Origin of the sequence: Nocardia brevicatena NBRC 12119, assembly GCF_000308495.1 — a bacterium.
GTDB classification, from domain to species: Bacteria; Actinomycetota; Actinomycetes; order Mycobacteriales; family Mycobacteriaceae; genus Nocardia; species Nocardia brevicatena.
Genome location: NZ_BAFU01000055.1, coordinates 1 through 55,778, shown reverse-complemented (window position 1 = coordinate 55,778; position 55,778 = coordinate 1). Strand labels below are relative to the sequence as shown.

Here is a 55,778-nt window from a genome sequence, read left to right as displayed (position 1 = left end):
GTGTGCGATCCGGCCGGTGCACGCGCTGTACCGACTCGACAGAGAAGCGGTCGAACTCGGCGGCCCGGATCGGTTGCTCGATGGTGGGCAGGGTGCACGCATCCGGCACCCGATCCCCGGAAGCGGGCGAAGCCATCATGACGCCACGGTAAGCCTGTACCACAGGATGCGAGACACAATGTTCCGTCGTCACTGTCGTGATCGGCCTGTCTCCACGTTCCCTGCCGTTGCCATTGGGTTCGGGGATATCGGTTCCAGCACCGTGCAAGACGATCCGGGCGGCCCCGAAACAAATTGACGTGCTGGGGGCGGTGGAGCGGCGGCTGACCGTTTCGGGATGGTGCAGGCCACCGGCGACCGCTACGGCCTTGCCGATCTCGGTCACGACACCCGACGATGTGGACTGTCGCTCTTCGCGACGACCGGGTTCACCAGCGATCTGGAGCGGCCGGCGGCTCGGACGAATGTGGAGCCGGTCGGGTTCGAACGGATGTACGGGATGACCTCCTGAGGCCGGTCGGACGAACAGTGCGCCAAGGCCGTGCGAGTGGGCGAATGCTGTCGAGGGTGGGTGGGGCGGATCGTGGAACCGGTTGGGCTGGTGGTGCGTCCAGTAAGGTGAGCGGAGTTCTATGAAGGGCGGGTGTCACCATGGACATCGGACAGGGGACTGCCACCGCGCTATGGCAGCAGGCGGTTGCGGGGAGTTTCCGCATGGAGCCTGAGGCGGCCGAGGCGTGTGCGGGGGTGTTCCAGCGGTTCGCGGAGACCATAGAAAGCCAAGTTCAATCCTCCGGCGAGACTCTCAGGGCCGGTGGATTCGGCGGATTCGACTCGGCGAAGCAGCTGCAGAAGGGTTTCCGGGATAAAGGGGAGAAGTTGACGGAAGCTCTGATCGGATTGCAATCAGCAGCGCTGCGGATGGCGGCTGCTTACCTGCGCGCCGGGCAGAAATTCGAAGAAGCCGACAGTATGAACAGCCGGGCTGTGGCATTGGCGGCGGAAGGGCTGCCGAAATGAAGCGGCGAACCGGTCCGATGGTGGCGATGGCCGTGACCGCTCTGCTGACTGCTGGTTGTGTGGGGGAGATCGACCCCGACACGGCTTCGGTATCGGCTACCGGTTCGCCGTCTACTTCATCCGCTGCATCGACGCAGAGCCGGTCGACATTGACTGCGCCCAATTTGCAGCCGCCTCCACAGGAAGGTGAGCGCGTCAACAAAGACCGCCCCGCCGTCGTATTCGACCCGTGCACCTGGATCAGTGACCGGGTCGTCCAGGAAGCCGGCTACGATCCTGCGTCGAGAAGTCGGGGAGAGGACTTTCTGGCCGAATACACCTTTTTGGTATGTCGCTTCAAGTCGCCCCATCGTTCCTTGTCGGTCATGTCCGGGAACGTGACTCTGGAGGAGGAGCGGGAGAAGAACGGTTCCTGGCTTCGGCCGACATCGGTGAACGGTCGAGAGGCCTCGTTCGGTCGAGACCCTGGGGTACGCGGTAGCTGCACGGTAAACATGCGCACTACTTCCGGTGTGGTGTTCGTCAATGTTTTGCTGAATATCGAAGGCCGCGTTCAGGGAGCCGACCCCTGTGAGGGTATCGAGCAGACCGCCGCACTGATCGAGACGGAGATAGGGGAGGGGAATTGATCATGGGCGACTCATCGTCCTATCCATTGGGCGCCTTCGGTCCGGCTCTCGGGATATCCCCCGACGCCGTTGCCGCCCAAGTGCTTTCGCGGCAGATCCAATCGGGTGCGCAAAAGCTGCAGGGCGATATCTCGCACGATTCGCAGGACCCGCCGTACATCCAGGCGATGGAACATTTCGAGGGACTTTCTCACGAGGAAATATTTTTCAATGTCGACGAGATAGATCTGCGTGCGATGGCGGCACTCGGGGAAAAATGGGTCAATATCTCGAACGGGTTGTCCGGCGCTGTGGCCGGAGCGAGCGTCATGGCCTTGCGAGCACTGTCAGATGGCTTCAGTGGTGAGTTCGCGGCAGCCGGAGAGACTGCGACGAGACAGTTCTTCGACCAAGCACAGGACCTGTACGAAACCATCGCCGTGGTCGGGCACCGGATCAGGGCGGCTGCTGCCGGCGCCGAGGTGGTGAAGAAGTCTGTGCCACCGCCGCCCGGGCGGACGCCGTCTGCTTCGTCGCCAACAGCAGCGGTGTCGACAAAAACGCCACTCGGCTTGGAGGACATGCTGGGAGCGGTGGCCCCCTCGGATGCGGCGGCCGCCGAACGGCAGAAGGAAGAGCTCCGGCAGGTCGCGATCGGCGTAATGAACACGGTGTACAAGCCGACCTACGAGCCTGCGGGCACCGGGGTGCCCACTTTCGTGCCGGTTCGGGCGCCGGGTGACGGACCGACGGGTACAGCCCCGAGTCCGAACGGCCCGAGCCCCACCGGTCCGACCTCGACGGTCCCGGGCGCCTCGCCCGCCGGCGCTCCGGACAACGGCACCCGGCCGGGACAGCCGGATCAACCGACCGACCGGCAAACCGGTACGGAAGATCCCCGGACCACCGCCGCCAACACCGAGCAGACCACATCCACCGGTCAGAACCCGACGACGCAGCAGACGACCACATCGAATCTCGGAATCCCACCCGGCGATACCACTCGCAGCACGACAGGTGTGCCGACTGTGACCGGGACGCCCTCCCGCCCGGGCGCCCCGGGGCGTTCCGCACTACCTGGCGTTCCGGGTGTCGCGCAATCTCCGGGACCGGGGCGCAGCGTGTCCGGGACCTCGGGTCCGCCGGGCGCGGGCAATCCGGCGGCTGCCGCCGCGACGCGGGCGGGCCGCCCGATGACGGGTATGCCGGGAATGATGTCTCCGGGTGGTGCCCGTCGGGGCGATGACGAGTCGGAACGCAAGGCCCCGGACTACTTGATCGCGGACCGGCAGGAGGAACTGCTTGGCCCGGAACAGCGCATGGTCCCGCCAACCATCGGCGCCGACGCCCCGGCCGCCCGTCCGGCCTCGCACGACGAGGGCGGTGGCTATCGGTGAAATGGGAGTTCGCTCCCGACGAGTTCATGCACGTGTGGACCGAGACCGGCCAGGACCGGTACCCCTTTCCGCTGCGCTTGATCTCGTCGGCCCGTTGGGAATCCGAATACGAGAAGATCGCCTCCGAGCTGAGGGGACATCTGCCCATCGGAAAGGACCCGGACCTGTCGGCCGCGCTACGCGTGGCCGCCGACCCGGATTCCACCCTCACCTTGTTCGGCACGCGACTACGTCCCGTCCGCGCGTACGGCGCCATCGTCACCACGGTCGGTGTCGCCCTGGTGCAGCGTCCGGGCCCCACCCCGGAATTCGGCGGCAATATCGTGATCCGGGTCGGCGCTCCCGAGATCGTGCCCCGGGTGTTCGGTCACGTCCTCGGTGAGCTTCCCAAAGGTGGCCACCCGCCCTTGGTGGAAAGTATCGACCACCTGCGGGAAACCCATGGGACCTGGACCGGCAGCAAACCGCAGGCGGCCGACCGCATGCGCCGCCTGCTGCGCGCTCCTCGTGACGGTGCGGGACATATCGAGGTTCGCCACGGCCTCCACGATTCCCGTCCTTTCCCACCGCGCTACCTGAGCTGGTTCGACGTCACCGACGACGGCCGCTACGTGTACCGGCAGCGGTACCGTGATTTCCACATCGATCCGATCTCGCATGCCGAGCTGTGCGGTGAGCTCACTCGCATGATCGACCCGGGCTGAATCGTTCACGGCTACGCCGCCGGCATACCGAAGACCTGGGCCATGTCGGTGCCCACGTGATACCACCCGTGGGGCCGTTGGACGAGCAATCCGCAGCGCCGCAGCGCTTCCCGCGCGCGATAGTCGATATGGTCCGGTCCGGACACGATGAGGACATTCGGTGACTGACTTGCCAGAACTCTGCAACGTCTTGGCCGGCGCATATAAGACAACCGACGAGGAGCGGCGGCTACTGCTGGGTCGGAGTCAGGGGGCCAGGGACTGTGTCGGGGTAGCGTACTCGGGTTCGGCGCGTCCGCGCCCGAACACAACGAGGAAGATTCGAAAGCCGACCACACCGAGTTGGTGAAGCGATGGCGTCGTTGCGATATCGGGCAGAGTTATCGGTCAGGAGTCTTCGGCCTCACCGGGAGGTGTTCGGGTAGCTCGTTCCGATTAGCTCGGACGGGAATTTCGAGTTGGTTTGTCGAAGCCCGTTACCTGCATCGCTGTTGGGGGGATCGTGTTCAGGCTTCTGACGCTGGTCGGTGTTCTCGTGATCGCCATCGCAGGGTGTGGGGCGGAGTCCCCTTCGCCGACGGCCGGAACCGATCTGGTGTGGCTCACCCCGTCGGTGAACGGCGAGCAGCGGCGGGAGCTCATGCAGCGGGCTCGGGGTATCGACGTATGCGCCCTGCTGCCGCGTGACGAGCTGGGGAAAGTGGGTGAGGTGACATCGGTGAGGACCACCGGTCCCGGCGCCTGCGATGCGGTACTGGGTGCTGCCGATCCATCCGCCGGGACCACGGTGAAGTGGCGGGTGTTGATGGACCGGCCCGCGCCCGACGGTGTCCCGCCGCTGGGTACCACCAGTACTCTCGGTGACGTATCGGTGTGGACCGTCACCGACAGCGACCATCCGGGCGTCGACCCGGCCGAGCTCCGTGAGCGGACCTGCACCCTGACCGCCACCTACCCGTCGACAGCGAAGCTTTATCTGGAGGTGGTCACCCGGCCGGACACCGACCCGTGCTCTATCGGGCAGACGCTGTTGCCGGTCGGTGTGGCGCGGTGGGCGGCGGAACTTGATCCCGGTACCTCGCCCGATACGGTGGTGACAGCGCTCACCGGTCAAGATCCGTGCGCAGTGGTCGACTCGTTGAACGGTGCCACGCTCGGTGCGGGGCAGACGCTGTGGAATTGCCATTTCACCTACCAGGGCGACGAGATCATGGTGGAGTACAAATATCAGTTGGACGGGTCGGTAACCATGGGACAGCCACTGGTCTTCACTGTCGTCGACCATCCGGTGCACCTTTTCGACGGAGGCGAGGGGTTCCGCACCTACAACTCCATCGTCGGGCCCCCGCTATATACGGATGAGAAATCTTTCTTGGGTACCGAAGTGCCGGTGGTCTCGGTCAGCGGGTCCAAGGCTGCCGCGCTCGAGGACGTCGTGCGCCGGATAGTGGGATCTCTTCCGAAGCCGTGATCAGCTGCTCTGCATGGCTATCCGAATGCCGAGGCCGACCATGAGCGTGCCCATCACCGCATCGACCGTTCGGCGCACCCCCTGCCGGGTGAGCACCGATTCCATTGGCCACCAATACGAACCAGACGAAGGTGACCACCCCGGCCGTCCCGCCGAGTTCGGCGGTGGCGAACATGCTCGGATCGGCGGTCGAAACCGACCTAGAGCCGGACCGATGCGAGTACGGATTCGAGCCGCTCGTGTTTAGCCGCCCAACCGCCGCCCATGATCTTGCGGGCGCGCTGCACGATCTCGCTGTCCGGGTCGAAACCGCTGTGGCCGAACAGAAGTCGGGTACCGGTTCCCTCGCGCCGCAGCACCCAGGTGATGACCCACCCCGTCGGGGTGTCGGAGTCGACGTCGTCCCAGGTGATGCGAAGGAGTTCGGGAGCGACGGCTTCCAGTACCTCGCAACGGATCCGGCCGGAGAAGCCCTGACCGGGCATGGGACGGGTCGTCATTTCGAAGATGTTCCCCGGCACGGGCTCGAAGCCCACGGGCTGCATCAACCACTGCCCTATGAGCTCCGGGGTGGTGAGTACGCGCCACACCTTCTCCGGGGCGTGCGGGTAGAAGTGGTCGAGTTCTATCGAGGTCGTGGTATCGGTCATCGGTCTTCCTTGTCGTCATCGTCGGGGTGGTCGGGTAGGGCGTCGAGCACCTCGCCCATGGCGCGGAGCCTCGCCCGCCAGAACCGTTCGAACGGATCGAGCCACGACTGCAACTCGTGCAGTGGATGCGGCTCGACCCGATAGAAGCGCTGCCGTCCCCGCTTCTTCTCCTCGACCAACCCGGCATCCCGCAGCACTTTGAGGTGTTCGGACACGCTGGGGCGGGTCATATCGAAGCGTTCGGCGATCACCTGCACCGGTTGCTCGCCCTCGAGTAGTAGCTCGAGGATGTCGCGCCGGGTCGGATTGGCGAGCGCTCCGAAGACGCGGTCGGCGGCGCCGGACTTCAAGCGGTATGGCACCCTCGTATAATAGGTAGGAAATATCCTACCTGTCAATCGTGGTTCGTCGAAACCGGATCACCGCTACGAAAGTGCGGACCTTCAAGACCTACCTTTGGTGTCTGCTATCACCGGATCGGGTATGATGCGCCGACGACAGCGCGGAGGTGGCGAAGGAGCCTACGAGAGGTAAGACGGTGCTCACGACAGCGGGATCGTCGAAATTCACACGGCGACCACGCCGAGCAATGGATGGCCGCGCTCCGTCGGATATTAGGCACCGCGGGACCCGGGCCCCGACAGTGTTTGCGCCGCCAACAGTGAGACAGCGCGAAACCGTGTCAAATCAACGAGGCTCGGAAGTACCAGGGTCCGTTGTCGACAAAGAACCCACGCTGGGGCCTGAACACATCCTGCCACTGCAGCCTATCGGCCCGGATCAGCAGTTCGGTGGCATCGGGATCGACGGCCGGCGCGCACTGCAGCGTGCCCTCCTGGCGGTTGACGGTGCCACCCAGCATCGGTTGGCAGAAGTACTGTCCGCCCAGGTTGTCGGTGATGGCGAAACCCGTCTCGAGGTGGAGCATGCGACCATGCGGCGCAGCGGGGTCCTCGTAGTCCGGTATCCCTTCCGGAACATATTCATGGTGATCGGGTTCCAGTTCGATGCGGACCTGGACGCGGAAGCCATCGGTGAACAGTTCCACCGAGAAGACCGTCACCGCAAGGTGTTCCACGGCAGCGCGATGTCCGACCGCGATCACCCGACGCAGGCGGTCGAATTCGGGGAACACCATCGGTGGTTCCGGCGGCCGGCCCGGGTCGCTCGCGATGGTGTGGATCGTCTCCGTCCGCTCGGCCGCCCGGGCGCGGGTGAGCGCGATCTCCGGGATATCGTCGGCGCAGATCGTGCAATACCATTCGTCGGGATCCAGGCCCCCGATGAAATTACCGATGTCGATGTCGCACCGAGAGCATCGAAGGTCACCCATGTCCGAGAGCGTAGTGCCGGCCTATATATCGGCCGACCTTTTCGACGGACCGTGCACCGGGCGAGTGAGATGTGGCAGGGCGTCGGTGAGGCGTTGTTCGGCCGGCGATCCGACCTGCCGTGGACATCAGCCGATCTGTTTGCAGAAGCTGTCCTGGCAGGTCGGGTCGGTCGGGATCGGTAGGCGCAGACAGCTCACCACCGTGTCGACGATATCGAGGAGGCCGTCGGACGGCCGGACGGTGAGGTGACCGTCGAAGAGCGTGCCCTTACCCGGATCATGTACCTGGATGCGATGGGGGCCGGCGGGCGGGCACGTCGCAGACGCGGTGATATCGAATCTGTCCGACGGTGTTCCGGTTGCCCCGTCCGCAGTGTTGGAGTTCGCGGCCGTCCAGCCATATCGTCTCGTCGATGGTCTCCTGTGGGTGGTCCCTGACCACGGTGACCAGGATCCGCTCGCGGCCTTCGACGACGGACGCGCTCTGCGCCGCGGTCGCCGCCGGCGCGGCGAGTGTTGCGATGGTGAGCGCTACCAATGCCGTTGCGGCAGCAATGGCACTCGTCCGGCCATGACGGCCGTTTCCTCGCGTACGGGCCATGATCCGATCCCTTCCGGTTCGTCCGCCCGTCGGAGCAGATGGCGATTACCGCCGTGAACGCTACCGCTCGGTGCGTAGGGCGAAAGGCCCAGAAAGTAATGGCAGGTGAGATCAGGGGCGCGACCTGATCCGTCGTTCGAGCAGGCGCACCGGATACGCTCGGATGGCCGGGTCTCCTCCCGCCTCACCGTCGCCACGGGCTACGCCGTCAACGGATGGGGTATGCGGGCCGCTGCCACCGTACTCGCGACAACGCTCGCGGTCCTCGGATTGCTCACGGGCGTCGCGGCTTATCGGGCCCCCGCACACGTCACCGGGCCGCGAGGCGAACGCTTCGTTGCGACCCGGTGATCGCGGTGGCTATCGGGAGGCCGCGGCCGCTCGGCTCTCGGTCGGATGAATTCCGTATTGGCCGGTTTCCATCAGGTGCGCGATATCCCGGCCTGCCGGGGTCATGGTCAGCTTGGAGCGGGTCTCGACCAGCCAGGCGCGGTAGCCGGGTTGGACGTTCTCCTCCGGACCCTGGTGCAGCAGGCCCTTCGGAGTCCAGGTGACCGTCCCCGGGGTGTCGACCGCTCCCCACGGCGACGGGCCCATCCCGTAGCAGATGACTTCGTCGAAATCGGCGTTGTGGTGCACCGGCGGTCGGGTGCTGCGGCGGCTGCCGGTGCCGAAGACGAAATCGTTGCCCGAGGTGCTGCTCAGCAGACGAGCCGGTGGCAGGCCGCCCTCGCCGACGCCGAGACCGTGGACATTCTCGAGGTTGAAACGCAGGACCAGCGGGGCGCCGAGGGTGTCGAGGCAGGGGATGGGGTCGACATCGTAGAAGAACGAGGTGAAGGTGTCGCCGGTGCGGACAACCACCTCGTACTCCTGTTCCATCGGCAGCCCCGGACGTCTGTGGGGGACGGGTCTGTCCAGATGCAGGTCGGGGTTGAAGGTGCCGGGTGCGCCCTCCGGGTCGAGACGCAGTTCGCTTTCGGTGACCACGATGAATTCGCGGATTTCCTCGGCGATCTCGCCCCAGCGGTAGGTCACGGCGCGCGGGATGAGTACGAAATCACCGGCCCGCACCTCGAGCGTGCCGACCTCGGTGTCGAGTTCACCCCGGCCGGCGATGATGTAGTGCAGCTCATCGGCCCACACATTGACGTAGCCGAAATCGGTTGCGCCGGCTCGGCGATTCAGCTCGAAGCCGATGTTCTCACCGATGAGGATGGGCACCGGTAGTGCCTTCGGCCCGGCGAATGCCTCGGCAGGAAGATCCCAGGTGTGGAAACGGCGGGGTACGTATTCACCTCGGGCGCGGACGAATCGGGGGCGGTACTGGGCTCGCACTATGGTCGTGTTCGGGCCCGCGAACCCATTACGGGAGAAGAGTTCGATATGTGGCGCCAGGACTTCGTCCGGCATGCAGACACCTCCGAAATCGTTGTGCCACAAATGCTAGGACGCCGGCGTGACGCAAGTCGGGCGTTTGGCCGAACTCGTCGCGCTCCCGGAGCAGGGCGGTTCGTCCTACCCGCACGCCGACGATCGGGCTCGACCCGGTGACCCGGCCGCGGTCCGCTCGGGCGGGCAACGCCCTTACGCAGTACGTGGGGAGTACATGATGACGGCGACCCCGGCGAGGCAGAGCAGCGCACCGATGATGTCATAACGGTCGGGTCGGTAACCGTCCACCACCATCCCCCACAGCAGCGAGCCGGCGACGAACACACCCCCGTAGGCGGCGAGGATACGACCGAACTGGGCGTCGGGTTGCAGGGTGGCGACGAAGCCGTACAGCCCCAACGCGATCACACCCGCGCCGACCCATACCCATCCGCGATGCTCGCGCACCCCCTGCCACACCAGCCAGGCCCCGCCGATCTCGGCCACGGCGGCGAACACGAACAACAAGATCGAACGCAGCATGGTCACGGACTCGACCCTAGTAATTCCGGGCTCAGCGGTCGTAGGCGGTGAGTGAGTGCCGGCCCTGTCCTGTGGTCGATGGCGCCACCAGTAGTCTCTGTGCCCATGGCACGGGACAAGCGCGGTGTGACCGCTCAGAGTGAGGACTTCGCTGCCTGGTACAACGAGGTGGTCTTCAAGGCCGGCCTCGTGGACCGAGGCCCGGCCAAGGGCACCATGGTCATCCGACCGTACGGATACCGGTTGTGGGAGCTGTTACAGTCCGAACTCGACCGCCGCATCAAGGACACCGGCCACGAGAACGCCTACTTTCCGCTACTGATCCCGGAAAGCTATCTCGGCCGAGAAGCCGAACATGTGGAAGGGTTCTCGCCGGAGCTTGCCGTGGTGACCCATGCCGGCGGTAAGGAGCTCGAAGAGTCGCTGGTGGTGCGGCCGACATCGGAGACCATCATCGGCGAGATGATGGCCAAATGGATCGGCTCCCACCGGGACCTGCCATTGTTGCTGAACCAGTGGGCGAACGTGGTGCGGTGGGAACTGCGGCCGCGGATGTTCTTGCGCACCACCGAATTCCTGTGGCAGGAAGGCCACACCGCGCACGTCGACGAGGCCGACGCCCGACGGGAGACCATGCTCGCCCTCGACATCTACCACGAGGTGGCGCGGGAATTGGCGGCGATACCGGTGATCCCGGGCGAGAAGACCCCCGGCGAACGTTTCGCCGGGGCGGTGGCGACGTTCACCATCGAGGGCATGATGCGCGACGGCCGCGCGCTGCAGGCGGGGACCTCGCACTATATGGGCACCAATTTCGCCACGGCGTTCGGCATCCGCTACACCGGCGAAGCGGGCCGCGACGAATTGTGCCACACCACATCCTGGGGGATGAGCACCCGCATGATCGGCGGCATCGTCATGACACACGGCGACGACAAGGGGTTGGTATTCCCCCCGCGGCTGGCGCCGTATCAGGTGGTGATCGTGCCGATCACCCGCGGCGGCGGCCCCGCGGTCGAGGACGCGGCCGGTGACCTGGCCCGTCGCCTGCGGGCAGCCGGTGTGCGCACCCATGTCGACACCCGACGCCAACTCAGCCCGGGGTTCAAATACAACGAGTGGGAGATGCGCGGCGTCCCGATCCGGCTCGAACTCGGCCCACGAGACCTGGCGGCCGGAACGGCGATGATGGTGAAACGCCTCGGCGACGAGGGTAAGCAGGCCGTACCGCTCGAGTCCCTGCTCGAGGTCATGCCGGGGGTGCTGGACGAGTTCCAGGCGTTCCTGCTCGCCCGTGCGACCGAGTTCCGCGACGAGCACACCCGTACGGTCGACGGCTGGGAGGACTTCGCCGACGCGGTGTCGACCGGGTGGGCGCGGGCGCTGCACTGCGGTACACCCGCCTGCGAGGAGGACATCAAATCCGTCACCGCCGCCACCCCGCGCTGTATTCCGTTGGACGGCGAACCCGTGAGCGGTGGATGCGTGCGGTGCGGGGCGGAGTCGGCGTACGGCAAGCAGGCGATCTTCGGACGCGCCTACTGACCCGCGTCGGCCGGACAGCAGCGTCCTTACCAGGAGAGCGTCGGGTGCCTGTGTAGTGGCGGTGGACGGCGGCCGAATCTTCTGGGGCCGTAAAGCGCGAGTCCTGGGAACCGGCGTCACCTTCCCATTCCGAAAATTGACGAGCAGTCGGCTACGCAAGGCATTCGCAAAGACGATGTGTGCCGAGCGGGAGTTTCGCGCGAAGAAAGCGGGACCGGCCATGGCCGAGGAGAACGGCACAGTAAAAGTCAGTGAAACGGTGGAACGACTCGTGTCGGCATGATCCTGCCGAGTGGACAGCGAGTCGTCCGACATGCGCCGCCGGTCTCCGGATATCCTGTCGGCGGTGGACCGCATGCCCCCGATATTTGTATTCATCTCCATTGGTCTCCAGGGGTTTTCGATTTGCTACGGACCTTTGGCGTGGTGAGGGCAGCGGCGCGGACACGGCTCCCTGCGTTGCAGTGAGGGGCCGTTGGCATCCGGTAACGTCGGCGGCTGCCAGGATGATGCGCTGTGTTGAACACGCGGCCGGAACCGGCCGGTACGAAGGGGATTGGAATTGAAACGGAAGTCGACTCGATGGATCAGACCGATTGCCGTTGCGGGGGTCGTCTCCGCCCTGGTGACCACGGTCATGGGTGTCGGCAACGCGGTTGCCGACGATAGCGATCCAATTATTGCATCCAGCACTCTGCTGGCGGATCCCGTCGCTTCGGATGGATCGAAGATCGTCTCCGGGGAGATCGACGGACGCAATTTGACCTTGCAGGTCTTCTCGGTCGCGATGGATACGAACGTCACCGTGAAAGTTCAGCGACCGAAGGACGCGTCGAAACCCCGCCCCGCTCTATATCTGGTCAACGGGGCAGGGGGCGGTACCGATCTGGCGACATGGTGGCACAACACCGACGTAGGCGACTTCCTCGCGACCAAGGACGTGAACATCATCATGCCCGTCGGGGGCGCATGGGCCTATTACACGGATTGGAAGAGGGAGGATCCGGTTCTCGGTCTCAACAAATGGCATACCTTCTTCCTGGAAGAGTTACCACCGCTGATCGACGCCGCTCTCGGAACAAATGGTCTCAATGCCATCGCGGCCAATTCGATGACAGCCACCTCGGTATTGCAGATGGCGGAGATGAAGCCGGGCCTCTACAAGTCCGTAGCAGGTTACAGCGGGTGTGCTCAGATCTCGGACCCGATCGGAAAACAGTTCGTCAAGTTGGTGGTGGAGACCTGGGGCGGGGGCGACACACGAAACATGTACGGACCCGATGACGACCCGGCCTGGGTCGAGAACGACCCAGTGGTGAACGCCGAGCGTCTGCGCGGCACGAAACTGTTCATTTCCACCGGCAGCGGATTGCCAGGCATGTACGACACGATGAACAGCCCGTTTACGCTGGACAAGAACCCCCTCGGGTTGGCAAACCAACTCGTCGTCGGCGGTGTCATCGAGGTTGCTACGAATTGGTGCACACACAACCTGAAGAATCGACTCGATGAACTGCAGATTCCGGCGACGTTCGAGTTCGCGCCCGAAGGTACTCACTCATGGGGATACTGGCAGGACGCCTTCTACAGGTCCTGGCCGATCTTGGCCAGTGGTCTCGGGATGCCCGAGTAGCTCCCGGTTATCCGATCCCAAACCGCTGCCCGGGTTCCGGGCAGCGGTTTCCCATCCCGCTGCATCCGGCCTGCCGCCCGACTTCCAGAGCTATGCGGGTTTCCGGGCCAGTACACGGAACACGATGCCGCCACGGCCGGTGCGGGCGTAGTGCTCGATGGTGTATCCGGCCGCGGTCAGGTAGCCGACCGGTTCACGCGTCAGGTAATCCGCCGCCATTCGCACCGACAGCGGTTCGACCCACCGCATCATCGCCGTGAGCGCCCGTGATCGCGCCGGTCCGTGCTCGACCGCGACGAAGACCCCGCCCGGCCGCAGCACCCGCCACGCGGTCCGCGCTGCCGCGGCCGGATCCGGAATGGTACAGAACGTGTACGTGGAGACCACCGCATCCGCCGAGGCGTCGGGCAGGTCGAGTTGCTGGACATCACCCTGGTGCAAATCCACCGGCACCGCCGCCGACCGGGCGCGCGCCAGGCCGAGCATCTGCTCGGACAGGTCCACCCCGATTACCCGGGTGACGTCGGTGCCGTAGAGCGGCAGGTTCAACCCGCTGCCCACACCGATCTCGACCACCGTCCCGCGCGCCTGATCGACCGCCCACTGCCGGGCATTCCCCAGCAGTACCCGCTCCGACCAACCGATCTGCCGGTCATAGTCGGCGGCGAGTCGATCGATCACCCGCTGTACCCGCCCTGGCTCCCCACGTTCCGTCTCTCCTGACATGCACCAAATCAACCATTTCCGGGCACCGCAGCGCATCGGGGAACGCCCTGAAGTATCGGCTCCGAACCGCCCACCCACATCGGCTGCACGAACACCCCCGGGGGACCAGCGGCGCGTCGGCGGCCGCCGCGCCGGGCGAAACAGTGATCTGCCACATTGCTCCTCGGCGGATTCCGGTTGTGGATACTTGGTCGGATGGGCGCCGACGAACACCACCAGCCCCGTACCGCGGCCGCGCCGCGCGCACGGCTGCGGCACGTCTATTGGATCGGTGGGGGCAGCGGTGCGGGCAAATCGACGAGCGCCCGCGATCTCGCGGCACGCCACGGCCTGTGTGTGTACTCGACCGACGACGCGATGCGCGACCACGCCGCCCGCAGCACGCCGGACGACTCGCCCTGGTTGAACCGATTCGCGGCGATGAGTATGGATGAACGCTGGGTGGACCGGTCGCCGGAGATGATGCTCGAGACATTCCACTGGTTCCGAGGCGAAGGTTTCCGTTACATCGTCGACGACTTGGTGGGTCTGTCCGCCGAGACCCCGGTCATCGCCGAGGGATTCCGCCTGTTACCGCATCTGGTCGCACCGCTGCTCAGCGAACCCCACCGCGGTGTGTGGTTGCTGCCGACACCCGGATTCCGCCGAACAGCGTTCGACAGGCGCGGCTGGGAGATCCCCGGCAGGACCGGTGATCCGGAGCGTGCCGCACAAAACCTGCTCGAGCGTGATCGGCTGTTCACCGACCGTCTTCGTCAGGAGACCACCCGTCTCGGGCTTCCCGTCGTCGACGTCGACACCGCGATGTCCGAGGGGGATCTGGTCGACCGGGTGGGTCGGGTGCTCCGGCTCTGAGCCGGGTTCGCTCGCTACGCTCGATGAGTGATCTGCCGTGTGGTGCGCGTTGGGTGCGGCGGCCATCGTCGTGCGGCGGTCGCGGCGCAGCAGGCACCGCGCCCATCGGTCAACCGTTGGTCGCGAGCTGTTGCAACGAGGTGTCCGGTCGCCGCCATAGCTCTCCCCACGGCCGCGGCCGCTCGGGTAACGCATCGGACTGCATACCACGGTGGGACCGGCCGGACCGATTGCCCGCTCCAGATATCCGGCGCCGCCGTTGCGGTCGGTGCCGGCATCGAGTCCGAATGCCCGAGCCGCGTGGGCGGCCGATACAAGAATGTGCCCCCGGGTCGCCTCCGCCGGCGGGTGCAGGTACGCAGCCGTTCCCGCGTGGCCGGCGGCGCGTACCGCGTCGGGCGCGGCTGCACATCTCCTCTCGCCGGTCGCGTTCATGCCGCTCAAAAGTATCGTTGAACGTCAACTGGAACTTTCCGGCAATATATGCAGAACAGTGAGGTCAAACCTTCGGTCCGGTGGACGGCTCGGGCCGGTTGTTCCGGCGCGAGCCCACTCTGTCGTCCCGTCATGTCGCGCTCCCGTCGTAACCGCCCTGTTCAATGGAGAACGACGATATGGCCACCACCAATGCCCGATCCGCAGTGAAACCGGTCGAGCAGTCGCGGCTGTGATTGATCGTGGGTCAGCCCAGGGTGGTGAGGAGATCGCGGCACGCCTGTTCGCAGCGGCGGCAGGCGTCGGCGCAGATACGGCAGTGATCGTGCATGGTGGCGTGGCGGGCGCATTCGTCACCGCAGGTTCGGCAAGAGGTGGCGCATGCCGTGAGCACCGTGCGGGTCACCTCGGCGTCATAACCGGTGTGGCGGGACAGGACCCGGCCCGTGGTGGCGCAGATATCCGCGCAGTCGAGGTCGGTGCGGATGCATGCGACCAATTCGGCGACGGCCTGTTCGCTCAGACAGGCGTCCGCGCACGCGGTGCACGCCTGGGCGCACGCGAAGCATTCCTCGATACAGCGCGCGAGATCTTCTCGGTCGACGTCACCGAGGTCGGCCGGATACGCCCGAAGCATTTCGGCTGCCTGGGTCATGGGGCACTCCTTCCCGTGGGGCAGGGGTCTCGAGCGGACGCATACCCGGTTCGGAATCGATAAACCTGTCGTCCCGCCGATATCGGCCGAACCTTTCGGGACAGCGTGCTTCGTCCTGCCGCGGTACGAGCGGTAGCGTGGTCCGCCGCGAGGCCCGACCCCGGACAGGAGAACGATTTCCTTGGCGACCCCCGACCCCACGCAGTTACATCCGTCCACCCGGCCCGATCTGGCGAACGTGGTGTTTCTGTCCAACCAGGTCGATTCGCCGTTCATCGAAGTGGGCGAGTTCACCTACTTCGACGACGAGGGCAGCGGGGTCCCGTTCCAGGATGCGAACGTCCTGTACAACTACGGTCCGCAGCGGCTGATCATCGGCCGGTTCACGGCGATCGCGCCGCGGGCGACGTTCGTCATGCCGGCCGGTAATCACCCGATGGTCGGTCCCTCCACCTACCCGTTCACCATGTTCGGCGGCGCGTGGACGGAGAACACCCTCGAGGTGTTCACCACCATCGACCTGCTGCCGGACACCGTGATCGGCAACGATGTGTGGATCGGGCGCTCCGTCACGGTCATGCCCGGCGTGACCGTCGGCGACGGCGCGGTGGTCGCCGCGCACGCGGTGGTCACCAAGGATGTCGAACCGTATGCCATCGTCGCGGGTAATCCCGCCCGCCATATCCGCACCCGTTTCACCCCGGACGAGGTCGCTGTCCTGCTGCGGGTGCGCTGGTGGGACTGGCCGATCGAATTCGTCACCGAACATACGGCCGTCATCATGGGCGGCTCGCCCGCCGAATTGGGCCGGATCGCCGAGTCCCGCGGGCAGGACGGTTCCGCGACGGCGTGAGGATCGGCCGTTCAGGCGTCGATCTGCTCGCGCAGGATATCGCCGTGCCCGGCGTGGCGGGCCAGTTCGGCGATCATGTGCAGGTAGATCCACCGCAGATCGACCGTGCCGATGCGCCAGTGCTGCCTGACCACATCGAGGTCGTATTCGGCGGCGATCTGCCGCGATCGGGCGCAGGTCCGTTCGAACTCGGCGATCACCTCGTCGAGGGTTTCGTCGTCGCCGACGGCGAAACTGCCGTCGCCGGGGGTCGCGAGCCCGTCGCATTCGTATTCGCCGAGACCTGCCAGTACCCGTTGGAACCAGACCCGTTCGGCCACGGCGGCGTGTTTGATCAATCCGATCGGCGTTGTCAGCGAGGGCACGAGCCGGCGGCGGGCATCCGTTTCGGAAAGCCCCCGAGCGGTGGTGACGAGTGCGGCGCGATTGCGGTCGAGCATGCTCTCCAGCAGCACCCGTTCGGGTCCGTGGCCGATCGGTTCCGGCGTGGTCATCGAGGTCGAGCTCCGTTCGTTCGGCCCATTCGGGCGGTCCACCGGTCGAGAACCATTGTGAGCCGCTGTTCGCGGAACTCTGGACACGGCCTCGGCTCGTTCGTGCCCTTCTGGTGGGCACCTAGGGAATCTAGCGTCGCTAGACAGTATAGCGATGGTAAGCTAGCGTCTCTACTAGACCTAGCAATGCTAGTTTCTCGAATGGAGTCTCGAATGGTCATCTCCCGCCTCGCCACCGGACTGTCGCTGCTGGGGGCCGCGTTCATCCTGTACATCGGAATCGGTTATCTGGTCGCCCCCGCCACCATGGCACCCGGTTTCGGGCTGCCGGCCTGGCCGGAAGGGGACGCGGTCGCCTTCATGCAGCTCAAGGGCGTCCGCGATACCGTCTCCGGACTGATCATCCTCGCGCTGCTCCTGGCGGGACAGCGCTACGCTCTCGGCATCGTGACGCTGGTGGTGGCGTTGATCCCGCTCGGCGATATGGTGACCGTCCTGCGGTGGGATGGTTCCACGGCCACCGCTTTCGGAATACACGGGCTGACCGCCGCCGCGGTCGCCCTCACCGGTGGTCTCCTCCTGTGGGAGAACGTCCGGTCCGGTGCCTCCGCCGCCGTTTCGGAACGGGTGACACGCTGAAACGACCGTCCTCGCCCGCCCCGACCCTGCGGCCGGGGTGCACCGTCTTCGCCGTCGGAAAGTCGTGTGGCCGAGCGGCGAATCGGAAATACCGCCGCCCGGGTCGGTGCTATGGGTGACGCTCGATGAACCGGCCGACCCGGGCGGCGATCTCCTCTGGCGCCTCACCGTTGATGGCATGGGAACGACCCGCCCATACCTCCACCTCGGCACCGGGGATCTGCCGGGCATTTTCGGCGGCCTTCTCGGAATCGTGCACGATGCTCGCCCCGGCCAGAATCACCAGCACCGGAACCGTGAGCGAGCGAAGCTCTTCGAGGCTCGGCTGCCTCGGCCGCACCGGAACCTGCCGGAAATCCCGCATCCCGGAGGCGATGAGCCGGGCCTCGGGCACCGATTCGTCCGCCTTCGCCCCACCGGAGATCCAACTCAGCAGCCACTGCCGAACACCGTGCGGGAGAACGGGAATCACACTGCCCAGCGAAACCACGATCATCTTCCAGGTGACCGTGGCGAAGGTCATGGCCGGATCGAGTAGGGTCACCGACGCCAGTTTCTCGGGGCGGTGGATAGCGGTTTGCGCGGCGAGCCAACCGCCGATGCTCACACCGAGCAGGTGCACGCGCTCGACCTCTAGCTGTGATATGGCCTCGTGCAACCAGCCGGCGTGGTCCTCGGGACCGGTGATGGGCGCGGTCTGGGCGGTGGCGCCCGGCTCGCCGATACTGTCCATCGACCATACGGTGTGCCGGGCCGTGAGACTCGGCAGATTCACGCGCCACATGGGGGTCGAGGCCTGGCGTCCCGACAGCAACAGGATCGGCTCGTTCGCCGGCGGACCGAAACGGTAGGCGGTGACCTGGCCGAACGATGTGTGCAGCAGCCGGGTCTCGTCGGGGGCGGGGAGCACGGCCATCCCGTCGCGATAGGCCCGAACGAACCGTGATCGGCCCTCTGCGCTGGTGAAACAGCCGATTCCGTCGGGTTGCGGTGCGACGGGGGCGGTTTCGGGCAGGACAGGAAGCTCGGTCATACCCGCCACCGTACGCCGGCGCTCACTCCCGGACGGGCCGAGACGTGGTCGCGAGGAGGCCGTCCAGTAATGAGCGGGCGTGGGCGAGTCGGTCGATATCGCCGGTCATCCGCGCGCGTTCGGTTTCCAGGCGCCGGCGGCAGTCCGTCAGCAGCAGGGACTCTCCGGTCATACACGATAGGATCTCGGCGATGAGATCCGTACCGAGACCGGCCGCGAGCAGGGTCCGGATATGGCCGACGGTGCGGATATCGGAGCGGTCGAAAATCCGGTATCCGCCGGCCGTTCGGCTCGGATGCAGGAGGTTCTTCTCCTCGTAGTAGCGCAGGGCCCGCACGCTCACACCGGTGCGTTCGGCGAGTTCCCCGATTTGCACCGATGCCACCTCCGGTCCGTGCTCGGCTTGACTCTCACGCCGACGTCAGGGTTTAGCGTACCCGCGTGTTTCGACTGGCAATACTGATGTTCTGCGTTTTCGGTATAACGACGGGTGAGTTCGTGGTCGCCGGGATCCTGCCCGAGGTGGCAACCGATCTCGACGTCACGATCGGGGCCGCGGGCCTGATCGTCACCGCGTACGCGGTGGGAATGATCGTCGGGGGACCGGTGCTGACCGCGCTCACGGCCCGCGTCGACCGCAAACGGCTGATGCTGAGCCTGCTCGGGATCGCCGTACTGGGAAACGGTGCTTCCGTGTTCGCCCCGGATTTCACCGCGCTATTGGCCGCCCGGGTGATCACCGCCCTGGTGACGTCGACGTTCTTTGCGCAGGCGATCGTCGTGGCGGTCCGGTCGGTGCCGGCCGAGCGCGCGGGTACCGCCGTGGCCCGGCTCGCGTTCGGGATGAACCTCGCCATGATCGTCGGCGCGCCGCTCGGCACCGCCATCGGCGGACAATGGGGGTGGCGGGCGGCGTTCGCCGCGGTGGGAGCGGCGTGCTTGATCGGTCTGCTGCTGGTCGCCGCGGTGATCGACGAGCCCGCGCCGAAGGAGAGACGAATATCGGCGCTTGCCGAGCTGCGGGTGCTGCGCCGGCCGCCGGTGCTGTCGGCATTGGCGATCACCGCGATGGGCAATATCGGTGTGCTGATGGTGTTCGGATATCTGGCTCCGCTGATGACCGAGGTCGCCGGACATCCCGCGAGTCGGCTTCCACTCCTACTGCTCGGCTACGGTGTCGGTGCGGCGATCGGCAACCTGATCGGCGGCAGCCTCCACGACCGTGACCCCCGGCGGTCGGGACCCGCGCTGCTCGGGCTCCTGTCGGCGGTGCTGGTCGGCACCTGGTTCGTGGCCGTGGCGGCGGCACCGGCGGCCGTGGCGGTGGTCGCGATCGGTGGGCTGGGTTTCGCGATCATTCCCGGTATGCAGGCCCGGGTCGTCGCTGCCGCGGTGGAAGCGCCGACCCTGGCGATGGCGGTCAATGCCTCCGGATACCAGGTCGCGGCCGCGGTGGCGGGCCGGCTCGGCGGCGTGATCACCGATTCCGCCGCCGGACCGCGGCCGATCTATCCGGTGGCGGCGGGGCTGACCCTGATCGGGTTGGTGCTGACCCTGGTCGGAACACGTTCGGCATCCGCGGGCTCGGAGTCGAAAATCGCGGCAAGCGGCCGAGGGGTGTCCCGGTGGCGGCGTCGCCACGGCGGTGGGCGGGATGCGAGTGGTCGGGCGGCGGATCATCGATCGGCGTCGGTGTAGCGGATGATGCCGCGGATATTGCGGCCCTCCAACGTGTCCCGGTAGCCGTCGTTGATCTGGTCGAGCCGGTACTGCCGGGTCACCATATCGTCCAGCTCGAGTTTGCCCACCTTGTACATCGACAGCAGGTGCGGGATGTCGTAGTGCGGGTTGCCGCCGCCGAAAATGGTGCCCTGCAGGTTCTTCTGCAACAGCGACAGCATCGACAGGTTCAGGGTGGTCCGATTGTCGGTGAGGTTGCCCATGGCGGTGAGCACGCAGGTGCCGCCCTTGGCGGTGATGCCCATCCAGCTGTCGACGTCCTCGCCGCGTACCTCGCCCACCGTCACGACGACCTTCTTGGCCATCCCGCCCCAGGTGATCTCGGCGCACGCGGCGGTCGCTTCCTCGATGGTGGTATAGGCGTGGGTCGCCCCAAATTTCAACGCCTGCTCGCGTTTCCACGGCACGGGGTCGACGGCGAAGATGTAGCGGGCGCCCGCGTGCGCCGCGCCCTGCAGCGCGGCGATCCCCACCCCGCCCAGGCCGATGATCGCGACATCCTCACCGGGACGGATATCGGCGGTGCGCACGGCCGAACCGTAACCGGTGGTCACCCCGCAGCCGACCAGGCATGCCACCTCGAACGGAATAGAGGGATCGATCTTCACCACCGAACTCTGGTGCACCACCATGTACGGCGAGAAGGTGCCCAGCAGGGCCATCGGATAGACGTCGTGGCCTCGTGTCTGAATGCGGAACGATCCGTCGGTCACCGAGGTGCCCGCCAGTAGCAGCGCCCCCAGGTCGCAGAGATTGCGCATTCCCGCCTGACACGACGGACATCTGCCGCAGGAGGGGATGAACGACAGCACCACATGGTCGCCGACCGCGAGATCCTCCACACCCTCGCCGACCTCGATGATCACGCCGGCGCCCTCGTGGCCGCCGAGTACCGGGAACCCCATCATCGGGATCCCGCCGGTCACCAGGTGGTGGTCGGAGTGGCACATTCCCGCCGCTTCGAGCTGGATCTTCACCTTGTGTCTGCGAGGGTCGCCGATCTCGATTTCCTCGATCTGCCATGGTTGGTCGAATTCCCAGATGAGAGCGCCCTTGGTCTTCATCGTTCGCCTGTCCTCGCGGCGATCCGGGCCCGCGGCTCATATCGCCGGGCATCCGGACCCGAACCGACATACACAAGTGTATGGACAACCGTCCAGATGACGATACGGCAAATCCTCCATCGGGATCGAGGTTTCGCCCCCGGACCGGCGCCGGCTTCGCCGGCGGCCACGCCGGCCGAACTGCTGGAAGCACTTGCCGAACTCTGGGAGGACACGCTGATGCCGGCGCTGCCACCCGGTCCGAAGCACGCGCGCGGGTCGGAGCGAACCTGGCTCGCATCCTCGGTCGGGAGGTCGAACTCGGCCCGGGCGCGGCGAGAAAGGGAACTGCCGGCCGCCGTTCCCGAGGGCGACGACGATGCGCTGTGGCAGGCACTCCCCGAGGTGGTACGGGCCGATCTCGCCGTCGCCGAACCCGGATACGCCAGTTGAGAGGGGGAATGAAGGCCGACCCGGTCACGGGCCTGTCCGCCTTTCTCGGCGGTGAGTTCGGCGGCTCCGTGATGACCTCCGAGTTCCAGTTCCTGTCCGCGGGCGCGCGGCGGCGCAATGTTGTCTTCGCGGCCGCCGTGGACGGCGGTGAAACACGCCGGCTGGTGGCCACGATCGTGCCGCCCGCGGTCGAACCATTGCGGTCGACTGGGAACGCGGCGGGCTCCCGAGCCGGGATTGGGAGGAACTGCTCGCCGAATCCCGCCGCCGCCGGCCGCTACCGCTACGCCTTCCCCGCCGAGTACGGCGGCCGTGACGGCACCAACCTCGGTATGGCCGTGATCCGCGAACACCTGGCTCGCCGCGGCCTCGGTCCGCACTGCGATCTGCAGAACGAACACGCCATCGTCGCCAACAACGTCGGCCTGCTGCCGATGCTCGAATACGGATCCGAGGCGCAGCGGGCCCAGCGGGTGGACGGCCTGGCCGAGGGCACCAAATTCTTCGCGTTCGGCATCACCGAACCCGAGCACGGCTCCGACGCCACCCCTATGGAGACCACCGCCGTCCGCGACGGCGACGAATGGGTGATCAACGGTTGCAAAACCTGGAACACCGGCGTCCATATCGCCGACGCCGACCTGATCTTCGCCCGCACCTCCGGCGATACCGGCGCCGGCGCCGGTATCGCCGCGTTCCTGGTCCCCACCGCCGCCCCGGGCTTCACGGTCGAGGAATACCTGTGGACCTTCAATATGCCCACCGACCACGCCCGCGTCTCGCTCACCGATGTGCGGGTGCCGTCATCGGCGGTCTTCGGCGAGGAGGGCCGCGGCTTGGCCGTCATCCAGCGTTTCTTCAACGAGAACCGCATCCGCCAGGCCGCGTCCAGCCTCGGTGCCGCCCAGCACTGTGTCGACCGGGCCGTCGCCTACGCCAAGGAACGCAAACCCTTCGGCAAACCGCCGGCCGCCAACCAGGCGATCCAGTTCCCGCTGGTGGAACTGCACACCCAGTGCGAGATGCTGCGCGCGTTGATCCACAAAACCGCCTGGTCGATGGACGCCTACGGCACCTTCGCCGTCTCGGAACAGGTGTCGATGTGCAATTACCGGGCCAACCGGCCATGCTGTGAGACCGCCGACCGGGCCATGCAGGTACACGGCGGGCTCGGCTACTTTCGGTACAAGCCGTTCGAACACATCTACCGACATCACCGCCGCTACCGCATCACCGAGGGCGCGGAGGAGATCCAGATGCGCCGGGTCGCCGGGTATCTGTTCGGGTTCATGGACCGGGCCGTGGTCAAGGGAGTCGGATCGACGGACGCACCGCGCTGACCGCACCCACCGGCCATTCCGGGCCGAAGATATCGGCTGCCCCGTACATCTGTGGTACGGCGGACACGACAACAACCCCACCCACTCGCCCGATCACGGGCGCACTCCGGCCGACCGGATCCCGAACGCCATGCGTCACTATCTGCCCGACGCCGGTGGCGCGTTGCTGTGGACGCATGCGGGAGAGATCCTGGGCGAGCTTCTTGCGTGAGGATCCGCCACCGCTCACGAGCGTGCCACTCGGCAGGTCACCGCAGCCACATCCAGCGGACTGTCCGGCCGCTGGGTACCGCCGGTTCGGAGCGTGACCGCGGAAATCCGCAGGTGCCGTCGGGCGGGGCTACAGGCCCTGCCCGACGGCACCCCATATGGCGATCCGTTTCCCGCATGGTTGGTCTCGACGACATGGCCCGAGCACGGTACGCCATGCGCCGCGTACGCAGGGTTCGTGGGTCGGGTCAGCGCACGCCGAGCGCGTCGAGGATCATCGGACGTGCCGTCGCGAGCGCTTGTGCCCAGTAGGGCCACGTGTGCGTTCCGCTGACGATATCGATGCGAGCGGAAATTCCCGCCGCCGCGATCCGGTCGCGGAACATCTGGGCCGCGGCCATCGCCACCGTCTCCAGACCCATCGCGTTCACGGTGTTACCGACACCGTAGGGCACGTCGAGCGGGCCGGGCGCGCCATTGCCCGACCAGAGGTATATCGGCAGCCCGCGCAGCGATTCGGCCTGCACGGTGGCATCGTTGCGGCTCCAAGCGGGGTCGTCGATAGGGCCCCACATATCGGCGAGGTTGAAGTTGCCCTCGTCCCACATGGCCGCGCGCATCGCTTCGTTCCAGAGCGGGAATGTGGGGTGGAGGAAACCCGAGAAGGATCCGGCGAATTTGAACTGGTCGCGATGGTGGGCGGCCAGTACCAGCGCGGCGTTTCCGCCCATCGAGGGGCCGACGATGGCGTTGTTGGTGCGCGATACTCCGTAGCGTGCCAGAAAGGCGGGGAGTTCCCGGGTCAGGAATGTCTCCCATTTGTAGGCCTTCGCCTGGCCGTTGGTGCTACTCGGCCGGTACCAGTCGGTGTAGAAGCTCGAGCGGCCGCCCACCGGGAACACCAAGGTGACGTCGTCTCCCACGAACTGGCGCAGTGCATCGGTATCGGTGGTCCACTGATTGTGGTCGTCCGGCGCCCGCAGACCGTCGAGCAGATAGAGCGCGGCGCTCCCACCGCGAGCCGCCCATTGCACCTGAACCTTGATGGGTCCCATGCTGGACGGCACGAAGAGGTCTTGGGTGCCGCCGGCCGGTGCGCGTAGGTGTGCACCCTGGATCGGTGCGGCGGGGGCGACGGCCGCGACGATCGACGATATGAGCACAGCTGCCGCGACGACGGTGAGGGCCTTCACCGGCCAATCGCGGATCCTCCGACGGTTCCCCGCTCGCTCTGCTCCACCCACCCGTATACCTCCCGCCTTCGTACCTGTGACCGGTCGAAGAGATCCGAATCCTTCTGCCGCGCAATACTGCCGCCTCGACGCTCGAAGTCGGGCGGACCGCCGTGCGGTACCGCGATCGCTTCTCGGGTCGTGGACACCGCGACCACCGCGCACCAAGCCGGAGTAACTGTATACGAGCCGGGGCGGGATTCGTATCACCGCGTGTGGGACACGCGGATTCGGCGCGGGTGCCGCGGTCGTGGACGCTCACAAGTCGATGCGCATGCACACCCGAGGCCATCGGTCCAATCCGCGCGCGGCCTCCGCGGAGCGGATCTCGCGCAGACCCGGTGTCTCCTCCGACGGGGGCAGAGAGCGGAATCCGAGCTTCTCGTAGTAGGGCCCATTCCAGGGGACCTCGGTGAACGTGGTCAGGGTCAGGGCCGGGAACGCGGTGGTGCGCGCCCAGGACATCACCCGCACGATGAGGGCCTGTCCGATTCGGTTGCCCGCGTGATCCGGATGCACCGAAACCTGTTCCAGGTGCGCATTGCCGTCCACCACGCCCGCCAGCGCGAACGCGATCGGGGAATCCGATTCGTCGACATACACCCAGGCCCGGCCGTGCGAATGGAACTCGGAGAACACCTCCGGTGAAGGCGGTTCGTCCTCGGCGACCTCCGTCATGCCGATCTCGGCGAACCATCTCCCGGCGGCGTGTTCGATATCCCGCAGCACGGGGAGGTCGGCTTTCGATGTCATACGGATCACGCGGGGATCTTCCCGCTGCCGACCCATGATGCCAACCGATTTTCGGACCGGACGGGTGGCACCGGTCGCCGAGGACAGGGCAGGCGAGGTTCGCCGGTGCGCTGCTCGAGGGGGGAGATGCCGAAAAGGGACGGGCCGATCTCTCGAACAGGGCCGGGTCATGTGGTGCCGGGCGCGGCGAGAGAGGTCCATTGTTCGAGTGTGGTGGGGATGGGTGCCCCGGGTGGATGGCCGGGGGCGGGGTGGTCGGGAAAAGCGCCATATCCTCTTTCCCGGACAGCCATGCGTACGTACCGGGTTTGATTTCCATGGCACCGAAATGGCCTACCTCCCCTCCGTGAACCGTATACAGTCGACACTGCTCCGGGGGAAGTAGCGCGGCGAGTCCTTGGGCATGCCCAGGGGGCGTAAATCCGTCTCCGCTCACGCTCCAGATCAGAGTCGGGCACTTGATGTCACCGACATCGAACTCCCAAGGCTGCTCGCCCAGTATCCGATGCATATCGCCGTTCCAGCCTGCCGTACCGTTCCGCAAACCTTCGCCATGCATTTCTTGGAGAAGTCCGTAATTTTTTCTATTATTGCCAGGTTCTTATCGCTCAAATCATTGCGCGAAATACCGATGATCGCCAGCGGATCGTTGGAGTCCTGGAAACTCGCGAGTCGCTTCGTACTCAGTTCTTCGAATGACAAATCCGTATCGTCCTGCTGGGACATGTTCGCACGGAACCGCGCTTTCATTACCTCAGGGGGAGCGAAGGGGACGAGAAGTCCGAGTTTGGTGACCTGATCCGGCAGCCCGGCCGCCGCTGCCGCCGCATAGGGAGTTCCGCCGGATCGGCCGACAATGGCGAATTTCTCGATTTCGAAGTGGTCAGCGATCGCCTTGACATGTTCGGCGGCATCGGTGAACTTCATATCGTAGTACTCCGAGCCACCGTAGCCCGGGCGGTCGAACGTGATCAGTCGTATCCCGAGGGCCTCGAGCAATTCGGGTGGAGCGGTATCCACGCGACTGCCCGGCATTCCATGGAATTGGAATACCGGAAACCCGTCTGCCGGCCCTTCGACACGGCCCTGCAGTCGACATCCATTGGAGAGAGTGACGACGAAATCTCCGGGATGCTCTCCCCTCCTCGCGTTCCGTCATAGGGCGGGCCACCGCCGGAAGTATCGTTACCGTATGGGGGGGTGTTGCCGCCGGTTGTTTTATCGTGGAAACGCTGCCCTTACCGGCCGAATGAGCCGGGGTGGTCGCATCCAAAGCGGTCAGTTTCACATGGTTCACATAGGACAGGTGGTCGTTGCGGCTGTGCGCGGCGAGCGCACGCCGCGTAAGGTCCGTGATGGTCCCGTACTCGTGTGAGTGCAGGGTCGTGATCTTCCTCGCGATCCCCGTCAGTCCGTCGAGGATGGGTGCGCGCAGTTCGTCGAAGACAGCTACGCGCGGCACGTACAGACCTCCCCCGAACACGGCTTCGGCTCGATTACATGAGCTGTTGCCGGCCTGCGGCCGCCTCCGAACGGGTCAGAGTCGAGACAAGTCATGTCCCACCTCGCTTCTCGCCGGTCATCGATCCCGTCCGGCCGGTATCGGTAACCCCGGCCATCGGCGAGTAGGTCGACCGGTGGTCACCACCATGCGGACGGATGCGATAACGACCGACCCCGCCACCGTACTGTCTCAGCGTGTAGCGAACAGGCCGAACGCAGCCGGGTCGGCGCCGCGGAGCCCGGTGGCCGCCGGTTGTGGTCCACATCGAGGGCGCTGTCGGCAGGTGTGGAGATGGGTGCCCGGTCAGGCCATCCGGGCCGAGGTCGGGGAACGTCCGCGGTTGCTGCAGCAGGCTGTCGAAGAGCATCCGCGGCACCACAGACCGACCTCCCTGGATCATCCGGGTAAAGCCGGTGTCAATCGTAGCGAGAAGATCGGCTTCCGACCTCGAAAGCGGCATGCTTGCCGCGCAACGTCGTCCATTGAAAATCTCAGGGGGCAGGGTCATTCCGATATGCTCGGGCGGCGGGGACGACCCGGTAGCCGTCGGACCCGGCGGTGACTTCTGTGACCGGGCCCGAGGGACGTCCACAGCGACGGTCGCAGCCGGACCAGTGCTGGCGCCCGGAAGTGGTGATCCGGTGGGGGGGAACCACTGTGTCCGTCGCCGGCGAATCCACGGTATTCGAAGCGGTTCGGCCGGATTCGACGGCGGCGGCGGCATCGGCGCGGACATCGGTATGGGAATTCGCGCAGCCGGGAAGACCGGCGCAGGCGGTGACGTCGAGCCACGGTGAGGCGGCGTCGAAGACCAGACCCATGGGGGCCAGCACCCGAACCACCTGCTCGGCGGGCCATTCCTCGAGATCGGTGATGACGAGACCACGCCACGGGGTGATCAGCACCGGGCGTTCGATCGCGGCGACGAATTCGGCCGTACGGGCGGGAAGGGAACCCAGGCGCACACCGGCGCCCAAGGCGACCAGGCCGTTGTCCTGGGGGAGCCATCCGACCAGGGGTTCGGTTCGCGTGGTGGGCTCGATGCGGTCCGGTCCGGGGGACAGGCCGAGCAGGTCGACCAGGCGCTCGGCGCCGTTGTCGACCTCGTGTAGCCGCCACTGCCCGCTGCCCAGCTCGAGGAAACCGTGTGCCGCGGCCAGCAGCACCTCGACGGTATCGCCCATCGACACCCGGACCCCGCTGTCCCGTCCGGCCAGCAGCAGCGCGAACTCGTCGCTTCCGACGGCGTGGGCACCGATATCCGGGCGCAGCCCGCTGACATCGCCGCGGCCGTCGTCGAGGGCGAACAACACCCGGCCCGGTAGTTCGGCCAGCCGGGGCGACGCGAGCAGACCGGCGTCCAATGCCGGGACCAGAGCCTGTACGTCGGCGACCCCGCCGAGGCGCCCTGCCAGGGGGGAGGCCACGATATTGCGTACGCGCTCGTGCGTCCGGCTCGGCAACAGCCCGACTCCCGCCAACAGGTCGGTGAGCGCCCCGGCGTCCCGCACCTGCCGCAGTTGCACATTGCCGCGCGAGGTGAGCTCGATATTTCCCTCTCCCAGGTCACGCGCCGCCTCTGCCAGGGCCTGTATCTGTTCGGGGGCCAGCCGTCCACCGGGTAGCCGAATTCGTGCCAGCGGACCGTCGGCGGCGTCGTGCAGCCGCAGGACGCCGGGGCAGGAATCGGGTTTCGTGCGCGCCATGACCCATCCAGGATACGAGGCCGCCGGCCGCGCACCCGTCGCGCCTCTTCCCGGGACGATATCACGCAGCTATCGTTGAACTGGTACTTCGCTGATCGAGACGACGGATCCGTCGACAATCGAGCGCACCGTCGGCGCAGTTCGCCGCCCCACCGCATGTGGAGGAGAACCGATCGTGACCACTGAATCCACGCATCAGAGTCCGGAACGACCCACGACCAGCGGCACCCACACCACCCCACGATCCGGCCCGAGTCCCATGCGGCAGGGTCTGGTCGTCGGCGGCGCCATCGCGGCCGCCGCCCTATTGCTGACCGCAGGAGTCATCAACCTCTTCCAGGGGATTTCCGCCGTCGCCGAGGACAATATCTTCGTCGTCGGCCCCCAGTACACCTACGACTTGGATCTCACCGGCTGGGGTTGGATCCACATCGTGGTCGGCGTTCTGCTGATTCTCACCGCACTGGCGCTCATGACCGGAGCGACCTGGGCGCGGGTCACGGCGATCGCGCTGGCCTGCCTGTCGATCATCGCGAATTTCCTGTGGATCCCGTACTACCCGCTGTGGTCCATCCTGATCATCGCCCTCGACGTGGTGGTGATATGGGCGATCGCCACGTGGATCCCGGAGCGGGCATGACGCTTTTCGGATCGTCGTAGTACCGCTCAGACCACCGCACGCTCGAGGTTGTCGATGATCCGCTGCATCGTGTCCATCATCAGGGCGTAGTCCTCGTCGGTGACATCGACGACGGCCAGTTCTCGGAGTCGCCCCACGGTGTCGGCGGCGTCGGCGTGAGCCGTGCGGCCGGATGCGGTGAGCGCGAACCGGCCGCCGTCGGTGCGCTCCACCCAGCCGCGTTCGATCAACGTATCCGCTACGTCGTCCAGGTTCTCCCGGTCCACCTCCCAGAAGGGCCGCAGGGCGTCCAGGAGTTCGGCTGTCGTGGTGGGCTTGCGGCTGATCGTGTGCAGGGTCTGCCACTCGCGGCGGGTGAGTCCGGCTTCGCCGAGGAGACGGCCGAAGGTGGCGTTGAACAGTTGGTCGAGGCGTTTTACCTGGTATCCGATGAGGCGGTTCTCACCGGTATCGGCAGCGGGTGGGGTACGGGCGGTGTTGCCGGCGGACGAGCCGCAGGCGGTTAGCGGGAGCGCGAGCGCGAGTGCGGCGACGAGGAGGAATTTCTTCACGAGCAGCCTTTCCCAACTGGATGTTGTTGAGCATTTAGTTGCTCAACAACATTTATATGCGGAGTTATAGCATGGCTGCGTGAACGATGTCGAGCGAATCGAACGGGCGATGGTGGCGATCCGGCGCAGGCAGACCCGTCGCGTGCTCGCCGGGGAGGGGGAGCCCGTCGGACAGGCATTCGATGTGCTGGACGTGATCGAGGGATCGTCGGAACCGACGACCGTGTCGGCCGTGGCGGAAGCGCTCTCGGTCGACCAGCCCAGGGCGAGCAAGCTGGTGGCGGCGGCGGTCGCGCAAGGATTGATTCGGCGTCTCGCCGACCAGGAGGACGGGCGGCGGTCGGTGCTGGTGTTGACCGAGCCAGGGCTCGAGGTGCTCGCCGCGGCCCATGCGCGGCGTCGAGCCGCGTTCGATGCGGCGATGGCCGGGTGGGCCGAGCACGAGCGGGCCGAATTCGCTCGGCTGCTCGCTCGTTTCGTCGCCGGGATGTCGTGAATTCGTTCGCGTCCCGCGGCTTATCGTCCGCCCGGATGGCTATGCCTCGATGATCCCTATTCCCGGGTCGCGCAGGGAACGGGTCCCCGGAATCGGGGACGAGATGGTGGCCCGCGGCCTCGGTGATGTGGGCGGGGGCCTCCTGCGCCCGGATTGCCTCGGCGAGGTCTTCATGCGTGGTCCGGCAATACGCGGAAGGCCGGGTATTCGGCCAGGGGGTGCAGCGCGCGGAAACCGCGCCGGTCGAGCGTCGGTATGGCGTCCGTATCGAGAACATCCGCCAAGGTCACACACATGGCGTCGACGAGTTCGAGATTCAGTTCCGTTCGGCGAGGAGACCAACGACTTCCGCGCACCCCGGCTCGTCCATGGGAGCCGGGGTGCGCGGGCGAGCCGAACGCTTACCGCCGATGGCCAACAGCGGCCGGGCGGATCAGAGGGTCCAGGTGCCCTGGATGTCGTCCTCGACGGGCGCGTAGACGATCTCCTTCGGCGCCTGGTTCGGCTGGAGTTCGAACGCAACGAGCCCGGTCCGTGACTCGCCGGGTTCCAGGGGACCGGCCATCAGTCCGCCGGGCACTTCCTCGAGGGGAGCGATCATCTCACCGTCCCTCGTCACCAGGTACATGTCGAGGTCCGGAGAGAGGGACGGGTTGCCGGCCATCTGCTGGATGGTCACCTCGTGGACGAGCACCGTGTCGTCGGCCTCCCGAGGCGCCACGGCCGTATCGGAGGGACGGATGACAACGGCCATATCACCGTTGTTGCTGACCTGGATCGCGGTCCCCAGCGGGCCTGACCTGACCGTCGGATCCACGGCGGCGGGTGCGGCGGGCGGGGCCGGTTCGGGGGGAGCCGGTTGAGCGTCGGCCTGGTTGGCCAAGAAGGCCATCAGCGTGAATGTCAGAGCGGCGACGATCGTTTTCTTCATGAAAACCTCCGGGGTCGTCTGTCACGCGAGTGGGATCAGGGCCTGTGAAACAGGATCGGCGGCCCATGGTCGGTTCAGCGGGATAGTGCTTCCCGGTCGATCGAGCAACGCTCGTCAAGACTATGGCCCACCGCGTGCGCTGCTAACCCTCCGGCGCCAGTCCTTGTGAATCTGTGATCTTCGATCTTGCTGTTATCGTTCGATGGTCGGCACCGGTTCTCGACGGTGCGGGGCATCGAGCACGTCGAGAGTCGGCGGTCGTACAGCACGATGATGGATGCGGAGCCGGCCTCGGCCCGTTGCTGTCATGCGAAGGGAGCGGCCGCGAGATGCAACCTCTCGGTACGCACGATCCGACGCGGATCGGGGACTATCGGCTGCTCGGTGTGCTCGGCGCGGGCGGTATGGGGCGGGTGTATCTCGGGCGGAACTCGGGCGGGCGCACCGTCGCGGTCAAGGTCATCCGCCCGGACATGATCGACGCCGAATTCCGCGAGCGCTTCCGGCGCGAGGTCGCCGCGGCGCGTCGCGTCGACGGACGGTTCACCGCGCCGGTACTCGATGCCGACGTGGACGCCGATCCGCCCTGGGTGGCCACGGGGTATGTCGCGGGCTCCTCGCTCGCCGAGGTGGTCGAGCGCTACGGTGCACTCGGCGAGGACTCGCTGCTCGTGCTCGCGCACGGGTTGCTGGAGGCGTTGGCGGCGGTGCATCGGAGCGGGGTGGTGCACCGCGACCTCAAACCGTCCAATGTGTTGTTGGCGTTCGACGGCCCCAAGGTGATCGACTTCGGGATCGCCCGCGCCGTGGAGGACAGCAAGCTCACCACCACCGGAAAGGTCATCGGCTCACCGGGATTCATGTGCCCGGAGCAGGTGACCGGTGATCCGGTGGGCCCGGCCGCGGATATCTTCGCATTCGGCGGTGTGCTCGTATTCGCGGCAACCGGGTGCGGGCCGTTCGGTGTCGGCGACGGGGTGCAGATGCTGTGGCGCGTAGTGTACGAGGACCCGCGGCTCGGGGACCTGCCGGAACGGCTGCGTCCGTTGATCGCGGCCTGCCTGAGCAAGGACCCCGCCGGCCGTCCGACCACCGACCTACTGCTCGCCGACCTGACCGCCATCGGGATCCCCGACCGCGTCGGGTGGCTGCCCGGGCCGGTGGTGGAGGTAGTGAGCAGACGCGCCGTCGAACTGCTCCAGTTGGAATCGGGCCCGATCGCACCGGCGCGGACCGCGACCGGCCTCTCGGCCCCGGCGCGCACCGCGGAAACGGGCCACTCGACCCCGCCGCCGTACGCCGGGATCACCGACCCGGAACGGTTGGCTTCGACCCAGGTATGGCAGCCGGCCCCACCTCAGGGGTCTGCCCCGTTCGCGGAGCAACCGTTTCGACAGCCGTCGCTCGGGAAACCGCCTCCATGGCGTTCGCCCGACGCTCCCGTATCTTCTCCACGTCGCCGCGCCCGGGCCGCGTTGATCGTGGGTGCCGTCATGGTCGGTGTGGCGGTCGCCGTCACCACTTTCATGGTCGGGGCCCGGCTGCGCGACGATAATCCGAGCGATACGGCCACGGGCAGCAGTTCCGCGGCGATCGAATCGACGGGCGCGGCCACCCCGGCGGTCGGCGACACCTCCGTCACGGCCGTGCCGAAACCTTTTGTCGGCGAATGGAAAGGGGCCGGCAGAGACGGTCTGGTGGCATTCGACATCGTCCTCACCATTCGGGACGGCGGCATCGGCGAGGAAGTGGCGCAATCCTCGAACACCGGCAAGGTGTCCGGCAGTCGCTGCGAGCGCACCGAAACCCTCACCGGTGCCACCGAAACCGAGTTGACCTTCGTGGCACGGCTTTCCGGCGGCGCGGCCGACTGTATGGACGACGGTGCCGCCTCGACGGTCCGGCTACTGCCGGACGGGTCGCTGTCCTACCGCACCCCCGGGATGATCGGCGCCATCGAAGGGGTACTGCGCAGGAGTTGATACCCCGGTCGGCGGATCAGCGAACCGCTTGGGTCTGGGTCACCTTCGCGACGAGTTCGCCCGCATCGTCACGGACTTCGGTCTCCACGACGATGAACGACCGCCCCGTGTGGATGGGTCGCGACAATGCGACCGCATGGCCCGAGCGGATGGCGCGCAGGAAGTTCGTCTTCGACTCCACGGTGGTCGTTCCCTGCGCCCCCTCCGGCAGATTGAGGAACGCGCATACCGCGCCGGTGGAATCCGCCAATGCCATCAACACTCCGCCGTGCATCACCCCACCGAGGGTGCACAGGGATTCGTCCCAGGCGAGCCGGCTGCGTACCAGTGTGGGGCCGTGTTCGAGCACCTCGACACCGAGTCGCTCGGTGAACGGCATGGACTGGTGGAATAGCTTCGTACCCACGTCGTCGGTCATGACCACAAGCAAACCCGGAACGGGCGGACGAGACAAATACCCGCTCGTCGACTGCCGCGCTCCAGGACGGTACGGCGCCGCGACCGGATACGGCCGGGTTCCGGGGCAGACGACAGTGTGGGCCGTCCGTGCTCGTCCCGGACCACCACCGAGGGGTGGGCGGTGTCGAGCCGTTTCCGGCGGCGATGGGGTGAACGAGCGCCATGGCATAGGCGGTGAACGGGGAGCCGTCGGCGCATGTATATGCGGTTTCCGCTGGTAAAGGGCATACCGGCCAGGGGCGGGCGCGGCGGGACACCAACCGGAGCGCGGCCCCCGGCCGGGGTCGCGGTAGCATCCGAACGCTCGGCGGGTGACGAGGAAACCGGTGGAACTCCGGTGCGGTCGCGCCACTGAAAAAGCCAGACCCTCTCCGGCGAGCAGATAACCCCGATGGGCGCGTCACCCGAGGAAGGTCACCGTTGTGATTCTGTTGCTGTCCACCTCCGATACCGACCTGCTGAGCGCGCGCGCCAGTGGGGCCGACTACCGGTGGGGCAATCCGGCCCGACTCCTGGTGGAGGATCTGCCGGAACTGCTCGACGGTGCCGACCTGGTGATCGTGCGTATTCTCGGTGGGAAACGGGCCTGGGAGGACGGGCTGGCCGCGCTGCGTGACAGCGGGGTGCCTATGGTGGCGCTCGGCGGGGAGATGGCGCCCGACGCCGAACTGATGGAATGCTCCACCGTGCCGGCGGGTGTGGCGGCGGGCGCGCACAACTATCTCGCCGCGGGCGGTCCGCAGAACCTGCGGCAGTTGCACAATTTCCTCTCCGATACGGTGCTGCTCACCGGGCACGGATTCGAGCCGCCGGTACAGCTGCCCGCCTGGGGGGAGTTGGAGCGGGACGCGACCGAGGTGGACGGGCCGACGGTCGCGGTCGTCTACTACCGGGCCCAGCATCTGGCGGGCAACACCGCGTATGTGGACGCCCTGTGCACGGCGATCGAACGGGCGGGTGGGCGGGCGATGCCGCTGTACTGCGCCTCGCTGCGCACCGCCGAACCGGAACTGCTGGACCGGCTGCGCACCGCCGACGCCCTGGTGGTCACCGTGCTCGCGGCCGGCGGGACGAAACCGGCGACCGCCGCGGCCGGCGGTGACGACGAGGCCTGGGATGTGGGGGCGCTGGCGGCGCTGGATGTGCCGATTCTGCAGGGGCTGTGCCTCACCTCGGGGCGGGCACAGTGGGAGGCCAACGATGACGGGCTGTCCCCCCTGGATGTCGCCACCCAGGTGGCGGTGCCCGAGTTCGACGGGCGGATCATCACGGTGCCGTTCTCGTTCAAGGAGTTCGACGCCGACGGTCTGTCCAGTTATGTTCCCGACCCCGAGCGGGCCGCCCGAGTGGCCGGTATCGCGGTTCGATACGCCCGGCTGCGGTATATCCCGGCCGCGGACAAACGGCTCGCGATTGTGCTGTCGGCCTATCCGACCAAACACGCCCGGATCGGCAACGCGGTCGGTCTGGACACTCCGGCCAGCGCCATCCGCCTGCTCACCGCGCTGCGGGAGGCCGGGTACGACCTCGGCGGGCCGGGTGAGGTTCCCGGCCTCGACGAGGCCGACGGTGATGCCCTCATCCACGCCCTGATCGCGGCCGGCGGCCAGGACCCTGACTGGCTCAGCGCCGAGCAGTTGGAGGGCAATCCGATCCGCATCGCCGCCGCCGCCTATTCGTCCTGGTTCGACACCCTGCCCGACGAACTGCGCGAGGCGGTGATCGAGGCCTGGGGTCCGCCGCCGGGGGAACTGTTCGTCGACCACTCCTCCGACCCGGACGGTGAAATCGTCATCGCCGCCCTGCGTTTCGGCAATATCGTGCTGATGGTGCAGCCGCCGCGGGGTTTCGGGGAGAACCCGGTCGCCATTTACCACGACCCGGACCTGCCGCCCAGCCACCACTATCTGGCCGCCTACCGCTGGCTGGCAGCGCCCGCCGGCTTCGCCGCCGACGCCATGATCCACCTGGGCAAACACGGAAACCTGGAATGGTTGCCCGGGAAAACCCTCGGCATGTCCGCCGCCTGCGGCACCGACGCCGCCCTGGGCGATCTGCCGCTGATCTATCCGTTCCTGGTGAACGACCCCGGCGAAGGCACCCAGGCCAAACGCCGCGCCCACGCCACCCTGGTCGACCATCTCATCCCGCCCATGGCACGGGCCGAAAGCTACGGCGATATCGCCCGGCTCGAGCAGTTGCTCGACGAGCACGCCAATATCTCCGCCCTCGATCCGGCGAAACTGCCCGCCATCCGGCAGCAGATCTGGACCTTGATGCGGGCCGCGAAAATGGATCACGACCTGGGCCTCGACGAGCGTCCGGACGAGGATTCGTTCGACGATATGCTGCTGCACGTCGACGGCTGGCTGTGCGAGGTCAAGGATGTGCAGATCCGTGACGGACTGCACATTCTCGGGCAGGCGCCCGTCGGCGCGGGCGAGGTGGACCTGGTGCTGGCCATGCTGCGCGCCCGGCAGCTGTGGGGCGGCGAATACGCGGTGGCGGGTCTGCGGGAAGCGCTGGGACTCGACGAATCCGGCACCGAGGCCCGTGAGCGGGTCGATTCCGTCGAATCCCGGGCCCGGGAACTGCTGGTCGAACTGCAGGCGGCGGACTGGTCCCCGCAGGCCGTCGACGGTCTGGTCGACCGGCATGCCGACCGACTGTTCGAGGCCGGGGCCGGCGGTGACCGTGACTCGGTCGCAGCGGTGTTGCGCTTCGCCGCGACCGAGGTGGTGCCCCGGCTGCGCGGAACCGGCGTGGAGATCGAACGGGTACTGCACGCCCTCGCCGGCGGTTTCATTCCGGCCGGCCCGAGCGGTTCGCCGCTGCGCGGGCTGGTCAATGTGCTGCCTACCGGCCGCAATTTCTATTCCGTGGACCCGAAGGCGGTGCCGTCGCGGCTGGCCTGGGAAACCGGCCAGGCCATGGCGGATTCCCTGCTGGAACGGTATCTCGCCGACCACGGTGAATACCCGCGCTCGGTGGGTCTTTCGGTATGGGGAACCTCCGCCATGCGTACCGCCGGCGACGATATCGCCGAGGTGTTGGCCCTGCTGGGGGTGCGCCCGGTATGGGACGAGGCCAGCCGCCGCGTCACCACCCTCGAGGTGGTCTCCCCGACGGAGTTGGGGCGTCCCCGTATCGATGTCACGGTGCGCATCAGCGGTTTCTTCCGGGACGCCTTTCCTCATGTGCTCGCCCTGCTCGACGACGCGGTGCGGCTCGTCGCCGGACTGGACGAGAACGACGAATCGAATTACGTTCGGGCGCATACCCGCGCCGATCTCGCCGCACACGGCGACGAACGTCGCGCGACCACCCGTATCTTCGGCTCCAAACCCGGCACCTACGGCGCGGGCCTGCTGCAGCTCATCGACTCCAAGAGCTGGCGCAGCGACGACGATCTGGCCCAGGTGTACACCACCTGGGGCGGCTACGCCTACGGCCGCGGTCTCGACGGTGCCCCCGCGGCCGATGATATGCGCACCGCATATCGTCGGATCGCGGTGGCCGCCAAGAACACCGACACCCGCGAACACGATATCGCCGACTCCGACGACTATTTCCAATACCACGGCGGAATGGTCGCCACCGTCCGCGCGCTCACCGGCAAGAACCCCGAGGCGTATATCGGCGACAGCACCCGACCCGATTCGGTGCGCACCCGCACCCTGTCAGAGGAGACCGCCCGTGTCTTCCGCGCCCGAGTGGTGAATCCGCGCTGGCTCGAGGCCATGCGCCGGCACGGCTACAAGGGTGCCTTCGAGATGGCCGCCACCGTCGACTATCTGTTCGGCTACGACGCGACAACCGATGTGGTCGCCGACTGGATGTACGAGAAGCTCGCCGACAGCTATGTGTTCGACGAGGTCAACCGCAAGTTCATGACCCAGTCCAATCCGTGGGCGCTGCACGGTATCGCCGAACGCCTGCTGGAGGCCGCCGAACGCAAGATGTGGGCCGAGCCCGAACAGCAGACCCTGGACCGGCTCCGCCAGGTCTATCTCGAGACCGAGGGGGAGCTCGAATAGGAACCGAACCGGCGCCGAGAGCAGGGGCGGTGCGCCCCTGCTCTCGGGCAGGAGACGTCCACAACCTTTTCGAAAGATTTCCTCGAGCGCGCTGCCCAAGGTTGCTCCGTACCATGAGGATGGTCGGGTATCGGCTGTCTTCCGGTTGTCCCCCGGCCCCTGCCGTCCCCCGCACACGGGAGAAGCCCATGAAGCGCGGAGCCTGCCTGTGCGCCGTTACCACCACAACCGTGATCGTCCTCGGCCGGCCTGGGCATGGCAGCCTGCGGTAAGAACCGTTGGTGCGAATTCGATGCCACCGATACCCAGGTGGCCGACCCCTACTGTGAGAACGGCACGCCCGGCTACAAATGGGAGCCGGACAGCGACGGGAAGAAGCCGAAGAAACCGAGTAAGCCGACCGCCTCGAAACACTCCCACCACTGAGCGGTTCCGGCCGTGGGCGCCGCGCATTTCGGCCACCCACGCAGCCGGGCGACGCGGGCGTTACGTCACCGGGCGCGCGGCTCGGTCCGCTGTTCCCGGTCGTGGGCGCCGCTCGGAGCACGCAGGCGTGTCTCGAGGCCGTCCAGTACACACAGTAATCCGAAATCGAACCCCATCGCGCTGATCACCTGGGGGTCGGTGGGGATCGCCGCCCGGTAGTCGGCGAGCATCTCGGGATAGGCGGCGGCGATCTTGTCCAGGGTTTGCTCGATACCGCCGACGACGAGTTCGTCGCCGTAGGCGTTCTTCATGGCGATGACCGGAAGGGTATGTCCGAGTACGAAATTCGTGACCGTGCCGCTGGCGAGATAGACGTCCATACCCTGGAAACCGGCATCCAGGAAGGCGTGCCGCAGCCGTTCGCTGAGCTGGAACGCCTTCGGTCCGATACTCGGGATCTGCCCGATCAGCGAGGCTACCCAGGGATGGGCGAGCAGCGCGCTGCGGAGGTTGTAGGCGAAGGTCGTGAGAAGTTCCCGCAGGGTGGCGGCCCCGTCCAGATCGGCGTCGTCCACCACGCCCCAGATCTCGTCGAGCGCCAGTTCCAGCAGTTCGCTCTTGTTCGCGACATGCCAGTAGAGACTGGTCGCGCCGGCGCCGAGTTTGGCGCCGAGTTTGCGCATGCTCAGCGCTTCGAGCCCTTCGGTGCCCAAGATCTCCAGCGCCGCGGCGACTATCTGGTCGCGGCTCAGGCCGGAGGGCCGGGGTTGCCGGGGTTCGCGGGTCCATACGGAGGTGAACTGCTTGGCCACACCTCGATTCTATAATTACTCGCACAGTGTGCGATTTCATCGTACGCTGTGCGAGTGGAATCGAACGTTGTACGAGACCCGCGACGGTGGCTGATCCTCGCGGTGCTCTGTCTCTCGCTGCTGGTGCTGATGATCGACGGCACCGTCCTCAACCTCGCGATCCCCTCACTGATCCGCGATCTGGACGCCACCCCGTCGGATGTGCAGTGGATCCTGGACTCCTACGTGCTGGTCTTCGCCGGGCTCCTGCTCACCGCGGGCAGTCTCTCCGACCGATTCGGACGCCGCCGGATGCTGATCGCCGGTCTCGTCCTGTTCGGTGCCGCGTCCTCGGGCGCGGTGCTGTCCACCGAACCCTGGCAGCTCGTCGCGGCCCGCGCCGCGATGGGCATCGGCGGATCGCTGCTCATGCCCTCGACCCTGTCGATCCTGATGACCACCTTCGACGAAAGCGAACGACGCCTGGCCTTCGCGGCGTGGTCCACGGTCTCCATCGTCGGGATCGTCGCCGGGCCCACCCTCGGCGGCCTACTGCTGCAGCACTACTGGTGGGGTTCGGTCTTCCTGCTCAATATTCCGGTGGCGCTGGTGGCCATCGGCGCCGCCCTCGCGCTGATTCCGGAGACCACCGGCGAGCAGCGCCCGGTGGACCTGATCGGCGTGGTGCTGTCCATCGTGGCCCTCACCTCGACCGTCTACCTGATCATCGAGCGGGAATGGAATACCGTCGCGCTCGTGCTCGCCTTCGGGGCGGCGGTCGGCTTCGTGGTGTGGGAGCGGCGGCAGGAACATCCGATGCTGCCGTTGGGCCTCTTCGCCAACCGGGACTTCACCGGAACCTGCTGCACCCTGCTGCTGATGGTGTTCGGGATGGGCGCGGTCATGCTGATGCTCACCCAGTACCTGCAGTTCGTACTCGGCTACGGGCCGATGAAAGCGGGTCTGGCGCTGCTGCCGTATGCCGTAGCGGGTGCGGTGTTCAACGGGCTGGGTGCGACGCTGGGCAAGAAGATCAGCAACAAGACCCTGATCGTCACGGGGCTGCTGGTGATGGCGGCGGCCTTCGTCGTCCTGGCCCTCGGCACGGGATATCTCGCGGTTCTGGTGTCCATGCTCGTCATGGGAATCGGCGGCGGCCTGGCCGGTCCGGCCGCCTACGCCGCGATCATGAATACCATTCCGCTGCGTCACGCCGGGGTCGGGTCGGCCCTGAACGACACCCTGCAGCAGGTGGGTATGGCGGTCAGCATCGCCTTCCTCGGCAGCGTGTTGGCGGGTGTGTTCACCGCGAACATGCCGAGCGATGCCCCACCCGCCGCGCGTGAATCGATCGGCGCCGCACTGGAACTCGGCTATCCCGAGGCCGCGAAGACGGCGTTCACCGAGGCCGTGTCGGTCGGTGCGTGGGTGAGCGCGGGCTTCGCCCTGGCGGCCGCGCTGCTCGGTCTGGTGCTGCTGCGCGCCCGTCCGCCCGCGGTCGAGCGGACGGAACCGATGACCGCGGCGGTGGACTGAGCCCCGGACGGCCGCGTCGGACTATTCGGGGCCGGGGTCGCCGGGCACACCGCTCGGGTCGGCCGTTCGGAACAGGTGCTCGGCCGCGTCGATCGCGCGTTCCAGGGTCGCGGGCTCCGAGCCCACCCCGGCCGCGATCACGTCGAGGCCGCGCAACCCCGCCCGGTGCAGCAGCCGTTTCTCGTTGGTGATCCACTCCCCACGGATGGCCAGGATCGCGTGCGCCGTCTGCATTCCCGCCGTGGCCAGGGCACCCACCACCTCGGTGGCCTGTCCACGCGGGACGTACGCGCCGCGGGCATACCGCAGGGTCTGCGCCGCCCGGCCGCGCCATATCGGCGGCGCGGTCTCGCGCAGCGCCTCGGGGAAGGACGGACGCGGCAGGGTTCCCCGCACCACCTTGTTGCCGGCGAGTTCGGCGACCACCAGATAGCTGGGGATACCAGCGAGATGGAACATCAGCGGTTCCCAATGGAACCGCCCCTGCCCGGCCTCGGCGAGTTCGTGTTCGACGACGTCGAGATCGCGATAGTGCACATCGACGTGCCGGTCGTCGATCGTCAGCCAGGCACCACCGTTGAACACCCCGCCGCCCCACGCGCCGATCTCGGACACCTCGCCCTCCCAGCCGAGGGCGCGCAGGTCCTCGGGGGCGAAACGGTCCCGATAGTAGAGGGCGAAATCCCAGTCGCTGTCCGGCCGGTGGGTGCCCAGGGCGCGCGATCCGCCGAGGCTCACCGCGGCAACGCCCGGAAGAGCCGCGAGCCGGTCCGCGATATACGCCACGAATTCATCGTCGGTCATATTTCTCCGCTCGCCGAGAGATGACGGTCATCGGAGATCATGTCCGCCCGGCCGGCGCCTGTCACGTTCTTTTCGTCCCGCCGGTTCGGCGCGGGCGACCTTCTCCGGGTGGTATCGAGATCTGCCCATGCCGGCCTATCCCGGATGGAGGGCTTGCGTAGGGATCCGGCAGGTGGTGGCACCGTGCCCGGATTCGGGATTCGGTCAGTGGCCCCGTTCGGCCGAGTGCGTGGTACGTGCCCAGGATGCGAGGAGTCGTAGCGCTGTGCCGAGGGGGAGCCGGGTTCGGGTTGACCGGGTATCGCCGGTGGATGCGGCCGCGTCCCGAGCACCCTGCCCGGCCGTGGCCGCGCGCCCGGCCCGCCCATCCGGCGGCACCGCCCGAACCGGCGGGCATATCCTGGGCCGTTGGAGGTATCCGCTCTCGACAAGACACCGGCGCCGCGAGGCGCCGGGCGGGGGGACCGGCAACAGACATCAGTGGTGAAGGAGTAGCCGATCATGCGTGGAGTCATGATGTACGCCCCCGGTGACGTGCGAGTCGAACAGCGGGAGGAGCCGCGGACCGTGGAGCCCACCGATGCGGTCATCCGCGTCACCGCGACCTGTATCTGCGGGTCGGACCTGTGGCCGTATCGGGGTATCGAGAAACTGAACGGACCCACTCCGATGGGGCACGAATACGTCGGTGTGGTCGAAGAGATCGGATCGCAGGTGCGGACCCTCGAGGTCGGGGACTTCGTGGTCGGCTCGTTCTTCGCCTCCGACAACACCTGCGAGATCTGCCGCGCCGGCTATCAGAGCCGCTGCGTACACAACATACCCATCGGCATGATCGGCACACAGGCCGAACGGGCCCGCATCCCCCTCGCCGACGGCACCCTGGTCGTCGTCCCCGCCACCCCGACCTCCGAGCAGATCCCGCATCTGCTCGCGGCTTCCGACGTGCTCGGCACCGGCTGGTTCGCCGCCGTGGCCGCCGAGGCCGGTCCGGGCAAAACCGTCGCGGTCGTCGGTGACGGCGCGGTCGGACTGCTGGCCGTGTTGGCCGCCAGGCGGCTGGGCGCCGATCGTGTCATCGCCATGAGCCGCCATGCCGACCGTCAGGCCCTGGCACGCAAGTTCGGCGCCACCGATATCGTCGCCGAACGCGGCGACGAAGGCGTGGCCAGGATCAAGGAGCTCACCGGCGGCCTGGGCGCGCACTCGGTCGTCGAAGCGGTCGGCACCCAGGAATCGATGCAGCAGGCCATCCGGTCGACCCGCCCCGGCGGGCACGTCGGCTACGTCGGGGTTGCCCATGGAGTCGAACTCGACGGCATGGAATTGTTCTCCTCCGCCGTACACCTGCACGGCGGCCCCGCCCCGGTGCGCCGCTTCCTGCCCGAACTCATCGACCTGATCGTGCGTGGCGAGATCCATCCCGGCGAGGTTTTCGACCTCACCTTGCCACTGGACGAAGCGGCCGAAGGCTACCGCGCGATGGACCGGCGCCGCGCCACCAAAGTCCTGCTCACCCTGTGACACCGACCGGTCCTTCGGCGAGCGAACGGCTTCGATAGGAGATTCTCATAACCGAACGACAACCGAGCGCCGCCCAGCGGCTCCTGGGCGACCTGGCTCCGAAACCGGTGCAGTTGTCCGCTGATGGCATCGCGCTGGTGGTCACCCGCGCCGGTCAGGTCGCGGTGCTGCATGCGGGACAGACCGTGTGGTGCCCGCCCGGTGAGAACATCGGCACGGCGCCGGCCCCGACCATGTCATGACCCACCTCGCCCTGCGGGAAGGCGACGACGTCGACCGGGCCGGACCGGTCACCGACGAGGACCACCGCCGCGCTGCCACCCACCTGTGAACGCTCGTACCCGGCCGTGACCGGGTGCGAGCGTCTCGGCCGACCGGCGTACGGCGCTCGGCCCACATAGGGTTGGGCCATGAGACGGAACTGGGTGAGCCGGGTACTGCTCGGTGCGGGGTGGGTCGCCCTGATGGTGGCGGTCGGTGGCATTCTGTTGTACCTCGGGGAGTCGCAGCGCCGTGAGCTGGTGCTGTTGGCGGCGGGTGCCACATATCTGATGTTCGCGTCCTGGGTGGCGCTGGTGCTGTTCCTGGCCGCCCGCGGCTGGCGCAGCGCGGCGGCGGCCGGGGTGGTGATCGCCGGGGTGCTGTGGACGCAACTGCCGATGTTCGTCCCGGACGGTCGCGCCGTGGGCGGGACGGAACTCACAGTGCTGCAATCGAACCTGCTGTTCGGCGGGGCGGATGTGCGGGCGGTGGCACGCACGGTGGTGGACGAGCGGGTCGATGTGCTCACGCTGAACGAACTCACCCCTGCTTCGGTGGAGCGTCTCACCGCGGCCGGGTTGGACGAGCAGTTGCCCTACCGCTACATCGAACCGGCGTACGGTGGCGCCGGAACCGGTATCTACAGCCGGTTCCCGCTGCGCGACACCGTCGCCTACGACGGGTTCACCCTGCGCAATCTGTCCGCCACCCTCGAACATCCGGAGCTGGGACCGGTATCGGTATACGCTTTTCACCCGCTTCCGCCCACCGCGGGCAGCGCCATCTGGGCGGCCGAGATGCGCCGGGTCCGTGAGATTCTGAACGCCGCCTCCGCCCCGGCCCTCGTCGGCGCCGATTTCAACGCCACCGGTAACCACGCCGCCTACCGTGCCCTGTTGCGCAGCGGTTTCGTCTCCGCCGCCGAACAGGCCGGGGCGGGCCGATTGCCCACCTATCCGGCCGATGTACGGTGGGGGCCGTTGATCGGTATCGACCATGTGCTGCTGTCCGGTGGAACGGCGGTCCGGGTGCGGACCATCGATATCCCGGGTTCGGATCACCGCGCGGTACTGGCCCGGCTGAGCCTGTCCTCCGATTCCCTCGTGTGATGTTGTCGGTCCATCGGACCGGGTCGGCCGCCGCGCGGTGAATTCCCTGGTTCCCCGAACGGTTGGCGCCCGCCGCGCCCCTGCGGGGCCGGTTACGCCGATTCGGCGAGATCCGGCGAGCTCCAGATATCGGCAAGTTCCTGGAGCGGCAGGTCGAGCGCGTGGCTCAGGGCCACCACCGTGCCGAAGCCCGGGGACGGCAGCCGTCCCGTTTCGATCTTGCGCAGGGTTTCCGGCGAGATATCGGCGGCCTGCGCCACTTCGGCCAGGTCCCGGCCGGCGCGGGCCGCGCGCAGCCGGGCGCCGAGGCGTCGACCGGCCTCGAGCTGAGCGGGGGTCAGGGGCAATCGCACCATACCGTCCACCCTATGAGTGGTATTTGTGTACCGCAACATGGTATTAAAATACCGTTTCCTGGTATCGGAGGTTGTCATGGTGGAGTTGAAGTCGCCGGCCGAGCTCGCGCGGATGCGAGTGGCGGGGCGTCTGGTGGCCGAGATCCTGGCCGAACTGCGCGAGCGCGCGGCCGTTGGGGTGAATCTGCTCGAACTAGAGGCGCTGGTGCGGAAACGGATCCGGCAGCGCGGTGCGCAATCGTGCTACTGGGACTACGCGCCGTCGTTCGGTCGCGGCCCCTTTCGCAACACCGTCTGCCTCTCGGTGAACGACGCCGTTCTGCACGGGCTGCCGTTCGACTACACCCTGTGCGACGGTGACGTGCTGAGTATGGACCTCGCGCTCTCGGTCGACGGCTGGGTGGCGGACGCGGCGACCACCGTGGTGGTCGGCGCCCCCAATCCGGAGGATCTACGTCTCGTCCGCGCCACCGAGGAGGCCCTGGCGGCGGCCATCGAGGTCGCCGTCCCCGGGAACCGGATCGGCGATATCTCCGCCGCTGTATCGGCGGTCGCCCGGGCCCACGGCTACCCGGTGAACACCGAATTCGGCGGTCACGGCCTGGGGCGCACCATGCACGAGGATCCGCACATCCCCAACGCGGGCCGGGCGGGTCGGGGCTACCTGCTGCGGCCCGGCCTGGCCATCGCCATCGAACCGTGGTTCGCGCGGACGACCGATCGGATCGTGACCGATCCGGACGGCTGGACCATCCGTTCCGCGGACGGCTCACGCACCGCTCATTCCGAACACACGGTGGCCGTGACCGAGGACGGACCGCGGGTCCTCACCGCGGCCTGAACGGCTCGGCGGTCAGTCCTGCCGCGTCAACCATTCGGCGAGCTCGGTTGCCGCGCCGAGTTCGGTGGCGAGTTCGGTGCGCTCGGCGTCGGTGAGTTCGAGGGCCGCCAGGTCCGCACGGCGGGCGGCAACCTTGTCGGGTTTGTCCAAGGCGACCGCCAACTCGGCGAGTGCCGCCAGGGCACGGGCCCGTTCGATACGGGTGGCCTGGGCGCCGAAGCGGCGTAGGCCCGCTTCCAGGGCCCGTTCCGCGCTTTTGTCGTCGGTTTTGAAATCGCGCAGGATGCGGGCGTTGTCGAGAACCCGGGCCAGGCCGTCGAGTTCTGTGGAGCCGCCATATTCGACGTCCTCGGGTTCATCCCGCTGGATGTAGATGATCGAGGTGCCGTCGGGGTCGATCAGGGTGAACCGGGACTGGCCGGGGCGGAATCGGGTGATACGGCCGAACCCTTCGGCGGGGATCTTGCCGTAGCGGGCGCGCAGGGCCTCGGTGAAGGCGCGGTGACGGCTCGCCACATCATCGACCATGACGAGGCAGCCGGTCGACGGCCCGCCGTTCTTCGGAGCCTCGGTGAAATGCAGTTCGCAGTCGTGTGCGGCGACGGCGGCGTAGACATAAGGCCTGGTCTGTTGGTGGGTGACGGTGTAGCCGAGGGTTCGGTAGAAGTCCAGCGTGCGGGCCAGGTCGTGGCTGGGCAGCAGGGGAACGGCGGTATCGGCCATGGGAATCCCTCCGGTAGTCAATTTTGAATACCGAGGTTAGGGGCGTGTCGGGCCGGAGGTCAAGTTTGACTATTATTCGTTCCGACGAGAGGAGAGCCGATGGCGGCGGTGCGGCTGCTGGTCCTGGGCGTGCTGCGCCGACAGCAACCCGCGCACGGCTACGCGGTGCGCCGGGAACTGCTGTCCTGGCGGGCCGATACCTGGACCAATGTGAAACCCGGGTCGATCTACCACGCCCTCAAACAGCTCGATCGGGAAGGCAAGTTGCGAGCGCTGGGTACCGAGGGCGGCGACCGGGGACCGGGCCGTACCCGGTACGAACTGACCGAGGCGGGAGAAGCCGAGTTCCGGACGCTCGTGGACGCGGCACTGGTGAGCATCGATATGGAGGAACTCGGGGCAGGCATCGCTTTCATGGACGCCCTGCCGCGGGCGCACGTGATCGAGAAACTGCGTGAACAGCGGGAACGCAGCCGGGGCGTCCGTGACGAACTGCTCGGAATGGTCGACGACTACCCGGGCCGCTACGAAGCGCCCCACGCCACCGACCTGCTCGAACTGTGGAGCGGGGTGTTCGACAATCTGGCGGGCTGGACCGCGGGTGTGCTGGCCCGGCTCGAACGAGGGGAATACCGGATGGCCGACGACTCCTGAGGTGCCGAGGCGCCCGCGGCGGACCCCGGACGGTGCCGGCCGAGCCGGTCCGCCGATTACGCTGCGGGCATGACGAATACGCTCGGCGAGGTCGGCGCCGCCGACTATGTCCTGCTGACCACCTACCGCAAGGACGGCACACCCGTCGCGACTCCGCTGTGGGCGGTCGCCGATGACAGCAAACTGTATGTCTGGACCGTCACCGACAGTTGGAAGGTCAAACGGCTGCGCCGCAACCCCGCGGTCACCGTGCAGCCATGCGATGTCAAGGGCGCCCCGCACGGCGCAGTGATCGAAGGCACCGGCCGAATCCTCGACGCGGCCGAGACGGAGCGCGTCCGCGGCCTACTGCGCCGTAAGTACCGGTTGTTCGGTCCGCTGGTAATCCTCGGCAGCACCCTGCGGCGCGGTAAGTCCGGCACGGTCGGTATCGAGATCACGCCCGCCGACTGAACGACACCGGCGCCTCAGGTCGCCTGGCTGACCGACGACATATGGAAGTCGGGTATCCGCAACGGCGGCATGGCCGTCCGAGTGAACCAGTCCTTCCATTCGCGCGGCAGGGCGGGCCGGGTGGCGCCCGCCTCGGTGGCGCGGCGCAACAGATCCAGGGGACTCTCGTTGAAGCGGAAATTGTTCACCGCGGCGGTGACCTCGCCGTTCTCGATGAGATAGACGCCGTCGCGGGTGAGGCCGGTGAGCAGCAGTGTGGTCGGGTCCACTTCGCGGATGTACCAGAGCGTGGTCAGCAGCAGACCGCGCTCGGTGCGGGCGACCATATCGTCGAGGCCGGCCTCCGATCCGCCGGTCAGCAACAGGTTCTCCCCGGGCACGGTGGGCGTCGCGTCGTAGTCGGCGGCGGTGGCACGGGGATAGACCAGCGCGGAGATCACGCCGTCGCGGACCCAGTCCACCCGCTCGGCGGGCATCCCGTTGTCGAAGACCGACAGCGATTCCGAGGAGGCAGAGGTCGCGACGAACGGCCGATAGCGCAGGCCGGGGGCCTCCGGATCGGAGTACAGGGTGAGCGGGAGATCGGTGAGCCGCTCCCCGACACGGGTACCGCCCGGGCGGGAGAAGGCGGTATGCCCCTCCTGGGCGCCGCGGCCCTCCATCGACCAGTGCATATCGATCAGCAGATCGGCCACCGCCGAGGGCGGCAGCAGGGTTTCATAACGGCCCGCCGGCAATTCGACCCGGCGCGCCGACCAGCCCAGGCGGCGGGACAGCTCGGCCAGGAGCGCGGGGGTGTCGACATCGGTGAAATCGGTGGTCCCCACACCCACCCACGCGCTGGCCGGCGCGGTGTCGTCGCCGCGTTTCCCGTTGATCTCCACCGATCCCGTCGGCTGCACATAGCGGCGGCGCAGGCCGGTGGAGGTGCCGAGCCAGGTGGTGCGCACCTGGTGGTGGGCGAAACCGTAGAGGCGATCGCCGCCGTTGAATCCGGCGGCCAAATCCGCCGCGAGATCGGCGAACACCTCGATACCGGTGGTGCCCGGAGGCTGCGACCACTCGCCGGCGGACAACATGGAATCGGGGTCGAGCAGGGGCATGGCGTCGCGGGCGGGCTCGGCGGAGCGGGCCGCGTCCTCGCTCGCCCGTACCACCGGCTCGATATCGGCGGGATCGACGCTGGTGGAGGCGATACTGCCCCCTCGCGCCGAGCGCGGTCCGTCCCGGAAGATCGAGATCACCGACCACTGCCGGGATATTGAGGCTCCATTGGTGGTCATGGAATTTCCGGCCCACCGCAGCGACGCCTCGTGCGCGTCGGTGACGATGACGATCGCCTCGTCGGCCCGCGACAGGGCCAGCACCCGGTCGATCACCGTGTCCGCGGACACCATATCCGTCACGCTCATCGCGATGCCTCCGTGCGGGTATTGAGAATGTTCACGCCGCGTACCAGTACCGACGGACAGCCGTGGCTGACCGCGGCGACCTGTCCCGGTTGGGCCTTGCCGCAGTTGAACGCACCGCCGAGCCACCAGGTGGACGGTCCGCCGACCGCCTCCATGGAGCCCCAGAAATCGGTGGTGGTCGCCTGATAGGCGACATCGCGCAGTTGGCCGTCCACGCGGCCGTTGCGGATTCGGAAGAACCGCTGGCCGGTGAACTGGAAGTTGTAGCGCTGCATATCGATCGACCAGGACCGGTCGCCGACGATATAGATCCCGTCGTCGACGCGGGAGATCAGGTCTTCGGTGGTGGTGTCTCGGTCGGGGTCCGGGCACAGCGAGACATTGGCCATCCGCTGGATCGGCACATGGTGCGGGGAATCGGCGTAGGAGCAGCCGTTGGAACGCTGTAGACCCAGGCGCGGGGCGAACACCCGGTCGAGTTGGTAGCCGACCAGGATTCCGTCGCGGATCAGATCCCAGCGCTGCCCGGCGACGCCGTCGTCGTCGTAGCCGACGGTGGCCAGGCCGTGCGGTTCGGTCCGGTCGGCGGTGACGGCCATGGCACGGGTGCCGTAGCGGAGCGTGCCGAGTTTATCGGGGGTGGCGAAAGACGTTCCGGCGTAGGCAGATTCGTAGCCGATCGCCCGATCGTATTCGGTGGCGTGGCCGATGGACTCGTGGATGGTGAGCCACAGGTTTGTCGGGTCGATCACCAGATCGGTCGGCCCGGGTACCACACTGGGGGCCTTCACCTTCTCGGCCAGCCACTCCGGGATGCGGGCGAGTTCGGTGTCCCAGTCCCAGACTCCGTCGGCGCCCGTGACGTACTCCCAGCCGCGTCCGGCCGGGGCGGCCAGGGTGCGCATGGTCTCGAACGCCCCGGAAGCGGTGTCGACGGTGATCGCCTCCAGGTACGGCTGTAGCCGGACCCGCTGCTGGATGATGGACGATCCGGCGGTGTCCGCATAATAGGTCTGTTCTTTGACCTGAAACAGCGTCGCGGTCACATGGTCGACGCCGTCGGCGCTCGTCAGGCGTCCCGAATAGTCCTGCAGCAGCGCCACCTTCTCCGTCGCCGGCACGGTGAACGGGTCGATCTCATACGCCGACACCCAGCGGGCATCGGCGTGGCGCGGCTCCGGCGCGAGCTCCACCCGCTCCCGGTTCAAGGCCCGCAAGGCGGTCGCCACCCCGACCGCCTTGCGGGCCACCTCGGCCGCGGTCTCCGGGGTCAACGCCGCATGCGAGGCGAAACCCCAGGTGCCGTCGACGATCACCCGTACCGCGAAACCCAGTTCCGCGGCGTCGGTGAGGGCTTCGACCCGCCCGTCCCGCAGTCGGATCGACTGGGTGACCAGCCGGTGCACTCGCAGATCCGCGTGCTCTGCTCCCGCGGCCCGGGCCGCGGTCAGCGCCGCGTCGGCGAGCGCGTTCAGCGGTAGGGCCGCGAATTCGGCGTCGATGTCGTGACCGGACGGGGCGGCGCCCGATCCGGTGGAAGTCGCCATGCTCACCCGGAACAAGGTAGTCGGCTCCGGACGCCGATGCGGGGCAATTCGCGCCGGACCGACTCGTCGCGGCCGAGTGCCGGGGGCTGTCCGCCTTTACGCTGAACCGCGTGCGTCGGTTCAGTCTGTGGCTCCGCGAAAGACCCGTTATCGCTGATTCCGTGCTGGCGGCGGCGCTGCTGGTGCTGGACGTACTGCAGGTCGACGATGCCCGTCACACGATCGGCTACCTGATGCTGTCGGTACTGTTGCCGCTGCCGGTCGTGTTGCGCCGGATCTATCCGCGGGCGATGGCCGCGAGCATGCTCGCCCTGGCGATCACCTCCACCGCGGTGGGGGTGATACTCGGCGACCCGGTCGTGCACCCGGCACTGCTCGGCCTCGGAATACTGCTCTACACCCTGGTCGCCTATGTGGGGCGCCGCGACGGTCTGGTGTACCTGCTGGGGCTGTTCGTCGACTCCGCGTACGCAATGATCGCGCTTCTCGGGTTCCGGGGCACCGATATCGCGTTCGTCTGCGTGTACTACGCCTTCTGCTGGAGCCTGGCCGAGTTCACCGGCGCCCGCCATGCCTACAACGCCGAGGTCGAGGCGCGCTTGGCGGTCGCCGAGTACGACCGGGAACGACGCGCCCACGACGCCGTCTCCGCCGAACGCACCCGGATCGCCCGGGAACTGCATGATGTGGTCGCGCACGCGGTGAGTGTGATGATCGTCCAGGCCGACGGCGCCCGCTACGCGCTGCGCCACGATCCGGACACCGCCGAACAGGCCCTGTCCACCATCGCCGGCACCGGCCGCGAGGCGCTACGGGAACTGCGGCGCACCGTCGCGCTGCTGCGTACCGAACATGCACCCGAACAGCTGCCGCAGCACGGCACGGCGGGTATCGCGAAGCTGGTGCAGATGATGCGCGGCGTCGGGCTGGCCGTGGACCTGGAGCTGTCCGGGGAACTCGACGCCGTCTCCCCGGAGGTGAGTCTGGGCGTGCACCGGGTCGTGCAGGAGGCGCTCACCAATACGCTGCGGCACGCGGGCGCCAACCCGAAAGCATGGGTGCGGGTGTATCGGCGGGCCGACGATGTGGAAATCGAGATCACCGATTCGGGGGGCGTGCCGGTGCACGAGCCCCGGATTCAGGGGAGCGGCCTGGGTCTGGCCGGAATGCGCGAACGGATGGCGGTGCTGGGCGGAACGCTGGAGGTGGGGCGCACTCCGGAAGGCACCTGGCGGGTGTACGCCGTAATCCCGCTCGCCGCACCGGATCAGGAGTAGCGTGCGTTTTCTCCGCAGCCCGCACGCGACCTTCATCACCGGCACCGACCTGCTCGTCGACGGCGGTGTCACCTCCGCCAACCGTATAGCCGCGATGAGCCGGGCGTAGTGGGCTCCATCCGGACCCGGTCGCGGGCGTCCGACCGGGAAGCGGATCGCCGTGGGCGGCGATTACATTGAGTGACGTGCCGATCACCGTACTCGTCGTCGACGACCAGGAACTGATGCGTATGGGATTGAAGATGGTGCTCGGCGCCCACCCCGATATCGAGGTGGTCGGCGAGGCCGACAACGGCGCCGCCGCGGTGTCCCAGGCCGCCGAGCTGGCGCCGGACGTGGTGCTGATGGACGTTCGGATGCCGGTGGTCGACGGTGTCACCGCCACCGGCCGCATCCTCGAGGCCGGCCACGGCAGCCGGGTTCTGGTGATGACCACCTTCGACCTCGACGAACACGCGCTCGGCGCGCTGCGCGCCGGGGCGAGCGGGTTCCTGCTCAAGGACACCCCGCCCGAGGACCTGATCTCGGCGATCCGCAGTGTGGCCGCCGGAGACGCCGTCGTATCGCCCAAGGTGACCAAACGCCTGATCGACTGCATGATCGCCGAGGAACCCGCCCCCACCCGGGATCCCCGGGTACTCGACGTTCTCACCGCCCGGGAACGCGAAGTACTCGAGCAGATCGCGGCCGGGCGGTCGAACGCCGAGATCGCCGAGCAGCTGTACCTGTCCGAGGCAACCGTCAAAACCCATGTGGGCCGGGTGTTGACCAAGCTCGGGCTGCGGGACCGGGTCCAGGCGGTGGTGCTGGCCTACGAGACCGGGCTGGTGCGGCCGGGTGGGTGATCGGCCACACCGGGCAACGGTCGGGAGCAAACCCGGTGGCTCGTTCGTTGGACGGGTACATCGCCCGGAAGGAACGCCATGCCCGCCGCCGTATTCGTCGCCTATCTGATCGTCGAGATCGCCGCCTTCGCCGCCGCCGTCCACCTGCTCGGCGCCCTGCCCGCGGTCCTGCTGCTGATCGCCTGCTCGGCGGTGGGGGTGCTGATGCTCGGCGGTCAGTGGCGTCGGGTGGCCGAGCAGTTCAGGCGTGCCGGGCGCGGGGAGATCACTCCCAGGGCCGCGGTTGCGGACGGGGCGCTCGTCGCGCTGGGCGGGGTGCTGCTGTTCGTTCCAGGCCTGGTCACCTCCGTGGTGGGCCTGCTGATGCTGATTCCGCCGACCCGGACGCTGCTGCGGCCGCTGGTCGCCGCGGTGGCCGCGCGCCGGGTGGCCCGGATCTCGTCCGCGGTCCCGCGTCGAGATGTCGTCGTCGACGCCGATATCGACGGGATCGTGGTCGGGGAGTGGTACGACGATCCGCGACCCGCCGGCCGACCCGCCATCGAACGCTGAACCCGGCGATCCGAGCCCGGTCGCTCCTACTCTCCCGACGCCGTCCGCCGCTCATGGCGTGAGCGGGCCAGTTCGTAGGCCTCGCGCAGCAGTTCCCGCGCCGTCCGGGTGGTCCGCGGGCCCGGCTCGACGATCGCGAGCCATCCGGCGGGTCCGTAGACGGGGTGGGGGATGACGGTATCGGTGACGCTCGCGTCGATATCGTCGGACACCTCGCGCGGCGGATGGCCGGCCCAGTGGAGGAACGTCTCCCGTCCCGGATGCATATTGAGGCGGAACGCGCCAGGACGGTCCAGGCGGGACCGCTCGTCGCCGGGATAGTCCTTGGTGACGAGCGTCGCGAACGGCTGGGTCCGCTGTGGGACCGTACCCTCCGGTGAGTAGTAGAAGAAGGTATCGCCCCAGGCGATATCCGGTGAACCGTCGCCGGGAGTGGGGCGCAGTATCAGGACGCCGTCGAGTCCGGCCACGTAGTCGATGATCTCGTCGATGCTCATGGGTTCCAGCGTTTCATTAAGGTGCTTGTGGAGGCTTTGTGTCGTAAACCCTCGAGCTACCTGCGGAAAGATGAGAAACGGGGTGTCAACTCTCGAATCGCCCACCATGCGGACCGGAGAACTCGCGCGGCGCTGCGGGTATTCGGTTCAGCAGGTGCGCAATCTGGAACGTGACGGTGTGCTCCCGCCGGCAGTGCGTACCGTATCCGGCTATCGCGTCTACACCGAGGTCCACCTGTGTTCCGTGCAGGCATATCGCGCGCTGTCCGCCGGCGTGGGTCCGGTGGAGGCCAAGCGGATCATGCGGACGGCGCACGGGGACCGGCCATCGGAGACACTGGCCCTGCTCGACGCGGCGCATGCCTGTCTCCACCGGGAACGCGCCGAACTCGCGGCCGCCACGGCCGCCGCGGCGGCGATAGCCGACGAACCGGTTCGCGATGTGCGACCGTCCGATTCGATGGGTGTGTCCGAGCTCGCCGCCGCGCTCGGTGTGCGCGCGTCGGCGCTGCGGCACTGGGACGCCGAGGGGCTCGTGGTCCCCGACCGGATCGCCCCGCGCGGTACGCGACGCTATACCCCGGCCCAGGTCCGGGACGCGCGGATCGTCCATCAACTGCGCGGCGCCGGCTACCGGGTCGACACCGTGCGGACCTTGATGCCGGCCGTGCGGCGCGGGTACCGGTCGGGCGATGTCGCCGCCGGGCTGGCCGCCCGGGAGGTCGATATCGAGGCCCGCTCCCGCGCTCTGCTCGAGGCGGCCGGTTCGCTCGGCAGCGTACTCGCGCTGTCCGCCGGTCCGCGCCCGTAGCCGCGGCCGACGCCACCCGACCCGGGAGCGGCGTGGTTCGTGGCCCGGCTTGTTCCGGTCCGCGAGCCGGGTCCGACCCGATGAGCGTCGCCGAGCTCACGCTTGCGCGACCGGCCCGCGCGGGTGCCCGACGGGTACGGCAGACTGAACCACCGTGAGTACGCAGCTGCTGGTTGGGGGTCGAATCTACAGTTCCAGTGCACCGGACGCCACGGCGATGGCGGTCACCGACGGGATCGTGGTGTGGCTGGGCGCCGACCGGGTGGGACGGGCCCTGCATCCGGATGCCGAGGTCGTCGACCTGGACGGGGCGTTCGTCGCGCCGGCGTTCGTGGAACCGCATCTGCACACCACCGCGCTCGGAATGCAGCTGACGGGGTTGGATCTGACGGGGGCACGGTCGGTGGCGCACTGTCTCGAACTGGTCGCCGAGTTCGCGGCGACACACCCCGGCGCAGTGGTGACGGGGGACGGATGGGACGAGACGCGGTGGCCGGAGCGGCGCCCGCCCACCGTCGAGGAGATCGATACCGCAGCGGGGCGGGGGCGGCCGGTGTACCTGTCGCGGGTGGACGGGCATTCCGCGGTGGTCTCCACGGCGTTGTTGGACGTGGTGCCGGAGCTGACCGCGGCGGACGGCTATCGCCGGGGCGCGCCCGTGCGCGCACAGGCGCATCATCGCGTCCGGGCCACGGTGCGGACGATGCTCACCCGTGAACAGCGGGATACCGCGCGACGGGCGGCGCTGGACCTGGCGGCGGCGCGGGGCGTGGTCGCGGTGCACGAATGCGCCGGACCCGATATCGCCGGCGCCGACGACGCGCGTGAGCTGCTCGAATTCGAGCACGGGGTGCAGCGGCGCGTGTACTGGGGACAGGCGGTGCGCACGGCCGACGAGGCCCGGTCGCTGCTCGACGAACTCGGTGCGCACGCGCTCGGCGGGGATCTGTTCGTGGACGGTTCGCTCGGCTCGCGGACGGCGTGGCTGCGGGACCCCTATACCGACCATACCGGCACCGGAACCGGCTACCTGGACGTCGACGATATCGCCGCGCATGTGCGGGCCTGTACGGAAGCCGGAGTCCAGGCCGGTTTCCACGTGATCGGGGACGCCGCGATGGACGCCCTCGTGACCGGACTCGGCCGGGTCGTCGCCGAGTTGGGCGGTCCCGCGGTGGCGGCGCTCGGCCATCGGGTCGAGCACGCGGCGCTGGTGGACGCCGACCAGATCGAGGCGCTCGCGGCCTGGGGTGTGATCGCCAGTATCCAGCCGGCATTCGACGCGGCATGGGGCGGGCCGGACGGTATGTACGCCGAACGGCTCGGGGCCGCGCGCGCCACGACCGCGCACCCGTTCGCCCCCTTGGCGGCGGCCGGGGTTTCGCTGGCCATCGGCTCGGACGCGCCGGTGACCGCGCTCGATCCGTGGGCGGCGGTCCGGGCGGCCGTCAACCACCGCACACCGGGATACGGTCTGTCCCCGCGGGCCGCCTTCGCGGCCGCCACCCGGGGCGCATGGCGGGCGGGTGGAGTCCGGGACGGTATCGCCGGAACCCTCGTTCCCGGCGCTCCCGCCTCCTACGCGGTATGGGAAGCCGAGGAACTCGTGGTGGCCGCCCCGGCGGATTCGGTGCAGCGGTGGTCCACCGATCCGCGTTCCCGGGTACCGGGCCTGCCGCCCCTGACCCCGGACGACCCGCTGCCGCGCTGCCT

Annotated in this window: 59 protein-coding genes and 1 pseudogene; 32 read left to right on the top strand and 28 right to left on the bottom strand. The window is 67.5% G+C overall.

Annotation, left to right across the window (positions count from 1 at the left end; all coding sequences use genetic code 11):
• Positions 1-337: 337 nt before the first annotated feature.
• From ON20_RS36385 to ON20_RS33105, 5 genes are all read left to right on the top strand, one after another.
• On the top strand, positions 338-511 hold the full coding sequence (locus tag ON20_RS36385) for a hypothetical protein (RefSeq protein WP_157228834.1): 174 nt from the start codon (positions 338-340) through the stop codon (positions 509-511).
• A 140-nt stretch (positions 512-651) separates the two neighbouring features.
• Positions 652-1,020 (top strand): hypothetical protein, encoded by a 369-nt coding sequence (locus ON20_RS13585; RefSeq protein ID WP_040835752.1) that lies wholly within the window; start codon positions 652-654, stop codon positions 1,018-1,020.
• Between the two features lie 32 nt (positions 1,021-1,052).
• Complete coding sequence (locus ON20_RS13580) at positions 1,053-1,649, top strand: DUF3558 domain-containing protein (protein WP_157228833.1); 597 nt, start codon at positions 1,053-1,055, stop codon at positions 1,647-1,649.
• A 2-nt stretch (positions 1,650-1,651) separates the two neighbouring features.
• On the top strand, positions 1,652-3,025 hold the full coding sequence (locus tag ON20_RS13575) for a hypothetical protein (RefSeq protein WP_040835751.1): 1,374 nt from the start codon (positions 1,652-1,654) through the stop codon (positions 3,023-3,025).
• On the top strand, positions 3,022-3,729 hold the full coding sequence (locus tag ON20_RS33105) for an ESX secretion-associated protein EspG (protein WP_051162396.1): 708 nt from the start codon (positions 3,022-3,024) through the stop codon (positions 3,727-3,729). The genes ON20_RS13575 and ON20_RS33105 overlap by 4 nt, the downstream gene beginning before the upstream one ends.
• Positions 3,730-3,740: 11 nt before the next feature.
• Here ON20_RS33105 and ON20_RS39885 read toward each other — a convergent pair whose 3' ends face one another.
• Positions 3,741-3,875: a hypothetical protein gene (locus tag ON20_RS39885; RefSeq protein ID WP_281032868.1), complete on the bottom strand. Its 135-nt coding sequence runs from the start codon at positions 3,873-3,875 to the stop codon at positions 3,741-3,743.
• A gap of 356 nt (positions 3,876-4,231) precedes the next feature.
• Here ON20_RS39885 and ON20_RS13565 point away from each other — a divergent pair, with 356 nt between their 5' ends.
• Entirely contained in the window at positions 4,232-5,200 is a 969-nt protein-coding gene (locus ON20_RS13565) for a hypothetical protein (protein ID WP_040835750.1), read from the top strand.
• A 200-nt stretch (positions 5,201-5,400) separates the two neighbouring features.
• Here ON20_RS13565 and ON20_RS13560 read toward each other — a convergent pair whose 3' ends face one another.
• From ON20_RS13560 to ON20_RS13545, 4 genes are all read right to left on the bottom strand, one after another.
• A complete protein-coding gene (locus ON20_RS13560) occupies positions 5,401-5,850 on the bottom strand; it encodes an SRPBCC family protein (protein WP_040835749.1) in 450 nt (149 codons plus the stop codon).
• Positions 5,847-6,212: an ArsR/SmtB family transcription factor gene (locus tag ON20_RS13555; protein WP_040835748.1), complete on the bottom strand. Its 366-nt coding sequence runs from the start codon at positions 6,210-6,212 to the stop codon at positions 5,847-5,849. Before ON20_RS13555 ends, ON20_RS13560 begins: the two co-directional genes overlap by 4 nt.
• A gap of 320 nt (positions 6,213-6,532) precedes the next feature.
• On the bottom strand, positions 6,533-7,183 hold the full coding sequence (locus tag ON20_RS13550; protein WP_040835747.1) for a hypothetical protein: 651 nt from the start codon (positions 7,181-7,183) through the stop codon (positions 6,533-6,535).
• Between the two features lie 277 nt (positions 7,184-7,460).
• On the bottom strand, positions 7,461-7,784 hold the full coding sequence (locus ON20_RS13545; RefSeq protein WP_157228832.1) for a hypothetical protein: 324 nt from the start codon (positions 7,782-7,784) through the stop codon (positions 7,461-7,463).
• 105 nt (positions 7,785-7,889) lie between these two features.
• On the opposite strand from ON20_RS13545, the gene ON20_RS36380 reads away from it, so the two are divergent.
• Complete coding sequence (locus ON20_RS36380; RefSeq protein ID WP_157228831.1) at positions 7,890-8,135, top strand: hypothetical protein; 246 nt, start codon at positions 7,890-7,892, stop codon at positions 8,133-8,135.
• 9 nt (positions 8,136-8,144) lie between these two features.
• On the opposite strand, the gene ON20_RS13540 is transcribed toward ON20_RS36380, so the two are convergent.
• Both ON20_RS13540 and ON20_RS13535 read right to left on the bottom strand, forming a co-directional pair.
• Positions 8,145-9,197 carry a hypothetical protein gene (locus ON20_RS13540; RefSeq protein ID WP_051162394.1) on the bottom strand — a complete coding sequence of 351 codons (1,053 nt, stop codon included), beginning with the start codon at positions 9,195-9,197 and terminating at the stop codon, positions 8,145-8,147.
• Between the two features lie 174 nt (positions 9,198-9,371).
• Positions 9,372-9,701 (bottom strand): YnfA family protein, encoded by a 330-nt coding sequence (locus ON20_RS13535; RefSeq protein WP_218002518.1) that lies wholly within the window; start codon positions 9,699-9,701, stop codon positions 9,372-9,374.
• 105 nt (positions 9,702-9,806) lie between these two features.
• On the opposite strand from ON20_RS13535, the gene proS reads away from it, so the two are divergent.
• Together proS and ON20_RS13525 are read left to right on the top strand one after the other, a co-directional pair.
• A complete protein-coding gene (gene proS, locus ON20_RS13530; protein WP_040835744.1) occupies positions 9,807-11,246 on the top strand; it encodes a proline--tRNA ligase in 1,440 nt (479 codons plus the stop codon).
• Between the two features lie 637 nt (positions 11,247-11,883).
• Positions 11,884-12,879: an alpha/beta hydrolase gene (locus ON20_RS13525; RefSeq protein WP_051162425.1), complete on the top strand. Its 996-nt coding sequence runs from the start codon at positions 11,884-11,886 to the stop codon at positions 12,877-12,879.
• 90 nt (positions 12,880-12,969) lie between these two features.
• Here the strand turns inward: ON20_RS13525 and ON20_RS13520 are convergent, their stop codons facing one another.
• Positions 12,970-13,605 (bottom strand): class I SAM-dependent methyltransferase, encoded by a 636-nt coding sequence (locus ON20_RS13520; RefSeq protein ID WP_040835862.1) that lies wholly within the window; start codon positions 13,603-13,605, stop codon positions 12,970-12,972.
• A 195-nt stretch (positions 13,606-13,800) separates the two neighbouring features.
• Between ON20_RS13520 and ON20_RS13515 the strand changes: the two genes are divergently transcribed.
• Positions 13,801-14,460 (top strand): adenylate kinase family protein, encoded by a 660-nt coding sequence (locus ON20_RS13515; protein WP_051162392.1) that lies wholly within the window; start codon positions 13,801-13,803, stop codon positions 14,458-14,460.
• A 682-nt stretch (positions 14,461-15,142) separates the two neighbouring features.
• Here the strand turns inward: ON20_RS13515 and ON20_RS13510 are convergent.
• The gene (locus ON20_RS13510; RefSeq protein WP_040835742.1) at positions 15,143-15,550 is read right to left on the bottom strand and encodes a four-helix bundle copper-binding protein; all 408 of its coding nucleotides are present in this window, start codon (positions 15,548-15,550) and stop codon (positions 15,143-15,145) included.
• Positions 15,551-15,731: 181 nt separating this feature from the next.
• Here ON20_RS13510 and ON20_RS13505 point away from each other — a divergent pair, with 181 nt between their 5' ends.
• Positions 15,732-16,403 (top strand): CatB-related O-acetyltransferase, encoded by a 672-nt coding sequence (locus ON20_RS13505; RefSeq protein WP_040835739.1) that lies wholly within the window; start codon positions 15,732-15,734, stop codon positions 16,401-16,403.
• Positions 16,404-16,414: 11 nt separating this feature from the next.
• Here the strand turns inward: ON20_RS13505 and ON20_RS13500 are convergent, their stop codons facing one another.
• Positions 16,415-16,897 (bottom strand): DinB family protein, encoded by a 483-nt coding sequence (locus tag ON20_RS13500; protein WP_040835860.1) that lies wholly within the window; start codon positions 16,895-16,897, stop codon positions 16,415-16,417.
• Positions 16,898-17,110: 213 nt separating this feature from the next.
• Here ON20_RS13500 and ON20_RS13495 point away from each other — a divergent pair, with 213 nt between their 5' ends.
• The gene (locus ON20_RS13495) at positions 17,111-17,536 is read left to right on the top strand and encodes a DUF4267 domain-containing protein (protein ID WP_040835737.1); all 426 of its coding nucleotides are present in this window, start codon (positions 17,111-17,113) and stop codon (positions 17,534-17,536) included.
• A gap of 109 nt (positions 17,537-17,645) precedes the next feature.
• On the opposite strand, the gene ON20_RS13490 is transcribed toward ON20_RS13495, so the two are convergent.
• A complete protein-coding gene (locus ON20_RS13490; protein WP_051162390.1) occupies positions 17,646-18,569 on the bottom strand; it encodes an alpha/beta fold hydrolase in 924 nt (307 codons plus the stop codon).
• Between the two features lie 22 nt (positions 18,570-18,591).
• A complete protein-coding gene (locus ON20_RS13485) occupies positions 18,592-18,954 on the bottom strand; it encodes a MerR family transcriptional regulator (RefSeq protein ID WP_218002514.1) in 363 nt (120 codons plus the stop codon).
• Between the two features lie 56 nt (positions 18,955-19,010).
• Between ON20_RS13485 and ON20_RS13480 the strand changes: the two genes are divergently transcribed.
• Positions 19,011-20,267: an MFS transporter gene (locus ON20_RS13480; protein WP_083864897.1), complete on the top strand. Its 1,257-nt coding sequence runs from the start codon at positions 19,011-19,013 to the stop codon at positions 20,265-20,267.
• On the opposite strand, the gene ON20_RS13475 is transcribed toward ON20_RS13480, so the two are convergent.
• Positions 20,246-21,373, bottom strand: coding sequence for an NDMA-dependent alcohol dehydrogenase (locus ON20_RS13475; protein ID WP_040835733.1), 1,128 nt, complete (start codon positions 21,371-21,373; stop codon positions 20,246-20,248). The genes ON20_RS13480 and ON20_RS13475 overlap by 22 nt on opposite strands.
• Before the next feature lie 96 nt (positions 21,374-21,469).
• Here ON20_RS13475 and ON20_RS13470 point away from each other — a divergent pair, with 96 nt between their 5' ends.
• Together ON20_RS13470 and ON20_RS13465 are read left to right on the top strand one after the other, a co-directional pair.
• Entirely contained in the window at positions 21,470-21,805 is a 336-nt protein-coding gene (locus ON20_RS13470) for a hypothetical protein (protein ID WP_040835731.1), read from the top strand.
• Positions 21,806-22,010: 205 nt separating this feature from the next.
• Positions 22,011-23,145 (top strand): annotated as a pseudogene (locus tag ON20_RS13465) (acyl-CoA dehydrogenase family protein); the annotation flags it as partial.
• A gap of 458 nt (positions 23,146-23,603) precedes the next feature.
• On the opposite strand, the gene ON20_RS13460 reads toward ON20_RS13465, so the two are convergent.
• From ON20_RS13460 to cobG, 4 genes are all read right to left on the bottom strand, one after another.
• Positions 23,604-24,548, bottom strand: a complete 945-nt coding sequence (locus ON20_RS13460) for an alpha/beta hydrolase (RefSeq protein ID WP_245547221.1) — start codon at positions 24,546-24,548, stop codon at positions 23,604-23,606.
• A gap of 297 nt (positions 24,549-24,845) precedes the next feature.
• Positions 24,846-25,340 (bottom strand): GNAT family N-acetyltransferase, encoded by a 495-nt coding sequence (locus ON20_RS13455; protein WP_245547220.1) that lies wholly within the window; start codon positions 25,338-25,340, stop codon positions 24,846-24,848.
• 444 nt (positions 25,341-25,784) lie between these two features.
• Complete coding sequence (locus tag ON20_RS33100; protein WP_368853931.1) at positions 25,785-26,432, bottom strand: alpha/beta fold hydrolase; 648 nt, start codon at positions 26,430-26,432, stop codon at positions 25,785-25,787.
• Between the two features lie 903 nt (positions 26,433-27,335).
• Positions 27,336-28,550: a precorrin-3B synthase gene (cobG, locus tag ON20_RS13445; protein WP_040835727.1), complete on the bottom strand. Its 1,215-nt coding sequence runs from the start codon at positions 28,548-28,550 to the stop codon at positions 27,336-27,338.
• A 259-nt stretch (positions 28,551-28,809) separates the two neighbouring features.
• On the opposite strand from cobG, the gene ON20_RS13440 reads away from it, so the two are divergent.
• Positions 28,810-29,190, top strand: coding sequence for a DUF7144 family membrane protein (locus ON20_RS13440; RefSeq protein ID WP_040835848.1), 381 nt, complete (start codon positions 28,810-28,812; stop codon positions 29,188-29,190).
• A 26-nt stretch (positions 29,191-29,216) separates the two neighbouring features.
• Here the strand turns inward: ON20_RS13440 and ON20_RS13435 are convergent, their stop codons facing one another.
• Complete coding sequence (locus ON20_RS13435) at positions 29,217-29,741, bottom strand: MarR family winged helix-turn-helix transcriptional regulator (RefSeq protein ID WP_245547219.1); 525 nt, start codon at positions 29,739-29,741, stop codon at positions 29,217-29,219.
• Positions 29,742-29,820: 79 nt separating this feature from the next.
• Here ON20_RS13435 and ON20_RS13430 point away from each other — a divergent pair, with 79 nt between their 5' ends.
• Complete coding sequence (locus ON20_RS13430) at positions 29,821-30,237, top strand: MarR family winged helix-turn-helix transcriptional regulator (protein ID WP_218002513.1); 417 nt, start codon at positions 29,821-29,823, stop codon at positions 30,235-30,237.
• A gap of 170 nt (positions 30,238-30,407) precedes the next feature.
• Here ON20_RS13430 and ON20_RS36375 read toward each other — a convergent pair whose 3' ends face one another.
• On the bottom strand, positions 30,408-30,593 hold the full coding sequence (locus ON20_RS36375) for a PIN domain-containing protein (RefSeq protein ID WP_157228830.1): 186 nt from the start codon (positions 30,591-30,593) through the stop codon (positions 30,408-30,410).
• Between the two features lie 77 nt (positions 30,594-30,670).
• Entirely contained in the window at positions 30,671-31,168 is a 498-nt protein-coding gene (locus tag ON20_RS13420) for a DUF1942 domain-containing protein (protein WP_040835723.1), read from the bottom strand.
• A 329-nt stretch (positions 31,169-31,497) separates the two neighbouring features.
• Between ON20_RS13420 and ON20_RS13415 the strand changes: the two genes are divergently transcribed.
• Positions 31,498-33,150 (top strand): serine/threonine-protein kinase, encoded by a 1,653-nt coding sequence (locus ON20_RS13415; protein ID WP_040835720.1) that lies wholly within the window; start codon positions 31,498-31,500, stop codon positions 33,148-33,150.
• Between the two features lie 16 nt (positions 33,151-33,166).
• Here the strand turns inward: ON20_RS13415 and ON20_RS13410 are convergent, their stop codons facing one another.
• Positions 33,167-33,568 (bottom strand): PaaI family thioesterase, encoded by a 402-nt coding sequence (locus ON20_RS13410; RefSeq protein ID WP_040835718.1) that lies wholly within the window; start codon positions 33,566-33,568, stop codon positions 33,167-33,169.
• Positions 33,569-34,031: 463 nt separating this feature from the next.
• Between ON20_RS13410 and cobN the strand changes: the two genes are divergently transcribed.
• Together cobN and ON20_RS37935 are read left to right on the top strand one after the other, a co-directional pair.
• Entirely contained in the window at positions 34,032-37,646 is a 3,615-nt protein-coding gene (cobN, locus tag ON20_RS13405; RefSeq protein WP_040835716.1) for a cobaltochelatase subunit CobN, read from the top strand.
• Positions 37,647-37,901: 255 nt separating this feature from the next.
• A complete protein-coding gene (locus ON20_RS37935; protein ID WP_218002512.1) occupies positions 37,902-38,072 on the top strand; it encodes a hypothetical protein in 171 nt (56 codons plus the stop codon).
• Positions 38,073-38,137: 65 nt separating this feature from the next.
• Here the strand turns inward: ON20_RS37935 and ON20_RS13395 are convergent, their stop codons facing one another.
• Complete coding sequence (locus ON20_RS13395; RefSeq protein ID WP_051162386.1) at positions 38,138-38,884, bottom strand: TetR/AcrR family transcriptional regulator C-terminal domain-containing protein; 747 nt, start codon at positions 38,882-38,884, stop codon at positions 38,138-38,140.
• A 54-nt stretch (positions 38,885-38,938) separates the two neighbouring features.
• On the opposite strand from ON20_RS13395, the gene ON20_RS13390 reads away from it, so the two are divergent.
• Positions 38,939-40,399 carry an MFS transporter gene (locus tag ON20_RS13390; RefSeq protein ID WP_040835714.1) on the top strand — a complete coding sequence of 487 codons (1,461 nt, stop codon included), beginning with the start codon at positions 38,939-38,941 and terminating at the stop codon, positions 40,397-40,399.
• A 21-nt stretch (positions 40,400-40,420) separates the two neighbouring features.
• On the opposite strand, the gene ON20_RS13385 is transcribed toward ON20_RS13390, so the two are convergent.
• Positions 40,421-41,203 (bottom strand): nucleotidyltransferase domain-containing protein, encoded by a 783-nt coding sequence (locus ON20_RS13385; protein WP_040835712.1) that lies wholly within the window; start codon positions 41,201-41,203, stop codon positions 40,421-40,423.
• Positions 41,204-41,704: 501 nt separating this feature from the next.
• Here ON20_RS13385 and ON20_RS13380 point away from each other — a divergent pair.
• The 3 genes from ON20_RS13380 to ON20_RS13375 all read left to right on the top strand — a co-directional run bounded on the left by ON20_RS13380 (position 41,705) and on the right by ON20_RS13375 (position 44,097).
• On the top strand, positions 41,705-42,727 hold the full coding sequence (locus tag ON20_RS13380; RefSeq protein WP_040835711.1) for a zinc-dependent alcohol dehydrogenase family protein: 1,023 nt from the start codon (positions 41,705-41,707) through the stop codon (positions 42,725-42,727).
• A 113-nt stretch (positions 42,728-42,840) separates the two neighbouring features.
• The gene (locus tag ON20_RS39880; protein ID WP_281032867.1) at positions 42,841-42,969 is read left to right on the top strand and encodes a cupin domain-containing protein; all 129 of its coding nucleotides are present in this window, start codon (positions 42,841-42,843) and stop codon (positions 42,967-42,969) included.
• 168 nt (positions 42,970-43,137) lie between these two features.
• Entirely contained in the window at positions 43,138-44,097 is a 960-nt protein-coding gene (locus ON20_RS13375) for an endonuclease/exonuclease/phosphatase family protein (RefSeq protein WP_040835709.1), read from the top strand.
• 92 nt (positions 44,098-44,189) lie between these two features.
• Here the strand turns inward: ON20_RS13375 and ON20_RS13370 are convergent, their stop codons facing one another.
• On the bottom strand, positions 44,190-44,453 hold the full coding sequence (locus ON20_RS13370; RefSeq protein WP_040835843.1) for a helix-turn-helix domain-containing protein: 264 nt from the start codon (positions 44,451-44,453) through the stop codon (positions 44,190-44,192).
• Between the two features lie 76 nt (positions 44,454-44,529).
• Here ON20_RS13370 and map point away from each other — a divergent pair, with 76 nt between their 5' ends.
• Positions 44,530-45,294, top strand: coding sequence for a type I methionyl aminopeptidase (map, locus tag ON20_RS13365; RefSeq protein WP_040835842.1), 765 nt, complete (start codon positions 44,530-44,532; stop codon positions 45,292-45,294).
• 12 nt (positions 45,295-45,306) lie between these two features.
• On the opposite strand, the gene ON20_RS13360 is transcribed toward map, so the two are convergent.
• Positions 45,307-46,017: a DUF8817 family protein gene (locus tag ON20_RS13360; RefSeq protein ID WP_040835708.1), complete on the bottom strand. Its 711-nt coding sequence runs from the start codon at positions 46,015-46,017 to the stop codon at positions 45,307-45,309.
• 99 nt (positions 46,018-46,116) lie between these two features.
• Here ON20_RS13360 and ON20_RS13355 point away from each other — a divergent pair, with 99 nt between their 5' ends.
• Complete coding sequence (locus ON20_RS13355) at positions 46,117-46,671, top strand: PadR family transcriptional regulator (protein WP_040835706.1); 555 nt, start codon at positions 46,117-46,119, stop codon at positions 46,669-46,671.
• A 69-nt stretch (positions 46,672-46,740) separates the two neighbouring features.
• The gene (locus ON20_RS13350) at positions 46,741-47,124 is read left to right on the top strand and encodes a PPOX class F420-dependent oxidoreductase (protein WP_040835704.1); all 384 of its coding nucleotides are present in this window, start codon (positions 46,741-46,743) and stop codon (positions 47,122-47,124) included.
• 14 nt (positions 47,125-47,138) lie between these two features.
• Here ON20_RS13350 and ON20_RS13345 read toward each other — a convergent pair whose 3' ends face one another.
• Entirely contained in the window at positions 47,139-48,521 is a 1,383-nt protein-coding gene (locus ON20_RS13345; RefSeq protein WP_040835841.1) for a metallopeptidase TldD-related protein, read from the bottom strand.
• Positions 48,522-48,532: 11 nt separating this feature from the next.
• Complete coding sequence (locus ON20_RS13340) at positions 48,533-50,083, bottom strand: TldD/PmbA family protein (protein ID WP_051162384.1); 1,551 nt, start codon at positions 50,081-50,083, stop codon at positions 48,533-48,535.
• Positions 50,084-50,193: 110 nt separating this feature from the next.
• Between ON20_RS13340 and ON20_RS13335 the strand changes: the two genes are divergently transcribed.
• The 3 genes from ON20_RS13335 to ON20_RS13325 all read left to right on the top strand — a co-directional run bounded on the left by ON20_RS13335 (position 50,194) and on the right by ON20_RS13325 (position 52,757).
• Entirely contained in the window at positions 50,194-51,360 is a 1,167-nt protein-coding gene (locus tag ON20_RS13335) for a sensor histidine kinase (RefSeq protein WP_040835703.1), read from the top strand.
• 185 nt (positions 51,361-51,545) lie between these two features.
• A complete protein-coding gene (locus tag ON20_RS13330) occupies positions 51,546-52,205 on the top strand; it encodes a response regulator (protein ID WP_040835701.1) in 660 nt (219 codons plus the stop codon).
• A gap of 78 nt (positions 52,206-52,283) precedes the next feature.
• A complete protein-coding gene (locus tag ON20_RS13325) occupies positions 52,284-52,757 on the top strand; it encodes an FxsA family protein (protein ID WP_040835700.1) in 474 nt (157 codons plus the stop codon).
• Positions 52,758-52,783: 26 nt separating this feature from the next.
• Here ON20_RS13325 and ON20_RS13320 read toward each other — a convergent pair whose 3' ends face one another.
• Entirely contained in the window at positions 52,784-53,254 is a 471-nt protein-coding gene (locus tag ON20_RS13320) for a DUF6194 family protein (RefSeq protein ID WP_040835699.1), read from the bottom strand.
• A gap of 82 nt (positions 53,255-53,336) precedes the next feature.
• Here ON20_RS13320 and ON20_RS13315 point away from each other — a divergent pair, with 82 nt between their 5' ends.
• The gene (locus ON20_RS13315; RefSeq protein ID WP_245547218.1) at positions 53,337-54,065 is read left to right on the top strand and encodes a MerR family transcriptional regulator; all 729 of its coding nucleotides are present in this window, start codon (positions 53,337-53,339) and stop codon (positions 54,063-54,065) included.
• 154 nt (positions 54,066-54,219) lie between these two features.
• Positions 54,220-55,778: amidohydrolase (locus ON20_RS13310; protein WP_040835839.1), on the top strand; the 1,559-nt coding region annotated here is incomplete at its 3' end.

Bases quoted from the DNA above. Each gene is read 5' to 3' on its own strand.
- ON20_RS13470 (WP_040835731.1), top strand. From the start codon at position 21,470: ATGACGATACGGCAAATCCTCCATCGGGATCGAGGTTTCGCCCCCGGA.
- ON20_RS13350 (WP_040835704.1), top strand. From the start codon at position 46,741: ATGACGAATACGCTCGGCGAGGTCGGCGCCGCCGACTATGTCCTGCTG.
- ON20_RS13380 (WP_040835711.1), top strand. From the start codon at position 41,705: ATGCGTGGAGTCATGATGTACGCCCCCGGTGACGTGCGAGTCGAACAG.
- ON20_RS13455 (WP_245547220.1), bottom strand. From the start codon at position 25,340: ATGACATCGAAAGCCGACCTCCCCGTGCTGCGGGATATCGAACACGCC.
- ON20_RS13510 (WP_040835742.1), bottom strand. From the start codon at position 15,550: ATGACCCAGGCAGCCGAAATGCTTCGGGCGTATCCGGCCGACCTCGGT.
- ON20_RS13475 (WP_040835733.1), bottom strand. From the start codon at position 21,373: ATGAAGACCAAGGGCGCTCTCATCTGGGAATTCGACCAACCATGGCAG.
- ON20_RS13520 (WP_040835862.1), bottom strand. From the start codon at position 13,605: ATGTCAGGAGAGACGGAACGTGGGGAGCCAGGGCGGGTACAGCGGGTG.
- ON20_RS13360 (WP_040835708.1), bottom strand. From the start codon at position 46,017: ATGGCCGATACCGCCGTTCCCCTGCTGCCCAGCCACGACCTGGCCCGC.
- ON20_RS13535 (WP_218002518.1), bottom strand. From the start codon at position 9,701: ATGCTGCGTTCGATCTTGTTGTTCGTGTTCGCCGCCGTGGCCGAGATC.
- cobG (WP_040835727.1), bottom strand. From the start codon at position 28,550: ATGGCGCGCACGAAACCCGATTCCTGCCCCGGCGTCCTGCGGCTGCAC.
- ON20_RS13525 (WP_051162425.1), top strand. From the start codon at position 11,884: ATGGGTGTCGGCAACGCGGTTGCCGACGATAGCGATCCAATTATTGCA.
- ON20_RS13415 (WP_040835720.1), top strand. From the start codon at position 31,498: ATGCAACCTCTCGGTACGCACGATCCGACGCGGATCGGGGACTATCGG.
- ON20_RS13540 (WP_051162394.1), bottom strand. From the start codon at position 9,197: ATGCCGGACGAAGTCCTGGCGCCACATATCGAACTCTTCTCCCGTAAT.
- ON20_RS13345 (WP_040835841.1), bottom strand. From the start codon at position 48,521: ATGGTGTCCGCGGACACGGTGATCGACCGGGTGCTGGCCCTGTCGCGG.
- ON20_RS13410 (WP_040835718.1), bottom strand. From the start codon at position 33,568: ATGACCGACGACGTGGGTACGAAGCTATTCCACCAGTCCATGCCGTTC.
- ON20_RS13320 (WP_040835699.1), bottom strand. From the start codon at position 53,254: ATGAGCATCGACGAGATCATCGACTACGTGGCCGGACTCGACGGCGTC.
- ON20_RS13515 (WP_051162392.1), top strand. From the start codon at position 13,801: ATGGGCGCCGACGAACACCACCAGCCCCGTACCGCGGCCGCGCCGCGC.
- ON20_RS13560 (WP_040835749.1), bottom strand. From the start codon at position 5,850: ATGACCGATACCACGACCTCGATAGAACTCGACCACTTCTACCCGCAC.
- ON20_RS13325 (WP_040835700.1), top strand. From the start codon at position 52,284: ATGCCCGCCGCCGTATTCGTCGCCTATCTGATCGTCGAGATCGCCGCC.
- proS (WP_040835744.1), top strand. From the start codon at position 9,807: ATGGCACGGGACAAGCGCGGTGTGACCGCTCAGAGTGAGGACTTCGCT.
- ON20_RS13490 (WP_051162390.1), bottom strand. From the start codon at position 18,569: ATGACCGAGCTTCCTGTCCTGCCCGAAACCGCCCCCGTCGCACCGCAA.
- ON20_RS13500 (WP_040835860.1), bottom strand. From the start codon at position 16,897: ATGACCACGCCGGAACCGATCGGCCACGGACCCGAACGGGTGCTGCTG.
- ON20_RS13385 (WP_040835712.1), bottom strand. From the start codon at position 41,203: ATGACCGACGATGAATTCGTGGCGTATATCGCGGACCGGCTCGCGGCT.
- ON20_RS37935 (WP_218002512.1), top strand. From the start codon at position 37,902: ATGGCAGCCTGCGGTAAGAACCGTTGGTGCGAATTCGATGCCACCGAT.
- ON20_RS36385 (WP_157228834.1), top strand. From the start codon at position 338: ATGGTGCAGGCCACCGGCGACCGCTACGGCCTTGCCGATCTCGGTCAC.
- ON20_RS13420 (WP_040835723.1), bottom strand. From the start codon at position 31,168: ATGAAGAAAACGATCGTCGCCGCTCTGACATTCACGCTGATGGCCTTC.
- ON20_RS13495 (WP_040835737.1), top strand. From the start codon at position 17,111: ATGGTCATCTCCCGCCTCGCCACCGGACTGTCGCTGCTGGGGGCCGCG.
- ON20_RS13545 (WP_157228832.1), bottom strand. From the start codon at position 7,784: ATGGCCCGTACGCGAGGAAACGGCCGTCATGGCCGGACGAGTGCCATT.
- ON20_RS13370 (WP_040835843.1), bottom strand. From the start codon at position 44,453: ATGGTGCGATTGCCCCTGACCCCCGCTCAGCTCGAGGCCGGTCGACGC.
- ON20_RS13575 (WP_040835751.1), top strand. From the start codon at position 1,652: ATGGGCGACTCATCGTCCTATCCATTGGGCGCCTTCGGTCCGGCTCTC.
- ON20_RS13340 (WP_051162384.1), bottom strand. From the start codon at position 50,083: ATGGCGACTTCCACCGGATCGGGCGCCGCCCCGTCCGGTCACGACATC.
- ON20_RS13550 (WP_040835747.1), bottom strand. From the start codon at position 7,183: ATGGGTGACCTTCGATGCTCTCGGTGCGACATCGACATCGGTAATTTC.
- ON20_RS13375 (WP_040835709.1), top strand. From the start codon at position 43,138: ATGAGACGGAACTGGGTGAGCCGGGTACTGCTCGGTGCGGGGTGGGTC.
- ON20_RS13355 (WP_040835706.1), top strand. From the start codon at position 46,117: ATGGCGGCGGTGCGGCTGCTGGTCCTGGGCGTGCTGCGCCGACAGCAA.
- map (WP_040835842.1), top strand. From the start codon at position 44,530: ATGGTGGAGTTGAAGTCGCCGGCCGAGCTCGCGCGGATGCGAGTGGCG.
- ON20_RS13440 (WP_040835848.1), top strand. From the start codon at position 28,810: ATGCGGCAGGGTCTGGTCGTCGGCGGCGCCATCGCGGCCGCCGCCCTA.
- ON20_RS13585 (WP_040835752.1), top strand. From the start codon at position 652: ATGGACATCGGACAGGGGACTGCCACCGCGCTATGGCAGCAGGCGGTT.